The sequence below is a fragment of the Chryseobacterium flavum genome (assembly GCF_003385595.1).
In the GTDB taxonomy this organism is placed as follows: Bacteria; Bacteroidota; Bacteroidia; order Flavobacteriales; family Weeksellaceae; genus Chryseobacterium; species Chryseobacterium flavum.
Map to the genome: position 1 here is coordinate 1 of NZ_QNUE01000024.1, position 50,028 is coordinate 50,028.

The 50,028-nt window shown below is 36.3% G+C and carries 43 protein-coding genes; 30 read left to right on the plus strand and 13 right to left on the minus strand.

Annotated features, from left to right (window positions below):
• Positions 1-163: 163 nt before the first annotated feature.
• Positions 164-1,777, plus strand: a complete 1,614-nt coding sequence (locus DRF59_RS18965; protein WP_167456707.1) for an AraC family transcriptional regulator — start codon at positions 164-166, stop codon at positions 1,775-1,777.
• Positions 1,778-2,103: 326 nt separating this feature from the next.
• Here DRF59_RS18965 and DRF59_RS18970 read toward each other — a convergent pair whose 3' ends face one another.
• The 5 genes from DRF59_RS18970 to DRF59_RS18995 form a co-directional block, all read right to left on the minus strand.
• Positions 2,104-2,313 (minus strand): hypothetical protein, encoded by a 210-nt coding sequence (locus tag DRF59_RS18970; RefSeq protein ID WP_115963882.1) that lies wholly within the window; start codon positions 2,311-2,313, stop codon positions 2,104-2,106.
• 182 nt (positions 2,314-2,495) lie between these two features.
• Complete coding sequence (locus tag DRF59_RS18975; RefSeq protein ID WP_115963884.1) at positions 2,496-2,717, minus strand: cytochrome C551; 222 nt, start codon at positions 2,715-2,717, stop codon at positions 2,496-2,498.
• Positions 2,718-2,955: 238 nt separating this feature from the next.
• Positions 2,956-4,581 carry an L-glutamate gamma-semialdehyde dehydrogenase gene (gene pruA, locus DRF59_RS18980; protein ID WP_115963886.1) on the minus strand — a complete coding sequence of 542 codons (1,626 nt, stop codon included), beginning with the start codon at positions 4,579-4,581 and terminating at the stop codon, positions 2,956-2,958.
• A 271-nt stretch (positions 4,582-4,852) separates the two neighbouring features.
• A complete protein-coding gene (locus DRF59_RS18985) occupies positions 4,853-5,959 on the minus strand; it encodes a DNA topoisomerase IB (protein WP_115963888.1) in 1,107 nt (368 codons plus the stop codon).
• A gap of 194 nt (positions 5,960-6,153) precedes the next feature.
• Entirely contained in the window at positions 6,154-6,588 is a 435-nt protein-coding gene (locus DRF59_RS18995; protein ID WP_115963892.1) for a DUF6526 family protein, read from the minus strand.
• 220 nt (positions 6,589-6,808) lie between these two features.
• Between DRF59_RS18995 and lipA the strand changes: the two genes are divergently transcribed.
• Positions 6,809-7,675, plus strand: coding sequence for a lipoyl synthase (lipA, locus tag DRF59_RS19000; protein ID WP_115963894.1), 867 nt, complete (start codon positions 6,809-6,811; stop codon positions 7,673-7,675).
• A 93-nt stretch (positions 7,676-7,768) separates the two neighbouring features.
• Here lipA and DRF59_RS19005 read toward each other — a convergent pair whose 3' ends face one another.
• Complete coding sequence (locus DRF59_RS19005; protein WP_115963896.1) at positions 7,769-8,668, minus strand: AraC family transcriptional regulator; 900 nt, start codon at positions 8,666-8,668, stop codon at positions 7,769-7,771.
• A 174-nt stretch (positions 8,669-8,842) separates the two neighbouring features.
• Between DRF59_RS19005 and DRF59_RS19010 the strand changes: the two genes are divergently transcribed.
• Positions 8,843-10,036, plus strand: a complete 1,194-nt coding sequence (locus DRF59_RS19010; RefSeq protein WP_185144937.1) for an MFS transporter — start codon at positions 8,843-8,845, stop codon at positions 10,034-10,036.
• A 96-nt stretch (positions 10,037-10,132) separates the two neighbouring features.
• On the opposite strand, the gene DRF59_RS19015 is transcribed toward DRF59_RS19010, so the two are convergent.
• Positions 10,133-10,513: a SpoIIAA family protein gene (locus tag DRF59_RS19015; RefSeq protein WP_115963898.1), complete on the minus strand. Its 381-nt coding sequence runs from the start codon at positions 10,511-10,513 to the stop codon at positions 10,133-10,135.
• A gap of 114 nt (positions 10,514-10,627) precedes the next feature.
• Here DRF59_RS19015 and DRF59_RS19020 point away from each other — a divergent pair, with 114 nt between their 5' ends.
• The 3 genes from DRF59_RS19020 (at position 10,628) to DRF59_RS19030 (ending at position 15,034) form a co-directional block, all read left to right on the plus strand.
• Complete coding sequence (locus DRF59_RS19020) at positions 10,628-11,833, plus strand: NAD(P)/FAD-dependent oxidoreductase (protein WP_115963900.1); 1,206 nt, start codon at positions 10,628-10,630, stop codon at positions 11,831-11,833.
• A 948-nt stretch (positions 11,834-12,781) separates the two neighbouring features.
• Positions 12,782-13,504 (plus strand): hypothetical protein, encoded by a 723-nt coding sequence (locus DRF59_RS19025; protein WP_115963902.1) that lies wholly within the window; start codon positions 12,782-12,784, stop codon positions 13,502-13,504.
• A gap of 24 nt (positions 13,505-13,528) precedes the next feature.
• Positions 13,529-15,034, plus strand: coding sequence for a hypothetical protein (locus tag DRF59_RS19030; protein ID WP_123873711.1), 1,506 nt, complete (start codon positions 13,529-13,531; stop codon positions 15,032-15,034).
• 254 nt (positions 15,035-15,288) lie between these two features.
• Here the strand turns inward: DRF59_RS19030 and DRF59_RS19040 are convergent, their stop codons facing one another.
• The 3 genes from DRF59_RS19040 to DRF59_RS19050 form a co-directional block, all read right to left on the minus strand.
• Positions 15,289-16,476, minus strand: a complete 1,188-nt coding sequence (locus DRF59_RS19040) for a vWA domain-containing protein (RefSeq protein WP_115963908.1) — start codon at positions 16,474-16,476, stop codon at positions 15,289-15,291.
• A 259-nt stretch (positions 16,477-16,735) separates the two neighbouring features.
• Entirely contained in the window at positions 16,736-17,410 is a 675-nt protein-coding gene (locus tag DRF59_RS19045; RefSeq protein WP_115963910.1) for an SIMPL domain-containing protein, read from the minus strand.
• A 178-nt stretch (positions 17,411-17,588) separates the two neighbouring features.
• Entirely contained in the window at positions 17,589-19,343 is a 1,755-nt protein-coding gene (locus DRF59_RS19050; protein ID WP_115963912.1) for an amidohydrolase family protein, read from the minus strand.
• Positions 19,344-19,582: 239 nt separating this feature from the next.
• Here DRF59_RS19050 and DRF59_RS19055 point away from each other — a divergent pair, with 239 nt between their 5' ends.
• The 4 genes from DRF59_RS19055 to DRF59_RS19070 all read left to right on the plus strand — a co-directional run bounded on the left by DRF59_RS19055 (position 19,583) and on the right by DRF59_RS19070 (position 23,426).
• On the plus strand, positions 19,583-21,322 hold the full coding sequence (locus DRF59_RS19055) for a histidine kinase (protein ID WP_241505636.1): 1,740 nt from the start codon (positions 19,583-19,585) through the stop codon (positions 21,320-21,322).
• A gap of 12 nt (positions 21,323-21,334) precedes the next feature.
• Entirely contained in the window at positions 21,335-22,051 is a 717-nt protein-coding gene (locus DRF59_RS19060) for a PA3715 family protein (protein WP_123873712.1), read from the plus strand.
• 27 nt (positions 22,052-22,078) lie between these two features.
• Positions 22,079-22,813: a LytR/AlgR family response regulator transcription factor gene (locus DRF59_RS19065; protein WP_115963916.1), complete on the plus strand. Its 735-nt coding sequence runs from the start codon at positions 22,079-22,081 to the stop codon at positions 22,811-22,813.
• Between the two features lie 70 nt (positions 22,814-22,883).
• Positions 22,884-23,426, plus strand: a complete 543-nt coding sequence (locus DRF59_RS19070; RefSeq protein WP_115963918.1) for a lipocalin family protein — start codon at positions 22,884-22,886, stop codon at positions 23,424-23,426.
• 129 nt (positions 23,427-23,555) lie between these two features.
• Here the strand turns inward: DRF59_RS19070 and DRF59_RS19075 are convergent, their stop codons facing one another.
• Positions 23,556-24,029, minus strand: coding sequence for a DUF7832 domain-containing protein (locus DRF59_RS19075; protein WP_115963920.1), 474 nt, complete (start codon positions 24,027-24,029; stop codon positions 23,556-23,558).
• Positions 24,030-24,143: 114 nt separating this feature from the next.
• Here DRF59_RS19075 and DRF59_RS19080 point away from each other — a divergent pair, with 114 nt between their 5' ends.
• The 12 genes from DRF59_RS19080 (at position 24,144) to DRF59_RS19135 (ending at position 38,478) form a co-directional block, all read left to right on the plus strand.
• Complete coding sequence (locus tag DRF59_RS19080; protein ID WP_115963922.1) at positions 24,144-25,397, plus strand: CinA family nicotinamide mononucleotide deamidase-related protein; 1,254 nt, start codon at positions 24,144-24,146, stop codon at positions 25,395-25,397.
• Positions 25,398-25,483: 86 nt separating this feature from the next.
• Positions 25,484-27,541, plus strand: a complete 2,058-nt coding sequence (locus tag DRF59_RS19085) for a M13 family metallopeptidase (RefSeq protein ID WP_115963924.1) — start codon at positions 25,484-25,486, stop codon at positions 27,539-27,541.
• A 194-nt stretch (positions 27,542-27,735) separates the two neighbouring features.
• Positions 27,736-29,832: a M13 family metallopeptidase gene (locus DRF59_RS19090; RefSeq protein ID WP_115963926.1), complete on the plus strand. Its 2,097-nt coding sequence runs from the start codon at positions 27,736-27,738 to the stop codon at positions 29,830-29,832.
• A gap of 271 nt (positions 29,833-30,103) precedes the next feature.
• Complete coding sequence (locus tag DRF59_RS19095; protein WP_167456708.1) at positions 30,104-30,550, plus strand: type VI secretion system contractile sheath small subunit; 447 nt, start codon at positions 30,104-30,106, stop codon at positions 30,548-30,550.
• 20 nt (positions 30,551-30,570) lie between these two features.
• Positions 30,571-31,932, plus strand: coding sequence for a DUF5458 family protein (locus DRF59_RS19100; protein ID WP_115963930.1), 1,362 nt, complete (start codon positions 30,571-30,573; stop codon positions 31,930-31,932).
• Between the two features lie 78 nt (positions 31,933-32,010).
• Positions 32,011-32,466 (plus strand): hypothetical protein, encoded by a 456-nt coding sequence (locus tag DRF59_RS19105; RefSeq protein ID WP_241505637.1) that lies wholly within the window; start codon positions 32,011-32,013, stop codon positions 32,464-32,466.
• A gap of 74 nt (positions 32,467-32,540) precedes the next feature.
• The gene (locus DRF59_RS19110; protein WP_115963934.1) at positions 32,541-33,575 is read left to right on the plus strand and encodes an A/G-specific adenine glycosylase; all 1,035 of its coding nucleotides are present in this window, start codon (positions 32,541-32,543) and stop codon (positions 33,573-33,575) included.
• A 44-nt stretch (positions 33,576-33,619) separates the two neighbouring features.
• A complete protein-coding gene (gene gldD / locus DRF59_RS19115; RefSeq protein WP_115963936.1) occupies positions 33,620-34,177 on the plus strand; it encodes a gliding motility lipoprotein GldD in 558 nt (185 codons plus the stop codon).
• A 27-nt stretch (positions 34,178-34,204) separates the two neighbouring features.
• The gene (locus DRF59_RS19120; RefSeq protein WP_115963938.1) at positions 34,205-35,128 is read left to right on the plus strand and encodes a PfkB family carbohydrate kinase; all 924 of its coding nucleotides are present in this window, start codon (positions 34,205-34,207) and stop codon (positions 35,126-35,128) included.
• Between the two features lie 87 nt (positions 35,129-35,215).
• On the plus strand, positions 35,216-36,583 hold the full coding sequence (locus DRF59_RS19125; RefSeq protein ID WP_115963940.1) for a peptidylprolyl isomerase: 1,368 nt from the start codon (positions 35,216-35,218) through the stop codon (positions 36,581-36,583).
• A gap of 160 nt (positions 36,584-36,743) precedes the next feature.
• On the plus strand, positions 36,744-37,688 hold the full coding sequence (locus DRF59_RS19130) for an NAD(P)H-dependent flavin oxidoreductase (RefSeq protein WP_115963968.1): 945 nt from the start codon (positions 36,744-36,746) through the stop codon (positions 37,686-37,688).
• A 19-nt stretch (positions 37,689-37,707) separates the two neighbouring features.
• On the plus strand, positions 37,708-38,478 hold the full coding sequence (locus DRF59_RS19135) for an alpha/beta fold hydrolase (RefSeq protein WP_115963942.1): 771 nt from the start codon (positions 37,708-37,710) through the stop codon (positions 38,476-38,478).
• Positions 38,479-39,286: 808 nt separating this feature from the next.
• Here the strand turns inward: DRF59_RS19135 and DRF59_RS19140 are convergent.
• Positions 39,287-39,871: an HD domain-containing protein gene (locus DRF59_RS19140; RefSeq protein ID WP_241505638.1), complete on the minus strand. Its 585-nt coding sequence runs from the start codon at positions 39,869-39,871 to the stop codon at positions 39,287-39,289.
• A gap of 59 nt (positions 39,872-39,930) precedes the next feature.
• Positions 39,931-40,230 (minus strand): rhodanese-like domain-containing protein, encoded by a 300-nt coding sequence (locus tag DRF59_RS19145; RefSeq protein ID WP_115963946.1) that lies wholly within the window; start codon positions 40,228-40,230, stop codon positions 39,931-39,933.
• Positions 40,231-40,393: 163 nt separating this feature from the next.
• Between DRF59_RS19145 and queG the strand changes: the two genes are divergently transcribed.
• The 8 genes from queG to DRF59_RS19185 all read left to right on the plus strand — a co-directional run bounded on the left by queG (position 40,394) and on the right by DRF59_RS19185 (position 49,835).
• Positions 40,394-41,338 carry a tRNA epoxyqueuosine(34) reductase QueG gene (gene queG, locus DRF59_RS19150; RefSeq protein WP_115963948.1) on the plus strand — a complete coding sequence of 315 codons (945 nt, stop codon included), beginning with the start codon at positions 40,394-40,396 and terminating at the stop codon, positions 41,336-41,338.
• A 354-nt stretch (positions 41,339-41,692) separates the two neighbouring features.
• Positions 41,693-42,376 carry a TIGR02117 family protein gene (locus DRF59_RS19155; RefSeq protein ID WP_115963950.1) on the plus strand — a complete coding sequence of 228 codons (684 nt, stop codon included), beginning with the start codon at positions 41,693-41,695 and terminating at the stop codon, positions 42,374-42,376.
• Positions 42,377-42,378: 2 nt separating this feature from the next.
• Positions 42,379-43,026, plus strand: a complete 648-nt coding sequence (locus tag DRF59_RS19160; protein WP_115963952.1) for a murein L,D-transpeptidase catalytic domain-containing protein — start codon at positions 42,379-42,381, stop codon at positions 43,024-43,026.
• Positions 43,027-43,036: 10 nt separating this feature from the next.
• On the plus strand, positions 43,037-43,489 hold the full coding sequence (locus DRF59_RS19165) for an SRPBCC family protein (protein ID WP_115963954.1): 453 nt from the start codon (positions 43,037-43,039) through the stop codon (positions 43,487-43,489).
• 319 nt (positions 43,490-43,808) lie between these two features.
• The gene (locus DRF59_RS19170) at positions 43,809-44,105 is read left to right on the plus strand and encodes a hypothetical protein (protein WP_115963956.1); all 297 of its coding nucleotides are present in this window, start codon (positions 43,809-43,811) and stop codon (positions 44,103-44,105) included.
• 59 nt (positions 44,106-44,164) lie between these two features.
• The gene (locus DRF59_RS19175; protein WP_115963958.1) at positions 44,165-45,253 is read left to right on the plus strand and encodes an efflux RND transporter periplasmic adaptor subunit; all 1,089 of its coding nucleotides are present in this window, start codon (positions 44,165-44,167) and stop codon (positions 45,251-45,253) included.
• 27 nt (positions 45,254-45,280) lie between these two features.
• On the plus strand, positions 45,281-48,403 hold the full coding sequence (locus DRF59_RS19180) for an efflux RND transporter permease subunit (RefSeq protein ID WP_115963960.1): 3,123 nt from the start codon (positions 45,281-45,283) through the stop codon (positions 48,401-48,403).
• Positions 48,384-49,835: a TolC family protein gene (locus tag DRF59_RS19185; RefSeq protein WP_115963962.1), complete on the plus strand. Its 1,452-nt coding sequence runs from the start codon at positions 48,384-48,386 to the stop codon at positions 49,833-49,835. Before DRF59_RS19180 ends, DRF59_RS19185 begins: the two co-directional genes overlap by 20 nt.
• Positions 49,836-50,028: the final 193 nt, after the last annotated feature.

The following is a 50,028-nucleotide window of genomic DNA, read 5'->3' on the forward strand; positions in this document are numbered from 1 at the left end:
ATATTATTAAAATTAACATAAAATATAATTTCGGTTTAAATGATTAAATTACAGGAGAATATTTTAATAAAAAGTAAAATATTAGTAGTTTTGTAAAAAACAAAAAGACACCAGCGAAAAAATGATGAGTTATTATAGAATAAAAATAATAATTTGTTTTTTTATGCCTAAAAACCTACTGCAATTTTTGTTTTTACTTGCAACTGCGATTCCCATATTTGCACAGAAGAAGTATAATTTTGATCAGATCTGTGAAAAAACAACAGTTACTTCTCACAAAAATTTACAGGCTGCTTTTAAAACCGCAGATTCTCTTTTCATAGCTGCAAAAACTCCACAGGAAAAAATTAAAAGCCTGATCCTTTCTTCAGAATTATATCACTATTCAGGAGAATTTAAAAAAGCTATTGGTTTTAGTGAAAGTGCTCACACATTAATCCGCCAGATTGATGATCCTGAAAAGATGGTTTATATCTGCAGGCTTCTTGCCAAACAATACAGGCAGGTGGGACTTTATGAAAGATCTAAAAAATATATTGTAAAAGGACTTGAAGCCTCAAGACTGATTACTGATTTCCAAAAGAGCAATGAGGCTGCAGGTATGTTAAACCAGGAGATGGCCTTTTATGAAATGGAATTGGGTAATTATTCAAATGCCATAAAGTATATAGAATTTTCACTGGATTTTTTTGAAAAAATAAATGGGCCAAATGAAAAACGGACAGTAGCAACTTCATACCAGGTATTAGGTGATGTATATTTTAAGCTTAATGACTATACAACTTCAGAAAACTATTATAAAAAAGCTGAAGCGCTGCTTAAAAACGGAAGCTGTACCTTGGGATTGGTTTATAATGGGCTGGGAGGGATCAAAATAAAGCAGAAAAACTGGAAAGATGCTGAACTGTATCTGAAAAAAGCTGAAAAAATAGCAGATACGTCCCGAAGCCTGAAATTAAAAAAAGCGGTCTACTCTAATATTAACGACTATTACGAAGGAACAGGAGATAGTTTTAAAGCTTCATTATATGCCATAAAATATGTAAAAGCATATGACAGTATAGCCGCATATAATCACGAGTTTGCGCTAAAAAATCCGGATAGCCTCGCCAGATCCAATAAAAGCGGAAGAATAAATAATATTAAAAATACAGCAATTGTGGTATTAATCATATCCATAATTGGTCTCGTTATATTCTTCAGGATTAAACAAAAAAGACAGCGTTCAAAATTCAGGAATATTATAAGGACCCAGCTGCAGCCGGTAATTGCTGATGAATTGAAAAAGCCCCGGGAAAAATATGAGTTTTCTAATATTTCTGTAGAAGAGATTGATGAAAAAGACAGTGAAGCAGACCGGAAAAGAAATGATTCCTTAATGACTTTTGAAACAGAAACAAAACTACTGGAACTACTTGAAGAGTTTGAAAAAGGAGTGCTTTATAACAGTAAGAGCATGTCTCTGTCTTTTTTGGCAGGGGAGCTTAATACCAATACCAAATATCTTTCTTATGTGATCAATCAGCATAAAAGTGCAGATTTTAAAACTTATATTAACCGGTTAAGAATCAATTATATTGTAGATAAACTTATCAATGATGAAAAGTACAGACAATATAAGATCAGTATCCTTGCTGATGAATGTGGTTTTTCTTCCCACAGCAAATTTGCTGCAGTATTTAAAGCGGTTACGGAATTCTCTCCGTCGGCATATATTAAATATCTTGATGCTGAAAATCAAACAAATAAAAGTATCCGTTTTCAGGAAAATGATTAAATCAGGCACATTTTTATGATTCTGTATTACTGTTTTCATGAAAATGAACAACCTATTGTTTTATATAAAAGGCTTCCTATTATATCTTTGCGCCAGTTTATGAAACAATCAATACAGATAATATCTTATTTTGGGAAAATAATTTTTCCGGAATAAAATAAATACTAATTTTAGATCTTAAGCTTCATAATTCACAGTAGTGATTTTAAAACTTTTCTATCTCAGACTAAAATTAGGGATATAACTATAATCGGGGTTGATTGCCCGGTTTTTTTTCAGTCAAGTTTTTTTAAGTGCAAATCCGCAGAAATTCTGCGGATTTGTAGTTATTTAGATTGTATAGTATCTGTTTTTATCTTTAAAGTATCCGGATCTGCAGGTGCAGGTTCAGAATTGGCGACTGCAGAATCTCCCAGCCTGTTTCGTAAAGAATCTTTATTATGAGCGTCTTTAAACTCTTCTCTTTTTTCTTTATTTTGAGCACAGCTTCCAAGGAAAAGAAATCCTAGAACTGCTCCTATCCAAAGTTTTTTCATAGTGATATTTTTTATGTGGTTGATTCAATCAAATATACTGATTCTTTTGTGAGATCGGAAAAACAAACCTCTAAAATTCACCGGAAGGTAAATCTATATTCTATTACATCCCTGAATATTATAAAAAAATCTGCAGTACTTTCAACTGCAGATTTTCCATTTTTAATTAAACGTTATAATAATTATTTGACAGGAGTTGTAGACGCTGAATCTATTTTCATCTTGATACTGTCAGGATTAGTCATTTTTGTAGTCATGGTATCAGTGGTGGCAGGAGGTACACTTTTTTGTGTAGTGTCTACTGTTGCTGAGTCACGACTGCTTGTTGACATTGTTGATTCTTTGGTCCCACAGCTCACTGCAAATATTCCTATTCCGATGGCTGTTAACAAAAACTTTTTCATATTATTCTATTTTGGGGGTGTACTGATTAAAAAACAACAATTATTCCTAAGAAGGTTGAAGGAATTGTAAAATATAGGTAAATTTTGTTAAAAGATGTTAGATAAAGTCATATCAGGCTATAAGATCTGATTGCAGTGCTATACTAATCCAATAAAAAACCCCGGAACTAAAAATTCCGGGGCTGTATTGAATTTACAGGCAAATACTAATATTCACTGTATACGCTACATAAGTTGATTACCCTAAATATGGATATTTGTAATCTTTTGGAGAAACAAAAGTTTCTTTTACGCTTCTTACAGAAGTCCATCTCAGAAGATTCATTTTAGAACCGGCTTTATCGTTAGTTCCTGAAGCCCTGCCACCTCCGAAAGGCTGCTGTCCTACTACGGCACCTGTTGGCTTATCATTGATGTAGAAGTTTCCTGAAGCATTTTCCAAAGCTTTATAAGCTTCGTTAATTGCATAACGGTCTTGTGAAAAAACAGAACCCGTTAATGAGTAAGGGGAAGTAGTGTCAACTAATTTTAAAGTTTCTTTCCAATCTTGATCTTCATATACATAAACAGACAGGATTGGTCCGAAGATTTCTTCTACCATACTTTCGTAGTGAGGATTTGTAGTTTCAATAACAGTAGGATGTACAAACCATCCTTTAGAATCATCATACTTTCCTCCGATTGCAACGGTAGCTTCTCCTGATGCATTGGCTCTTTCAATATATCCCTTACACTTTTCGAAAGAGTTTTTATCTATTACAGCATTTATAAAATTAGAAGGGTCTTCAGGTGAGCCAATCTTGATTGTGCTCATTTGTGCTTCCATCACTTTTTTCACATCAGCCCAAAGAGACTTAGGAATATAAGCTCGTGAAGCAGCAGAACATTTTTGCCCCTGATATTCGAAAGCTCCTCTTACCAGTGCAGTTGCTACAGCTTCCACATTAGCAGAAGGATGAGCAATTACAAAATCTTTACCACCAGTTTCACCAACGATTCTTGGATATGTTCTGTAGTTATGGATATTGTCACCGATCATTTTCCACATTCCCTGGAATACTTTTGTAGAACCTGTAAAATGCAGACCTGCAAAATCAGGATGAGCCAATACTTTTTCAGCAGTTTCTTTACCATCTGTAAAGATCATGTTAATTACTCCGGCAGGAAGACCCGCTTCAGTTAATACATCCATGATTACTTTAGCTGAATATACCTGTTTGTCAGAAGGTTTCCAGACTACAACGTTCCCTAGCATAGCCATGCAGGTAGGAAGATTTCCTGAAATTGCAGTAAAGTTAAATGGAGTTACTGCAAAACAGAATCCTTCCAATGGTCTGTATTCTACCCGGTTCCAGATACCATTGTCAGAAACCGGCTGCTCAGAATACATCTCTGTCATGAACTCTACATTGAATCTTAGAAAGTCAATAAATTCACAAGCAGAATCAATCTCAGCCTGGTGCACATTTTTAGACTGTCCGATCATTGTTGCTGCATTGATTACATCTCTGTAAGGCCCAGCCAAAAGGTCAGCTGCCTTTAAGAAAATAGCTGCACGCTGTTCCCATCCCAGTTCATTCCATTCTTTTTTAGCCGCTAATGCTGCATTGATAGCGTCATCTACATGTTGCATACCTCCTTTGTAGTAAAAACCGAAATCATGAGCATGGTCCTGAGGAGACTGAAGCTGTACTTTTTCATCTGTTTTTACTTCCTTTCCATTAATGATCATTGGAATTTCAACCTTCTCAGCCCACATTTTTTTATAAGTGCTGATAAGGCTTTTAACTTCCGGGGATCCCGGTACATATGAATTTACCGGTTCATTTACCGCTAAAGGTACTTGCGAAATTGCTTTAGACATATTACGTTGTATTATTTTTAATTAATAAGATGTTGGTAGACAAATTTACGATAATTATAAGGAAAGAAAAAATGCAGCGGTTTTTTACAGATAAAAACTTGCCGGTGGTCAGATGAAACCCCAAACACTGATCAGTATAATATTAATAATAAAAACAAGGAATTACACAAAAGAATATAAGATATGATCCCTTAGCAATTAAAATTCAGGTTTAGAAGGGACAGGAGCTGCAAAGTTTGAAGAATGGTCATTGATTCTTTCTATGGAAGCTTTACATTTTCTCATTTTCCAGAATCTTGAGAACAAGTTTTTCTTCCTGGGTCAGATTTGCTTTTCCGTCATTCTCCTCAATGTCTTCCAGCTCATCAAGATATTTTTTGATGGTATTGTTTTCGTAGAGGTTGATGACTAATGGATGTACATAATATTTCCTGCAGACGGCAGTGGTATTTCCAAGATGTTCGGCCACGATATCCAGGGCTTCTTTTACTTTCTTTTTATACTGAGTATCATTTTCTGCATATCCGATCTCTTTAAAAGCGATTAAAGCACTCACTGTCCCGGACCATGTTCTGAAGTCTTTCGCCGTGAAGTCTTCACCACTTATTTCTTTGATGTATTCATTGACCATTCCTGAATCTATAGAATGACGGGTTCCCTCATCATCATAATATTGAAACAGCTCTTTTCCCGGAATATCCTTGCATTTCTGAACAAGTCTTGCCAATCTTTTGCTTCTAAGGTCTACATGGTGCATAACCCCTTTCTTACCTTTAAATGTAAAAGTAATTTTTTGCCCTTTAACCTCTACGTGTTTGTCTTTTAGTGTTGTCAGTCCGAAGGAGCCATAAAGTTTTTCATAGACATTGTTTCCAATACGGATATTGGTTCTCTGCATAAGGCTCACGATTAATGCCAGGATTTTCCGTTTTTCAAAATTTCTTAAAGCAAGATCCTGTTCAACCTGAAGACGGATTCCTGGTAAGGCATATCCAAACTGAAGCATTCTGTAGAATTTCGTGTGATTTCGCAAAGCGCTCCACAGGGGATGATAGCGGTATTGTTTTCTTTTTTTTGCATCAAAACCTGTTGCCTGAAGGTGGCCGTTTTCCAGTGCACAGATCCAGACATTTTCCCATGCGGGAGGAATAACCAGTTTATTAATCCGGGTTATTTCATCTTTATCTTTTATTTTTTTCCCGTCTTTATAATAACTGTATTTTTTTCCTGTTTTTCTGCGTGTAATTCCGGCAGTCTCTGCATCAGTGGTATATACGAGATGTACCGCCTTTGCAGAAGCTTCCGGATCCTTCATTATTTTAACAATTTTTGAAGGCTTAAGGTGTGTGATGATTTCTAAATCTGTGTTCTTCTCCATAGAATGGTTAAGAGTTTTTACCCTTCGAAAAGATTAGTAAAAGAATGACTACAATTGCACAGACTAAAAAAATTCCCCACCACATCCCTGCCTTAAAAATTGTTTCAACGGCTTCACAACTTGAAAGGGTTAATAAACTTAATATTGATATACTGTAAAAGTTCCATTTTTTCATAGGATAAATTTATTAGGTGTTAAATCCGGAGATGGTCTGCTCTCCAGTTTTTAATAGACCGTTTAATTTCATTTCCTGAAATATTTTCATGAAGAGCTTTATATAAGAGCTCTTTGAATTCATCATCATAAGCAAACCTCAGTGCAGCGATTTGGTCAAACCTTAATTTTTCAGCCACTTCATCAGACGATTGATTGAATACTTCAAAGTAACGCTGTTTAAATTCGAGAATCACCATACGGTTTTGAAGTCCCAACGCATAATGCTGCCTGGTCATAAATGCAAGATAGAAAAGCAGAAAAATCACAATTGAAAATAAAATCCAGATGAGCTGATTCCCAGAATCATTCCATATATTATAAACCCCGAAGATTTCCAATAGTATTAATAAAGGAAGATAAATAAAATGATGGGGCGGATAAAATTTCCGGTGATTATTGTAATTCTGTTTCATAATCTGAAATACAGCAATAATCTTTCCAAAATTTTATATTATTGGTAATAATTTTGTTTTTTATTCGGTAATGTGGTATGTTTTTGGAAAATATGTTAGAAACTATGTGTTCTTTGATGAACCCGGAACATCCCTGGATTACTAAATTATCAGTTCCATCGATTTTTCCATTAGATGGTTTCCATTAAAAATTCCTTAACTTTGAATCTCAATTTTAGAAATGGAAAATTCAGTTCAAGACACTACTGTTCAAAAACCAAAATGGATCCGCGTAAAACTTCCTACCGGAAAGAACTACCGGGAACTTAGAACTTTGGTCGATAAATATAAGCTAAATACAATTTGTCAAAGCGGAAGCTGCCCTAATATGGGGGAATGCTGGGGAGAAGGTACTGCCACTTTTATGATTCTGGGTAATATCTGTACAAGGAGCTGCGGATTCTGTGGGGTAAAGACCGGAAGACCGCTTGATGTAAACTGGGATGAGCCTGAAAAAGTAGCCCGTTCAATTAAATTGATGAAGATCAAACATGCTGTTCTTACTTCTGTAGATCGTGACGATCTGAAAGATATGGGTTCTATTCTCTGGGGGGAAACCGTAAACGCTGTCAGAAGAATTTCTCCGGGTACAACAATGGAAACATTGATTCCTGACTTTCAGGGGATAACAAAACATCTCGACAGATTGGTGGAAGTAGCTCCGGAAGTAATTTCTCATAACATGGAAACCGTAAAACGATTAACCAGAGAGGTGAGGATTCAGGCAAAATATGAAAGAAGCCTGGATGTATTGAGATATCTGAAAGAAGCAGGACAAAGAAGGACCAAAACCGGTGTTATGCTTGGCTTGGGAGAAACAAAAGATGAGGTTTTCCAGACTATTGAAGATATCAGGAATGCTAATGTAGATGTTATTACTTTAGGACAATATCTGCAACCTACCAAAAAACATCTTCCTGTAAAAAAATTCATTACTCCGGAAGAATTTGATGAATTTGGAGATTTTGCAAGAAACCTTGGTTTCAGACATGTTGAAAGTTCACCACTTGTAAGAAGTTCTTACCATGCAGAAAAGCACATTCACTAAAATAAAAACCGTTCAGTAACGAACGGTTTATTTTTTTACATAGGTAAGGCCCATCTATTAAGCCCTGAAAACAGCTGAACTGTTTCTTTCCAGTTATTTATTACAGGCAGATTCTCTGGCAATAATTCCGATCCGGCCATTGATTTCAATGGGTCTGAAATGTTTCTTTTTAAACTCAGACGGAGTTTCACCGGTATGCTGTTTAAATAATTTATTAAAATAGGAAAGGCTTTCAAAACCTACCTGAAAGCAAACCTCAGTGACAGAATAATCTTTCAGCAGAAATATCTTGGCCTGATTAATCCTGTAATTATTAACAAAATCTGTAAAGGTCATATTCGTTTGTTTTTTAAAATACCGGCAAAAGGCGGGAGTACTCAGACTTACAATTTCAGCAATCACATTCACATTTGGTTTTTTATCATAATTTTCATGGATATAATCATAGATTGTACCCATTCTGATTTTATCATTTAAAAACCATTTGATCCGGGTATCTTCTTTGTTGAGTTCTATTACTTCTGTAGAATCGGAGAGGGTTTTCAAAATTTCAATTAAGCCTATTAATGATAGAAAAGGGTCTTTTTCTTTCATCAGGTGAAGTTTTTCTACAACCTTTTTTTTAGTTTCACCATAAAAAGATAATCCAAGATAAGATTTCTCCAATAGTTTTCTTATGTTCTCAAATTCAGGAACCGGAAAAATGATGTCCTGGAGAAAATTCTCCCGCATTTGCAATACCAGCTGCCTGCATTCGGTCTGAATACCATAGTCAAAATTTAAATGAGGAACATTGGACCCGATAAGTAGCAGGTCACTCTCTGTAAAACCGGAAATGTCTTTTCCTACATGACGGATTCCATTTACAGCCTCCACATATACCAATTCTATTTCCGGATGATAATGCCAGAAAAAACAATTTTTTAGAGAAGGAGCGAAAAGTTTAAATGATTTTCCTTTTTCAAATTCAATAATTTCTTTCTGGATTTTCATTTTGTTCTGGTTTGATTGTTTGTTAAATTAAAATTAAACAAAAAGGTTAATACGGAGCAAATTTTTATCATTTTAAGAGAAGTGAAATTCAATCTTTCTTTCGAATTTTGCACTTTCAAATAAAGACGATGATTTTCATCTTCTTAAAGGCTAATTTCAGAAAAAGAACATACAATGAAGATTGATAAAAGGATAATCCCGCTGGCAATAGGGGGACTTGGAATAGGAACAACAGAGTTTACCGTCATGGGACTTCTTCCTGATATTGCAAAAACGTTACAGATTACGATTCCCCAGGCCGGACATTTAATTTCGGCATATGCTATGGGAGTAGTTATCGGAGCCCCTATTCTTATCGGGTATTCGGTTAAATTCCCGCCCAAGAAAGTTCTGATAGCATTTATGATTCTGTTTACTTTATTCAACGGGCTTTCTGCTATTGCCCCGAATTATTCGACAATGCTCATTATAAGGTTTATGTCAGGGCTTCCCCATGGAGCATTTTTTGGAGTAGGAACTGTAGTTGCTTCTAAAATGGCAGGAAAAGGAAAAGAAGCATTTTATATATCTATGATGTTTACTGGACTTACCGTTGCTAATCTTGCTATGGTTCCCCTGGTAACCTATATTGGTCATACATTCCATTGGAGGTTATACTTTGCAATTGTTGCAGTAATAGGAGTTTTGGCCCTGTTGTTTTTAAAATTATGGCTTCCTGCAATAGAAACCAATCAGAATACACATTTTTTAGAAGAAATGAAATTCTTAAAAAATAAACAATCGTGGCTGGTACTGGCCATTACGGCAATCGGGTTTGGCGGACTTTTCACATGGTTAAGCTATATTACTCCTCTAATGACCGTTGTTTCAGGAGTACAAAGCAGTCAGATGGCCTATGTTATGGTTCTTGCAGGAGCAGGAATGGTGGTGGGTAATCTGGTAGGGGGTATAGTTTCGGATAAACTCGGTCCGGAAAAAACATGTGTGCTTCTTATCTTTCTGATGATGATTTCTTTAACAGGAGTATTTTTCCTTTCCGAACATCAGAATATTGCATTTATCCTGACTTTCATGTGTGGAGCATTGTCAATGTCTATTGCTCCGCCGATCAATATCATGATGATGAAAGCAGCCCCTAAAAGTGAAATGATGGCTGCTGCTTTTATGCAGGCGGGTTTTAATATTGCGAATGCAATGGGGGCATTCCTTGGAGGAATTCCTCTGGAATATGGTTTACCCTTCAATTATCCTTCTCTGGTGGGAGTAGGAATGACCTTTATAGGGCTGGTCATAAGCATAAGATATATGTACCTGTATGGAGCATCAGAAGAAGAGGCTGTTGCAGAATGTATTTCATGTGATAAATAAGCAAATACAGCAAAAAGATAATGTTGAAAGAATTGTAAGGACTTAAAAAGGGGTTGTTTCTTTTGAAACAGCCCCTTTTCAGTAAGGTACCTGATTTTAAGCCTCTACTTCATTACCGTTTTTACACCAGTAGAGGGCATTGTATAAATTTTCCTTAGGGAAAGACTTAAACTCTCCCGGCATCAGGACACTGAAAATGTCTGTAAAGTTTTGTACCCCTTCTTTATCTGTTACAATGGCTGTCCGGTTCCATTTGGTAAGGTTTTTTAATCCTAAAACAGCATCCTCAAGCCATGCTCCTATGGTAAACTTATCCAGATCAGTATCCAGGTACAGTAGATAATTTAGCTCTCCAAATTGATCTACCTTCTCTTTTACACGAGGAATTACCAGTTTTTCAAAATCTTCTTTAGTCACTTCTCCTGTTGCATTGAATGCTGCAACATTCTCCGGAGCTTCTGGAATAATTGTTATCATAGTAAATATTTTATGGTGATTGGAATTAATAAAGTAACAATAATTAAACCATAAATTCATCGTAAACTGTTAAAATAGGTATAAATATTGTTATTTTTAATGTAAAATATCAATATGGATCTTAAATCAAATGAACCTTTTTGGCTTTTAAAAAACGGACTGATTGCTACTTATCCTTCCTTAAAAACAGATGAAGACTGTGATGTTTTAATTATAGGAGGCGGAATTACAGGAAGCCTTATTGCCCATCAAATGATAAAGGATGGCCATCAAACAATCCTCATCGATAAACGCGAACTTTGTAATGGAAGTACCTCAGCCACCACTTCAATGCTGCAGTACGAAATAGATGTTCCTCTTTATCAATTAACCGAAATAATAGGGGAAAAAGGAGCCGTTGCCAGCTATAAAGCATGTTCAGATGCCATTGATACCATTGAAACACTTGCCCGTAAAATACGTTCCGGCGCAGGATTTAAACGTAAAAAATCGTTGTATTTCGCTTCTAAAAAGAAAGATGCGGAATGGTTAAAGAAAGAATATGAAGCCAGAAACAATGCCGGTTTTGAAGTCCATTGGCTTAATGCAGACCAGATCCTGGAAAAATTTGGATTTGAAAATACCTATGGTGGCATCTTATCAAAACAGGGTGCAAGTATTGATGCATTTCAGTTTGCCCATGAGCTGTTTAAACATAATGTAAGAAAAGGATTGAAGATCTTTGATAAAACTGAAATGAAGGAAGTGGAATATCATAAAGGTTTTAATACAATTAAAGTTGACAGCGGTTTTCAGATCAAAGCAAAAAAGATCATTTACTGCATAGGCTATGAAAGTAAAACTTTATTGAAGGAAAATTTCGTAAACCTGAAAAGTACTTATGCTGTGGTTTCTGAGGTAGATAAAGACAAGTTTAAAAACATTACAAAGACCTTGGTATGGAATACCGATGACCCTTACCTCTATATGCGGACTACTGACGATGGAAGAGTTCTGATTGGCGGTGGCGATGAAGACTTTTATGACGCTGAAAAACGGGATGGGATTCTTGATGAAAAAGAAAAAGAAATCTTAAAAAACTTAAAGAAAATAAAACCCGATTATCATTTTTATCCCGATTTTGTATGGGCTGGAACTTTCGGAGAAACAAAAGACGGATTGCCTTATATCGGCGAGCATCCAAAATTCAGAAACTCTTACTTTGTACTGGGATTTGGAGGAAACGGCATTACTTTCTCAGTGGCCGGGATGGAAATGGCTTCCCGGTTTATGAAAAATAAAAAGCACCTGTTGTCTGAGTATTTTAAGTTTGGCAGATAGAAAGATAGAGCATGTGGCTTCGAGTACCTCAGCCACATATCTAATTTTTAATCAAGTGTCTTTTCTATTAATGTTTCACCACCTGTATGAAAAACCCAGACTATGTTGCCTTGGATATAGAAGACAAGATGTGCTTTGGAGTAAAATAACACTTGTTTCTTTAATTTAGTTTCAGGAGATTCATCCCTCTTTAATATTTATTAGATAAAGTAGGAATATGAGGAAACTTTTTACTATATCTTAAATTTGGGAGAAGTCGTTTCACAACTGAAACGACTTACAAGCCGTGCCATTCTTTTTGATTAATTTATAAGCATTTTTCTTAGACTTTGCAACGATTCTTTCTCCGTAGTGGGAATTGGATGGGCTTCTTTATTTATGAAGAATAAAAAACATTCTTTATCCGGTATTTTAGATAAAATAATAGAGAATACTTGCTTGATTCTTTCTCAAATAATAATATTTATGTAAGATAGAATATTTTTTTGTAGGCACTGAATAATAATTAAAAAGATATTTTTAAATTTTTGTAATTCGTATATTTTTATTAAGTGTTTGATAATTAGTGTTTTGCTTAAATCGTAAACGTGTTTTTACGAAATGTCAGTTATTGTTTTTACGTTTTTTTCTTATACTTCTTTAGGAGGCTTTAGTTTTGCCTTGTCAAAATTCAGACACTATACTAATGTTCTTTAGAAAATGGGAAACAATAAAATGGAGAAGTATTTTCCATCCGTTGTTTCTGATTTTACCAATTCAAAATAAGTACATCCTCATGTATTTATACAGACTTAAAGCAGGCTGTTAACGGTATATAAAAAAGTGCAGATGATGAAAAGAAGCACAGATGATGAAAAGTATACCGTTGAGTCCCTCCTCAATTATAGCCTGCTTTTATAACTGTAAGTATGAAACAGGTTGAACCATTAAAAATAAATAATAACAAAGATGAAAAAAATAATTTCGAATCTATTCCTGATAACAGGAATTTTACTAAGTATTTCAGTATTTGGGCAGATCGGTATTGGTTCGCCAGTTCCAAGAGGAGCCCTTGATATTAACAAGAAAGATGGGGATAAGTATAGCTATGATATGGGATTGGTGCTTCCTACCAATGACACAGCTGCCAAAATTAAAAATGCAGTTCCCAACGCGTCAGTAGCCCCCGGAACAATTTTTTATGACAGTACCAAAGATTGTATAAGGCTGAGACAAATTCCGGACTGGAGTGATTGCCTGACTGCTATTGAAACAGTCCCTTCCGGTGAGGTAACAACACTGGTTTGTGGTACTCCAATCATAAGCGGGACATTTGCTGCAGAAGTAAATTCGTATGGTACTTTTACGATCAAATATACCGGAGCAAACGGTAAATCATATCCGACGCTAAATGTGGAATCAATGTCAGTGACAGGATTAAAGGCAACACTGGCCGCAGGGTATTTTCAGACAGATGGTGAGCTTACTTTTGTGGTATCGGGAATTCCCGCTGCTGCTGGAAATGCCATATTTGTAATCATAATAGGAGGGAAAAACTGTGTGGTCATGGTACCGGTGAGTGCTAAACCAAGTATTGCTGCTTTGAATCCTGGCAGAAACTTTAAAGCAAAAAGGATTCCTGAAGACAAAATCCTAATCATTAGAAAAGACAAAAAGAATATTTCGATATAAAACAAACATAAGAAAATGAAAAAAATGAAAAAAAAAGTATTCCTGATTGCAGGTGTTTTATTGAGCGTTTCAATGACGTACGGCCAGGTAGGTATAGGTTCGCCTGTGCCGCGGGGCGCTTTAGACATTAACAAGAAAGACGGAGATAAATACAGCTATGATATGGGACTGGTACTTCCAACCAATGCTGCTGCAAATAATATTAAAAATGCAGTTCCCAATAATGCTGTGGCTCCGGGAACCATTTTTTATGACAGTACAAAGGACTGTGTAAGACTGAAACAGACCGCAGACTGGAGTGACTGTATCGGGAGTGCTGAAACAGCACCTTTAGGCGTAGTTCAGACGCTGGATTGCAATAATGCCACTATAAACGGAACATTTGCCGCTAATGTATATTCATACGGAACTTTTAAGATCCCATACACCGGAGGAAATGGCAAGTCATACCCTGCCGTGAGTGTAAACTCTTCAGGAGTGACAGGACTAACAGCAACATTGGCCCCAGGAACCTTTGAAAACGGGAATGGGACACTGACTTTTGTAGTATCAGGGATTCCTTCCGGAGAGGGACAAGCCATATTTGTTATTTCAGTAGGAGGGCAAACCTGCCCGGTTATTGTAAATGTAGTAAACAAACCGGGTACTGGAGGAGGATCGGATTATGCGAGGATAGGATCTTATGGCTTTTTCAGTTTTTTACTTACATCTGCAGGCAATGATGTCGGCTTTAACAAGTTCACCAATCAAATGCGTCAAGCTGCTAATTATGGCCCTGCGGGGATAAAAAAGACGGAAGGGATTTTTTATACTGCTTTAGCCAGTGGTGCAGGTGTATATGATGTTTTTACTCAACAACAATCATTCAATAATCAAGGTTCAACGGTGTATACTCAGGTAAGAGATTTTGCAACCGGGAAAAAACTAAGGTCTTCTTTTGATATTCTTGAGGTTGGCCACTGGGGAGTTAATAGCTCTGTTACTCAAGAATCACAGATTGACGGCAATGATTTTGAATTGATCAGAGATTTTGTAAAAGCAGGCGGAGTTGCTATTATTGCTTTAGATAACGGAGCAGTAGCGACTAACTTTTACCTCTATAAAACTTACCTGCTGAATAAATTTGGACTGAAGGGGAAGCTAGGTACTGGTTCTTCTTTGAAGATTTTCACCCAGTTGGCTGATGGGCATGGACAGGTAAAAGACAATTTTCCCGGTTCAGTGCAAAATTTTGGTTCAGTTTCTCAAGGAGAAGAACTGAGCAGTGGTATGAGTGCCCAAGTCGGATATAAAATGAGTGACCTTCCTGCAGGGAGCACTGTATATGCTGTTAATAAAAACTACCCTGATTATGCTATGGCTTTTACATTAGGAGGAGAATATGAAGGTAGGGTCATCTTTGTAAATTATGGATATTTCAAGGGACCATATGCAGTAGGAACAAATTCGGATGTGGTTATAGATAGTGCACAGGAGAAATTCATGCATAACCTTATAGCTTATGCGATGGATAAATCTAAAGGATTATAAGAAAATAAATAATCAGACTCCGGATTATGTTGAATTTTTATCCCGGAGCTTTCCATAGGAAATAAGATGTTGGGAGTTTTCCCGGCATCTTGTTTCTGTTTTAATAAAGAAAAATGACATGCCCGGATCATGGATTTTGCACCTGATCTCATTATATATGTACAGATCTTTCTGAAATTATTATAGGTATTAGTACATAATGTCAAATAAAAAAGCTGGCCCTCAATTAAAAGTGAACCGGCTTTTTTTGACAATCAGGAACTATACCCGTTTTTTTTCGCCAGCTCAAGAATAGACTTTTCAATAGCTTTTCCTAAATCATCAGCATCTGTATTTCCTCTCTTTTTCATTTCATTGTCAATGTATTCTTGTCGTTTTTTAGAAAGTTCTTCAATTTCTTTTTGGATTTTTTTCCGGGCTGCAGATTTTACAGCAACAGCTTTTTTCACTTCCGCTTTACTTTTTCCTCTCAGTTCAACAGGTAATTCCTCTTCCTTAACGGTTGTAATAAAATCTGCATCTTTTTCAGCCCTGTCTATAAGATCCCAGTGTTCATTTTTATAAGCATTCTTTTTAGACTTGGCAATGGTTCTTTCTACAAGGTTGGATGCTGACTGCATTTCAGCATTTTTATCCTGTGTAATCTGCTTAAGTCTGTATTCTGAACCATGATTTCCGTAATAAATATAAGTAGTATTCAATTGTGCATTGCATTCGGAAATCCTGATGTCATAAGGGGTTTCAATATAGATCACCTTTTTATCACTGTCGATGTTAAAATATTTTCCACCTCCTGTTGTGGCTCCATTTTGCCATAAACCCTGAATGCCTTCTTCCCGGCTTCCACAATAAATGGTATTGGTATAAATATTTTTATTTTTTGCTTTTGAAACAACGTCTTTATAATCAATTTTTCCCTGGTTGAAAGGCTCATTACCTGCTATGTAAATCAGTTTCATACTTTTCTCATTACCATCCCAGTTCAGGTTGGTGGATGCATCGCGGATGACCGCACCACAATATTCACTTCCCCCATTAGTTCTTAAAGCGAATAGTTTTTCAGAAACCAGATCAAGGTCCTGAGTGAGTGGAGTGACCTGACGGATGTAATTTTCATCCCGGATTCCATCATTTCCATATTCATAAAGGGCAATTTCCACTTGTGGAGTCTGGCCGTTATACTTTAGCGTGGTTAATGTATTGACGATATTCCACAGTCTTGATTTCGCCTGTTCAATTAATCCGTCCATACTGTTGGAAGTATCAAGCAAAAGAGCTACCTGGATCTTGTTATCCTTTGATAATGCGTCTACAGGAAGCACGGAAGCATTTTGTACCGTTAATTCAGCGTTTTTGGGATCACTTTTCAAGCAGCTGATTGCCGGATTGGTACCGGAGTTTAAGAAAGCTGCTGCAATGGCTAAAATTTTTAAAGTTGTCATATTATTATTTTTTATAGGTTATCTGCTGTAATTGGACCTGTATAAAAGATGGTATTTCATCGTTTATTGTTTTAATGATGAAGTAAAATTACCTGTATTAAACCCTGAGATTCGGGATACTTGGTGAAAGATGGTTTTCACTTGGTGAGTAACCACGGAAGCAGGAATTTTTCTATAAATAGGCTTATTAAATAAGTGGTTAGAAAAACTTACAAAAAAGGCTGTCAACAAAGTGGCAGCCTCTTTTAAATCTGTTATTTTAAAGGATTTCGTATCTTGTTTTGATACTGTATTTCAGTTTGATGTTTTCAATATTGTCAAAGGAAAAATCTACCGGAGCATCTGCCATTTCTAGCTGAACATTGCTCATTCTGCTTTTGTACGCAACAGGCATTACAGTATCGCTCGTATAATCTTCAATTTCTACAATTTCAAGAACATTACCTACTTTCTTACCCATACTTTCCAGCAGATAATCTGCCTTTTCTTTTGCCGCTTTTAAAGCATTGATCTTTACGGCTTTTCTGAAGTCTGCAATCTTAGTGTTCTTTACTTCTGAAATGCTCAGGTTGCTTACCCATTTCTGATTCAGGTCTTCAAAGATTCTGCTGAGGTTCGATTTTGCATTAGCTTTAAATGCATAGTTCTTAGAAAACTTTCCGTTTTTGGCATAAATGTTCTGATAAGATGATTTGAACTTGATATCCTCGTTCTTTACCCCTGCATTCTTTAAGATCTCAAACATCTTTTTTTCATTGTCTGCCAGATCATTTTTGTTATCTGCTTTTATTCCGAGGCTGAAGGTTACTTCATCCGGTTCTACTTCCATTTCAGCAACCCCTGTTACTTCGATTGCGTTTTTCTTTACTTCCTGAGCGTTTGCAAAACTCCCCAGCGTTACAATTCCGATTAATAAAAAATGTTTCAATTTCATAATTTCTTGTTTTTAAATTTTTAATTACTGATGTAAAATTAGGCAGATCTGGAGCCGGAAATTGGAAGACTTGGTGAAAGAAGGCTTTCGCTTGGTGGATACGTAAAAAAAGACAGTTCATATAGAAACTGTCTTTTATAAAGTATATTTTATATTCGTAAACGGGGAAAGATAATAGTTAATAAAGGAAATATACCTTTGAAATTTTATGGTCTTTGATTTCATAAATCGCAGTAGCTTCTGTCTTCTGACCAGACTTTATTCCGGAAACACTTTCCTTGTCAATAACCGTATTACGATTAATGATTCTCTGTTTTATCTCACAATGCAGGTCAGGTACCTTTTTAAATAGTGCTTCATATGTTTTTCTCATACTTTCTTTACCTTTACTTATCAAAGTATTGGGGAATGAATAGATTTCAACATCTTCCGCATAGGGTTCAAGAAAAGCATCTATATTTTGTGCATTATAGCCATTTACCTGCTGCTGTACAAGTATCTCAGGGGTAATCTTCAGTATTTTATGAGGATCGAACGTCTTGCCGTTCTTGATAACAGTTTCAATTTTTGTTAAATTGTTCAGATCTTCAATGGGATTGGCACTAAGAAGAACAAGATCCGCGGTTTTTCCAGCTTCAATACTGCCATATTGCGCCTCTTTATCAAGGATTTTTGCAGGGTTAATTGTGGCTGACTGCAGAATCTGCCAGTTGCTCAGCCCACTTTCTTTCATTGCATTGAGTTCATCCATAAAAGAAGAGGCATGCTGGGTTCCTATATTTCCTGCATCTGTACCGGCTGCAATCGTTACCCCTCCATCTGCAAGCCTTTTTAAATTGACCCCCCGGATAGAATCCACTTTGGAAACATAAGTTTTGATCTGTTGTGAATTAAATCTTACCTTATATTTTTTTATCCATGTTGAATCAGCAGTCTCTTCCAGATGCTTCAGATCGTAGATTGAACCAATACTTTTCGGATTGGAGTTTTCCAGTTCATAGGTGTTGTAATGCTTCTTTTGGCCATAGGTATCATAATAGTTGTCAATTACAGTCAGGGTAGGGCAAAGGACTGTTTTTCTGGATTTTAAAAGTTTTATAAAATCATCAGAAACTATTTCATCTTCGATATTATGAACCAGATAATCCGCTCCGTTCAGAACTGCTGTTTCGGCTGTAAAGCGTTCTGTGGCATGAACAGCAACTTTTAAATTGTTCTTATGGGATTCCTCAATAATGGTTTTAATCACAGGCTCGAGCTTTTTAGTCTGCTCTTTTGCTTTTTGAGGATCTTTCTCCAATATAATATACCATATTTTGATAAAGTCAGGCTTATACGGAAGCTGTTCCTGAACATACTTTTTTGCATCTTCAACAGTTAGTGCCAGTTTAAAAGGTTCGTCCTTATCAAGATTTTTAAAAGCTTCCGGTTCATATGTTGTAATAAGAGGACCTGACATATATACAGAAGGAAGACTGTCATTCTTTTTTAAAGAATCCCTGAGTGTAAGAAAATTATAGGTTGCCCCGGGATCAATTACAGAAGTAATTCCTGACCGGAGATAATATTGAAGGAAATTCTCCATATGATGATGTCCCCAGCTGATTTCCTGCTCATAAGGAACATGTTTTTTCAGATTAAGTGCATCGGGCCTTGTATACAATCCACCGCTCTGAAAAAAATGGATGTGCGAATCAGTCATTCCGGGAATGAGATATTTCCCTTCACCATTGATAATATGCGAGTTTTGAGGTATTTTTACCTGTTTATTGGGTTTAACAGCAGTAATGACGCCATCAGTAATGATTACTGTTTGGCCAGGAATCATTTTTTTATGAATAACATCAGCTATGCTAACGTTTTGAATATAAGTCTGTGCTTTGATACCACCAAAGCAAAAAAACAAAACCAATAGGAACTGAAATTTTTTCATGGTCTCTTTTAAGTGAAGTACAAATATACATAAAGCCTTATTCAATCGAATCAAAAATTGTAAACGGTTTTAAAATGCAGTTGGTTACCAGATAAATATAGAGAAAGGCAAACTTGATGAAATGTGGTTTTGACTTGGTAAAGGATAGGATGGGATATATAAAGTTTTAGTTACTTTGCAGTAAAGATCTGAATTTCGTGAAACTGATTTTTAAAATTGCCTTTATTTTGATATGTACTGTGGGAAATTTTCTCGCAGCACAAGACTCTGTAAAGGTTTCCAAGGTTGTCAGATCTGTTGCAAAGCTGAAAAAAGCAGTAGATAGTAACGATAATAAGGCAGTTGCTGATACCTATGTAAGCCTGGCAAATGATTATTATAACCAGGGGAATTATGCAAAAAGTGAGGAATACCTTATTAAAGCAAAAAATATCTATCAAAATCTTAATGACAAGAAAAATCTGGAAGTCGTTACCAGAAAGTTGGCCCAGTCACAGGAAAAACAAAATAAAATAGCACCGGCCATCAGCAACTACAGTATGGCCGCACAAATGGGGTATAGTGAAAAAAGCAGGGCAGTCAATACCAATGATGTAGCCAGGCTTTCATCCCCTAGTCCGGAACAAAAAGCGGATGCAATTCAGAATAATATTGATATCAGCAAAAAAGAAAATGAACAGACTGCCTTAGCTGAAAGTTACAGTCAGCTGGCAGAAGTCAATCTGCAGCAGAATAATGTTTCCAAAGCAGAGGCAAATCTTAATACAGCTTATACAATATCTAAAAAAGAAGCACCCCGGCAGGCATTGGAGATTAATCAGAAACTGGCAAATCTCTATGTGGAGAACAGGAACTTTGAAAAAGCTATTGAAGCCAAAAAGAAAGTTCTGAAAGAAGATTTTGTAAAAGAAAATTCTCAGGAAAAAGTTAACCAGATTCAGGAGCTTGCGGATATTTATCTCAAGAAAAATGATCCTGGTGAAGCGGTAACCTTATTGGAAAATGCTTATGGAATAGCATTGGATAAAGGACATACTCTGGAAGCGCAGAAAAGTGTTAAAAAGCTGGATAGTCTTTATGACAGAGCCGGAAATACAGAGGCTTCCGTTAAACTGTACAGAGATTTTCTGGAAAAACTTCCTGCTTTGGTTTCCAAGGACAGGAGTCTGGTAGACAGTAAAATACTGGAAGATACAGAGCAGAGAATTTCACAGCTTGAAAAAGAAAAAGAACTGAAAGATGAACTGATCCGGAAAAAGAATGTTTTCAATTATAGTTTGATCGGGACCTTAATCCTTTTAACAGCCCTTATGATCTTCATCTTTATGACGCTTAAAAAAGTTCAGGTCAAAAATAAAAAAATTGCACTTCAATCACTCAGAAGGGAGATGAATCCACATTTTATTTTTAATAGTCTGAATAGTGTCAATCATTTTATCGCAACAAATAACGAGCTGGAAGCCAATCAGTATCTGACAAAATTTTCTAAACTCATGCGGGGAGTGATGGAGAATTCTACTGAAGACTTTATTCCGTTTCACCAGGAGCTCGATCTTCTTCAAAATTATCTTGCCCTGGAAAAAACACGTTTTGCTGATAAGTTTGATTATGAAGTGGAAGTGGATGAAAATCTGAATCTGCATAGCCAACAGATTCCCGGAATGCTTGTACAGCCATTTCTGGAAAATGCAATCTGGCACGGGCTTCGTTACAGGACCGGAAAGGGATTTTTAAAACTGGAATTTGAAAAGGAAGAACAATATTTAAAAATTACTATTGAAGATAACGGAATAGGAATTGAAGAGAGTAAAAAGCAGAAAACCCGGCATCAGAAAACAAGAGAAGGGCGGGGGATGAAAAATACTATGGAAAGGATCCGGTTATTGAACGAGTTGTACAAAAAAAATATTACCTGTACTGTAAAAGATAAGGGAAATAATAAAGGAGTCCTGATCATCCTGAAAATTAATCTGACTTAAAAAATATTGACAATGAATAATCTGTTTAAATTAATCATATTATCTTTATTTTCTACCACGATGCACGGACAGGGCGTGGATGATGCCAGGATGAATCAGATCCTGAAAAGTCTTAAACTGGATAGGGCAGATATTAAAGAGGAATTCTGTACAGAAAAGAAAATGCCGAATGCTGAAGACTCTTATATTATTGTAATTCCTGTTATTCAGGGAAAAGAAGAAGCAGATTTTTTCACTGTCAGAAACTATATACTGATTACGGATAAAAAAGGACTGATCAAAAATCAGTATTTCGACCCTGCGGAAATTACCTCAGATGCTATTATGCTGAGAGATATAACAATTGATACCGGATTATATAACATTTCTGCCAATATCCGGGCTTTCGGGGTTAAAGTAGGATTTCTTGGAAGCAGCAGGCCTAACCCTTATTCATCGGAAGATCTTTCACTATATTATCCGGAAGGTAAAACATTAAAAAAAGTTTTAGACCAGTTCAGATTTGAAACCAGTCGTGGAGAATGGGATACCCAATGTGCCGGAGAATTTACAAATGAAGATTCTTTCATTATTATGGATAAATCCAAAACGAATAGCTTCACTGACCTTAAGGTTAAAACCGTTTCAGTAACAACAGTAAGTAAAGAGGTGGGAGGAGAATGTGAAAGCAGGGAGACTTCGGAAACTACCTATAGAAGTTTAAAATTTATAAACGGGAAATATCAGTAAACTCTATCTGTTATTTAATAAAACTCAATGAAAATAAAAGCTGTAATTGTAGACGATGAAATCATTGCACGGGAAGTTTTAAGAAACTATCTCATTAAATATTGCCCCCAGGTTGAAATTCTTGGAGAGGCAGAGAATATAAAAGAAGCTGTTCCACTGATCACGGAAAAACAGCCACAGTTGGTTTTTCTGGATGTTGAGATGCCTTTTGGAAATGCCTTTGATGTTCTGGAAGCTACAAAAGAATTTTCATATGAAACCATTTTTATCACGGCATTTTCACAATATTCGCTGCAGGCTTTAAACAGGTCGGCAAGTTATTATATCTTAAAACCTATAGATATTCAGGAACTGATTCTTGCAGTAAATAAAGTAGCAGAAAATGTGGAGAAAAAAGAAGAACTCAACAGAAATAAAATTTTGTTGGAAAATTTAAAGCTAAAGCCCGAAAAACAACAGCTCATCCTGCCAACTTTGCAGGGTTTTGATGTTGTAAAGGCAGAAGATATTGTGAGGCTTCAGGCAGATGGTAATTTTACACAGGTGTATCTTACAGACGGTTCTAAAAAAATGGTCTGCCGTTTTCTGAAACATTTTGATGATCTTCTGGAAAATCCTTTTGTGAGAGTTCACCGGTCACATATTATCAATACCGGTTTTGTAAAATCATATCACAAGAGTGGAACAGTAATGCTTTCTGATGATACAGAAATAGAGGTTTCCGGCAGTTTTAAAGATAACTTTCTGAAAGCCTTTTCTTAAATTTCTGTTTGTTAACAGTTTTAAAGGCACTATTTTTGACGTTTTATAACAACCACACAAAAATTCTGTTATGAAAACTCTTCACAAAATTATTATTCCTGTTTCTCTAGGAGCACTGGGTTATATTATTTTCAGTTCATATTCTGTAGGGATTCCCAAAGGAGCTGCTGCTGTAAATAACTTTGATACGAAAAAATATCTCGGAAGATGGTACGAAATAGCCCGTTTTGATTATCGTTTTGAAAAAAACCTGGATAATGTTACAGCTGAATATTCAGAAAATCCTGATGGAACGATACAGGTGACTAATAAGGGCTACAACTATGTAAAAAAAGTGTGGGAAGAAGCTATCGGAGAGGCCAGATTTGTAAAAAATAAAAATGAAGCAAGGTTGAAAGTTGCCTTTTTCAAACCTTTTTGGGCTGGATATAATGTCATTGATATTGATGAAGACTATCAATATGCCTTGGTTGCGGGAAGCAGCTTAAAATACCTCTGGATATTATCCCGAACCCCAACTATTCCTGAAAGTATCCGGCAGCGTTTCCTTGAAAAAGCAAAAAGGATCGGATATCGTACGGATGAACTGATCTGGGTAAGACATAATAAATAACAAATAAGCCTGTATATCTGACTTTATAGCAAAATCGCAAAAAGTAAATCCTGGAAAATATTTTCTGACAGTTTATTTTTTGCGATTTTACTTCACAGTGTATTCTTTTTCACTGTCTGATTTTTGCCGTCAGCTCCGGATATATTCTTTCCATTCTTCAAAGCGGTGATCAATGATCTGTTTCATCAGATCATAGTTTTCATAAGTATCCTCGATATGATAAAACGTTTCATATTCGTAATCATTTTCTTCAGCTTTAGCATCAAAAAGGTTTACATAATCATCGGCAAAAGAACTGAATTTATTTCCAAAATCAGTATCATCAGCATAGTAATCTTTTGCAAAACGATTTCCAAGGTCATTCAGGTCATACTCTGAAAACTTGCCATCACAATAATCCATAACAAATTCAGCCCCTGTAATTTCTCTTCTTTTTAATTTTTCAATTCCTTCTTCATGATCTTCCTTCAGTTCATCAGAAATCAGCTCATTATGAATACACCAGTTCAGAAACATTCCGGTATGGGTAGCCCCGTTTTTTTCAGGGAGACCTTCAGGAAAATCACCGCCATAATGCCACGAGGCGTCATCATATTTAGACATAGTTTTAATTGTAATTTTAATAACTTTTACCAAAAATAGAAAAAATCAATTTATATTGTTGTTCACAGAGAATTTTCCGTCATTTGCAGGAGAATTTTTTCAAGAAACTGATATATGGAAAAAGCTGTTCTGATAACAATTGGTGATGAAATCCTCTCAGGAAATACAATAGATACCAATTCCAACTTTATTGCCTCTGAACTTAAAAATATTGGTATAAAAGTTTCTCAGATATATACAATTTCAGATGAAATTGAAACTATTAAAAATACATTAAAGCTTGCCTTTGAATCCGGAGACCTGGTTATTACAACAGGAGGACTGGGACCTACCAGGGATGATAAAACGAAAAAAGCACTGGCAGAATTTTTCGATGATGAGATTACCCTTGATGAGGAGACTTTTAATCATCTTAAGGCATATATGGAAAGGCGCGGACGGCTGGATATACTGGAGAGAAATAAAGAACAGGCTTTCGTGCCTTCCAAATCTACTGTTTTTCAAAATCATTATGGTACAGCGCCATGTATGATGATGGAACTTAATGGAAAGCTTAGCTATAGCCTTCCGGGTGTTCCTTATGAAGTGAAGCCATTGATCAGAGATCAGATTATTCCTTATTTACAGGAAAAGTTCAGCCTTAATTATATTCATACACGGATCGTTTCTGTTGTTGGAATTCCTGAAAGTGTTCTTGCTGATATTATTGAGGACTGGGAGCTTGATCTTCCGGAAAATATAGCATTGTCTTATCTTCCGGTAGGAACCCGTGTCAAGCTAAGGCTTACCGCATCAGGAGATAACGAAGATTTCTTAAAAGAGCAAACGGAGAATGAAATCCAAAAGTTACTTCCGTTGATAAAAGATCATGTGATTGCAACCTCTGAAGATAGAATTGAAAATATTCTGTCAGAATTGCTTACGGGAAAAAAACTTACCATTTCTACTGCGGAAAGCTGTACCGGGGGTGAACTTTCGAAGATGATCACTTCAGTTCCCGGAAGTTCAAAACATTTCATGGGAGGAGTCGTAACGTATGCGACAGAGAAAAAAGCTGAAATTTTAAAAGTATCGCAGGAAACGATAGATAAATATACGGTTGTAAGCGAGCAGGTAGCCCGGGAAATGGCAGAAGGCTGTCAGAAATTATTTGATACAGATATAGCTCTCTCCACAACGGGTGTAGCAGGTCCGGGGAAAGGTGAGGATGGTAAAGAAGTAGGAACAGTATTTTATACGATTCGGATCAATGATCAGGAAGTGACTTCAAAATTGTATATGCCTCATCTGGACCGGCTGGACTTTATGAATTTCGTTTCCCAGAAGGTAATTCAGGATCTGGTTGGGATTTTGGTTAACAGCAGGTAATGGATTTAATATTTAATTAAATTTGTTTTCATGAAAAAGTAACAAATAGTAAATAAATCATACATATTGTATAAATTGTTATCATAATGAAAAAACTAACGCTTTCTTTGTTTTTATTAGCAGGAATATGTTCACAAAATACAGTGAATGCCCAGGCTAAAGTAACTAAAACAGTAGTAAACAACACCGATAAAGGCCTGGACATTAGCCTTATGGATACTTCTGTACGTCCACAGGATGATTTTTATAACTATGTAAGTGGAACTTGGATGAAAACTGCCAAAATTCCTTCTGATAAGCCGACTTGGGGAAGCTTTAATAAACTGGCTGAGGATACGGATAACAACTCTATGACAATCCTGAACTCTCTTTTAAAAGATAAATTTGTGGAAGGGAGCGAAGGAAAAAAAATTCAGGATCTGTATGCTACCTACATGAATATGCAGAAGAGAAATGCTGACGGAATCAAACCTATTCAGGAAAATCTGAGTAAAATAGATGCCATTAAAAGTATTGCAGATCTTCAGAACTATCTTGCTTCCGTAACAAGGGAAGGAGAAAATAATTTCTACGGATGGGGAGTGTACGCAGACCTGAAAGATTCTAAAATGAACGCTGTTTATTTGGGAGAGGCTTCTCTTGGATTGGGAAGAGATTACTACCAGAAAGTAAATGATAAAAATACAGAAGCTATTGCTGAATATCAGAAATATGTAGCTTCCATGCTAAAAGAGTTAGGATACAAAAATGCTGACGAAGCAGCTAAAGGTATTGTGAATTATGAGAAGAGTATTGCTCAGACTTACCTGACAAATGAACAGAGCCGCGATAATACACTTCAGTATAATCCTCAGACTATGACTGAGCTTTCAGCTTTGGTAAAAGGAGTTGACCTTCCAGCTTATCTTAAGAAAGTAGGAGTAAATACGGATAAGGTAATCATAGGAGAACTTGGATATTATAAAAACTTTGATAAACTGGTGAATGCCCAGAATCTTCCTGTAATAAAAGATTACCTGAAATTTCACATGATCAACGGAAGTGCTTCATACCTGAGTGAGAATTTAGGAAATATGAGATTTGCCTTTTATGGTAAATATCTAAGAGGACAACAGGAGCAGAGAGCTCTTAATAAAAGAGGATATGAGCTGATCAACGGTTCTTTGGGAGAAGCTTTCGGTAAACTTTATGTTGAAAAATATTTCCCGGCAGAAGCTAAGGCTCAGATGGTGGAACTGATTGACTATCTGAAGAAGAGTTTTGCAGTACACATCAATAACCTGGCATGGATGTCCTCCACAACAAAGGAAAAAGCAATGCAGAAATTAAATAAATTTACTGTTAAAGTGGCTTATCCGGATAAATGGAAAGATTACTCAAAATTAGAAATTATTCCTGAAGCGAAAGGAGGTACCCTATATAAAAACCTACAGAATATTGCGGAATGGCAGTATAATAAAGATCTTGCTAAAATCGGTAAACCTGTTGACAAAACAGAATGGGGAATGACTCCGCAAACCGTAAATGCTTACTATAATCCGGTAAATAACGAGATCGTATTCCCTGCTGCAATCCTTCAGCCGCCATTCTTCAACCCTAAGGCTGATGCTGCCGTGAACTTTGGCGGGATCGGTGCGGTAATCGGTCATGAAATGAGTCATGGATTTGATGATTCAGGGGCACAATTCGATGCAGATGGTAATCTGGTAGACTGGTGGACTCCTGAAGATAAAGCAAATTTCGAAAAAGCAACAAAAGCTCTTGCTTCTCAATATGATAAATATGAACCTGTAAAAGGAACTTTTGTAAACGGTACTTTTACAAATGGTGAAAATATTGCAGATTTAGGAGGGGTAAATATTGCCTATGATGCTCTTCAGATGTATTTAAAAGATAAAGGAAATCCAGGTAAAATCAGCGGATTTACCCAGGATCAGAGATTTTTCTTAAGCTGGGCAACCGTTTGGAGAACTTTATCAAGTGAAAAGTACATGATTAATCAGGTGAAGACAGATCCGCATTCTCCTGGTTATTTCAGAAGTTTTGGTCCACTGATTAACGTTGATGCATTCTATAAAGCATTTGATGTGAAAAAAGGAGACAAACTATATAAAGCTCCGGAAGACAGAATTAAAATCTGGTAAAATATAAAGGAGGCTGTTTAAAAAGACAGCCTCTTTTTTTTATTATTTTTTTTCAAACAATAAAATTTGCAAATTTTTTTAATGATAGTCTTGGGTTTTATGTATATAATTTCCATCATTTACGAATTATCATTCATTACTTATTATAAAGTTTGTATATTTGATACGCTTGTGTAAAATCAAAAATTATCTTAATGAAAAAGCTAAATATTGGAGTACTTGCTCTGGCGGGTATTGTATTTCTAAATTCATGTGGTACAGCAAAAACTGCAGGTACAGACAGTAAAACTGAAGTTAAAACCGCTGCTGCCGATCCGGTGAAAGAAGAAATGAAAGAAGAGGGAATTAATTTATCCTATATGGATACCAATGTACGTCCGCAGGATGATTTTTTTAGCTATGTAAATGGAAATTGGGTTAAAAACACACAAATTCCATCAGATAAAGCCAATTGGGGATCTTTCAACGCTTTAAGAGAAAATGTAGATGATGCCTCGTTGGATATATTAAACAAGATCTTATCAGAAAAATATTCTGAAGGTTCAGAAGGACAGAAAATTCAGAATCTTTATGCTTCTTTTATGGATACCAATAAAAGAAATGCGGATGGTTTAACACCTATCCAGGGTGATCTGGCAAAGATTGATGCCATTAAAAATCTTAATGATCTTCAGAAATATCTTCTGGAAGCTACAAGATTAGGTGATAATTCCTTTTACGGATGGAGAGTAAGCGCAGATATGAAGAATTCTAAAATGAATGCTGTATATCTTGGTGGTCCTGATCTGGGTCTTGGAAGAGATTACTACCAGAAAGTAAATGATGCCAATACAAAAACTTTAGCCGAATACCAGACATATGTCGGAAAGCTGTTTGGTGTTTTAGGATATAAAAATTCAGTTCAGGCTGGGCAGAATGTTGTTGATTTTGAGAAACAGCTTGCCAATTACCTCCTGACCCTTGAGCAAAACAGAGATGCTAATCTGAGATACAACCCTAAAAACGTATCTGAATTATCAGGATTGGTTAAAAATATTGATCTTGCCAAATACTTAAAGGATGCGGGAGTAAATACAGACAGAGTAATCATCGGGGAACTGAAATATTATCAGAACATGGATCAGTTCCTGACACAGAAAAATCTTCCTTTACTTAAAGACTATTTAAAATATCATTTAATTAATGGTAACGCCAGCAATTTAGATGAGAAGCTGGAACAGATCAGATTTGATTTTTATTCCAAATATTTGCAGGGACAAAAAGAGCAGCGTCCAATGAATAAAAGAGGATTGACTCTGGTGAATGGAGTGTTAGGAGAAGCCTTTGGTAAACTGTATGTTGAAAAATATTTTACTCCTGAAGCAAAACAGCAAATGGAGACTTATATTGATTATCTGTTAAAATCCTTTAAAAACCATATTGATAATATAGACTGGATGTCTCCTGAAACAAAAGTAAAAGCACAGGAAAAGCTGTCTAAATTTACAGTGAAAATTGCATATCCTGATAAATGGAAAGATTATAGTAAATTAAAGGTAGATGCTCCTGCTCAGGGTGCTACCTTATATTCGAACCTGCAGAATGTTTCAGCGTGGCAATACCAGAGAAGTTTAGATAAAGTGGGTAAACCTGTGGATAAAACAGAATGGGGAATGACTCCACAGACTGTAAATGCATATTACAGCGGATCAAATAATGAGATTGTATTCCCTGCAGCTATTCTTCAGCCACCATTCTATAACCCGAAAGCTGATGCAGCTGTGAATTTTGGAGGAATCGGAGCCGTGATCGGGCATGAAATCTCTCACGGATTTGATGACAGCGGATCCCGCTTTGATGGAGACGGAAACCTTAACAACTGGTGGACGGATGCTGACCGTAAGAACTTCGATGCAAAAGTAGGACAGCTTGCTGCACAGTATAATGCCTATGAACCTGTGAAAGGAAGCTTTGTAAACGGTAAATTTACAAGTGGAGAAAATATCGGTGATTTAGGCGGAGTATCCGTTGCATATGATGCACTTCAGATGTATTTAAAAGACAAAGGAAACCCTGGTAAAATCAGTGGATTTACCCAGGATCAGCGTTTCTTCATGAGCTGGGCAACTGTCTGGAGAACAAAAGCTACAGATCAGTATATGATCAATCAGGTAAAAACAGACCCGCATTCTCCGGGAGTGTACAGAGCATTTGGTCCGTTGGTGAACCAGGATGCATTTATAAAAGCATTCGATATCAAACCTGGTGATAAAATGTATAAAGCCCCTCAGGACAGGATAAAAATCTGGTAGGAATTACCAAAAATTGTTAGAAAATAAAAACGCATCAAAATTGATGCGTTTTTATTTTATTTTTTCATAGCTTAGTGATATCGTAAAGTAATGATTTTATGTTATATAATTAGTTGTAAATTTAAATAAGTCAAGAAAAATCTTGACAAAATTTTGTATGTTACAGTTTTTTTTTAAATTTAAACATTGGATTGGTAATTTATTTGATTCATCCGTAAATTACTCTAAGACAGATCCTAATCAAAATAGAAAATCTCAAAATAATAATAATATGGCAATGTTTAATTATGGTGTTGGCGGAAACGAGGTAAAAGTAGACGCTAATGAAGCTATCCAGGAAATACAGGAAAATAAATCACTGATAGTTAGCCAGCTTACAACAGAAGAATCTTATACTCCCGAAATTGTTACGGGTTTAAAAACAGTAGAAGATGTCTTCAAACACTTTCAACCTTCTGTATCTGTGCAACATGAAACAGAAGACGGAGGTGTTGTGGAAGAAGAATTCCGTTTTCAGAACCTTGCGGATTTTACTCCTAAAAGCCTTACTCAGAAATCAGATTACCTTCAACAGCTGAGTATGGAACAGGAGCAGTACAACAAAATAGTACGACAGCTGAAAACAAACAAAATTCTACGAAATATGCTGGAAAATGATCAGACAAGAGCAGCATTTATAGAAGTATTGAAAGAAGTGGCACAAGAACTTGAAAAATAATTAAAGACTTACATTAAATCATGGATAGCAAATTACAGGCGCAGGAAAGCCAGCAGCAGGGACAGCAGCAACACGCAGGGCAGCCGAAAGGTAACCCGCTTGCAGAGCTCAATAAGATGGGAGGTTTTGGCTTTGTTGAATCCGTCGTGGACGGGATCGCCAATATGAACCCTACGAGAAAGGCAAGGAAAGAAATTTTCCTTAACGACAGCAATAAAGCAGAAGAAAGAAAAGAGCTTTTACAGAAGATCAATCTTTGGGTAAGTCTTTTGGAAGGCAATGAATCTGCAGATAAAATGGCTGAAACATGTAAAAATAAAGCACAGCAGGCTGATCAGAACCTTAAGAAAAACCTTAAGAATACACTTGATGCAGTTCGTTTGCTGGAAACGAATTACAGAACAGTTGCTCAGTTCTATAAAAATACAGAATTAGATAAAGTAGACAACGTAAGCATTGTTAATGCAAGCCTTGAACAGGTTTCAGATCTGGATAATCCTTTATTTATTGATGCAATTTCTGAAGAGTTCAAGAATTACTATGACCGTTTAGATCTTAGAGATAATTACTCAATTCTTGCAATACCAGGATATCTTGGTTCAAATAAAGTGATTGAGAAATGGGCAAAGATCTGTAATGAGAATAAAGTAATGATGGTTACGGATTTTGCAAACCTTGATAAACCGGATGATGTAGTTGATTTATTCCATTCTGCAAACCTTACAGGAGGAGAGCTTCACAGAAGTAATGTAATCATGACCTGTAACTGGCTGGTAGGACGTGGTAAAGCTGAAGAAGTAGGAGAAGAGGAGAACGTGGAACTTCCGCCTTCCACTTCATTAGCCGGAAAAATCCATAAAACTCTGATGTCTCAGGTAGCAGCAGGTAAAAAGCACGGTAATATCAACGAAGTAGATGCTGTAAAGTTTGAACTGAAAAAAAGCGAAATTTCTCAGCTTGAAAAAATGGGTCTTGTACCAATGGTTAATGAATACGGTAAAATTATGGCTTTCTCTGCCAAAACATTATTTACCGGAGACAATATCGGTCTTCAGACGTATTCCGTAGTTCGTGTATTTGACTATGTAACCAAAGTTCTGCTTGACTTCCTGAACAGAAGAGCCTTTGAAAACTGGAATGCTAAGAATGAAGATGATCTGAGAAGACAGATCGTTACCTTCCTGGATAATATCAAGGGACCAGACAAACTGATCGAAAAATTCAAAATTGTCAGATTCGAACAGGACAGAGTAAATAAAGACAGAGTATGGCTTGATATCCGTATGACTCCGTATTTCCCTACAAAAAGCTTTGTTATTAAACTTGACGGGCATAAGGGGGATGATGGAAATGAATGGGATGCAGAATATACTCAGGAATAAGAAAATTATTTTTAAATCATAAAAACCGATGCAATTTTTTACATCGGTTTTTTTCTACCAGCACTTATGAACATTAATATGAATAAAAAGCTTATCATTTACGTGCCTTTTTTGTTGCTCATGCTTATGGTAAGTTGTGAAAAGAAATATCAAAGTCCTGCTCATTATAAAAATGACCTGTTTGCCAATGAAAATGAAGAAGGAAAAGCCTATATTATGAATGAAGAAGAATGCTTTGATGGCAGTGAAATGGTTATTGCCAGTTCAGAGGTAAAATTGGTCGATAGTTCAAAAGGACGGGGAAGACCATTCTATATTTATAAAATCAGATCAGGTAAGGTACTGAAAACCATAAGGGACTCTGTGACGGAATATCCGATGCAATTTCTGTCAGCACAGAGGTTAAAACTTAAAAATGACTCTATATATGTATATCTGAAGAGCCTTCAGGGATATCGCTTTATAGCAAAAGACCGGAATCTCAGATATCAGTGGCTGAAAGCTGCTCCTGTATATTCTGTAAAAAAACAATAAATAGCCTATCTTTGCATACTCAAATAAACCATATGAAGACACGGTTTATTTAATAGTAAAACAAATTAAGGTTTTTGGAAAAAAATAGAACAGCTACGGAATTTCTTCATATAGGAAACAGGCTTTTAGACTGGTATAAAAATAACGCAAGAGACCTTCCTTTCAGGCAGACAAAAGATCCATATAAGATCTGGATCTGTGAAATTGTATTTCAGCAGACCAGGATAAACCAGGGATTAAATCATTACAATAACTTCATTAAAAGGTTTCCGGATATAAAAACTTTAGCGGAAGCCGGAGAAAATGAGGTTTTACTCTATTGGAAAGGTCTGGGTTATTACTCAAGGGCAATTAATATCCACAAGGCAGCGAAGCAGATCATGAATGATCATCAGGGTGTATTTCCATCTCTGTATGAAGATATTTTAAAATTAAAAGGAGTTGGAAAATATACTGCAGCAGCAGTTTCAAGCATTTGTTTCGGAGGAAGCCTGCCTGCAGTTGACGGGAATTTTTACCGTGTCTTAAGCCGTTTTTTTGCTGATGATTTTGATGTTTCCAATTCAAGGGCTTTTACCTACTTTTCTGAGTTGGCAACTCTGGTTATGCCGGAGAATGTTGGTGATTTCAATCAGGCAATGATGGATCTGGGTTCAGAAATCTGTAAGCCTAAAAATCCACTTTGTGAGGAATGTCCTATCAGTGGAGAATGTCTGGCATTTTCATTACAAAAAACATCTGATTATCCTGTAAAGACAAAAAAAACAAAAGCAGAAAACCTTTCTCTGATTTACTATTTTATTCACAGAGAAGGACAATTCCTGATACATCAGAGACCGGATGATTTTATCTGGAAAAAACTATTTGAGTTTCCTTCTTCTCTTCCGTCAGAAATGGAAAGATTTGTTACTGGTTCTAAAATAATCAACCATAAACTGACTCACAAAAACTTAACCATTGAAATAGTTAATGTTGAGGTCAGTTCCGAGAAAGTATGGAATGATTTTATAATTGAAAATCAGTACCTCATCACAGATGTTGAAGGCTCCCATGAAAAATCCTTCCCGAAACCTCTGGAAAATTACATTCAAAACTCTCTGAAAGACTGAAATTTGTCTCCTTAAATCTGAAATCTAATTTGTACTTTTGCAAAATGATTAAAAAAGTCATTTTTATTTTTGTATCACTGCTGTTAATTTCATGTGGAAAAGACCCTGTCCCGAAACCTTACGGAGAACTGCGTCTGGAATATCCGGCTCCCAGATATCAGAAATTTGAAAACAATTGTGCCTATACTTTTGAATATTCAGATTTTGCTTCTGTGACTGATGCCAAAAGGCCCTGCTGGTATTATCTGAATTATCCAAAGATGAAAGCAAAGCTTTTTATTACCTATTATCCGATACAGAATGATTTTGCAGAACATATTAAGGAAGCTGAGAAAATGGTGTATGAACATACCATCAAAGCCAGTGCTATTGATACAAAATCTTTTGAGTATCCGGAAAAGAAGGTGTACGGAAACTTCTATGAACTAAAAGGACAAACTGCTTCCAATCTTCAATTTTACATTACAGACAGTACAAAACATTTTGTGACTGCTTACCTATATTTTAATACGAGACCTAAACCGGACTCTCTGGCTCCCGCAGTAAACTATATCAAAAATGATATGAAGCATCTGCTGGATTCTTTTGAATGGAAAAAATAATTACTTTTAATATACATTGAAAAATATATGAAACTTTTAGTTGTAGGAAGTGTTGCATTTGATGCAATCGAAACACCATTTGGTAAAACGGACAAAATTTTAGGCGGTGCTGCCACTTATATTGGAATCACTTCATCTATTTTAGGCGTTAAATCTGGTATTGTTTCTGTTGTAGGAGGAGATTTTCCACAGGAGCATCTTGATATGTTCACAAGCAGAGAAGTAAATATCGAAGGGATTGAAATCGTAAAAGAAGGAAAAACTTTCTTCTGGGCCGGAAGGTATCATAATGATCTGAACACCAGAGATACATTAGCTACCGAAGTGAATGTACTGGAGAATTTTGATCCTAAGATTCCGGATTCAATGCAGGATGCTGAAATTTTATTACTCGGAAACCTACACCCCGGAGTTCAGCTTTCAGTACTTGAAAAAATGAACAACCGTCCTAAGCTTGTCATCCTTGATACTATGAATTTCTGGATGGATACGGCCTGGGATATACTTATGGATATGATTGCTAAAACAGATGTGATTACAATTAATGATGAAGAGGCTAGACAGCTTTCAGGAGAATATTCGCTGGTAAAAGCTGCTAAGAAGATTCATACCATGGGACCTGAATATGTAATTATTAAGAAAGGAGAACATGGCGCTCTGCTTTTCCATGATAATAAGGTATTTGCTATTCCGGCACTTCCTTTGGAAGATGTTTTTGATCCGACAGGTGCAGGAGATACTTTTGCAGGAGGTTTTGCAGCTTATCTTGCCAAGAAAGGAAAAATTGATTTCGAAACCATGAAATCTGCACTTATCGTAGGGTCTGCAATGGCTTCATTTACAGTAGAAAAATTTGGAACAGAAAGAATTCAGGAGGTAAAAGAATCCGATATGTTTAGCCGATTGAGACAATTCAAAGAATTAACGACATTTGATATTGAAGTGCAGTAAATAAGTCTTTTTAAGAAATATTTATAATAAAAAATTGAGTGAAATTCGTTAAGAATTCTAAATTTGCAACTTGTTTAAAATAGTAAAATGACACATAAACTAAAAATCACTTTTCTTCTTGGGGTTTTCATGATGATTTTTTCTTCAAATATGATGAAAGCTCAGTTAAAACAAGGAGATTTAGTGGATGGTATTGCTGCTGTTATCGGTGATGAGATTGTTTTGGAATCCGATGTGATCGAACAGATGAATTATGGAAAGCAGCAGGGAGCTACAGACACTGATAAATGTGAGTTCCTGGAAAACCTGATCAGTAATAAACTGCTTGTTTACGAAGCAAAAAAGGATACACTAATTGAAAACCGTTCTGCAGCGATCAAGGAACAGGCCAATGCAAAATACCGTCAGTTGCTTTCTCAATTTCCCGATGAAAAGGCGATGCTTGCAGCTTATAAGTTCAGAAATGCCTACGAAATGAAAAATGCTATCGAAAAGATAGATACAGACCAGTATTATGGACAGGCAAAATACCAGAGAGTGACTGAAAAAGCTGATGTAACTCCGAATGAGGTAACAGATTTTTATAATCTGTATAAACTGCAGTTACCACAGGTAAAAGATGAAATAACTTTAGCCCAGATCATGATATACCCCAGTTTGACAGAAGCTCATAAACAGGATCTGATCAACAGATTAAAAAAGATTAAACAGGATATCCTGGCAGGAGAAAGTTTCGAGAGTCAGGCCAGAATTTACTCTGAAGATGAAGGATCTGCAGCAAACGGAGGACTTTATAAAAATATCAATAAAGGACAAATGGTAAAGCCATTTGAAGCAGCAGCCTTAAACCTTCAGGAGAATGAAATTTCTGATCCCGTTGAATCTGAATTCGGATATCATATCATTCAATTACTGAAAAAATCAGGTAAGGTATATGATGCAAGACATATCTTGCTGAAAGCTACTCCTACCGATGATGAAATCAAAACTGCAAAAGCAAAGCTGGACAGTATAAGAGGATTGATAATGGAGGGTAAAATGACATTTAAAGATGCAGCCTTTAAATTTTCGGATGATAAAAGAACCAAATTTAATGCTGGTGTAATTACAGGAGCAGACGGTTCAGACAAAATTGAAAGGGAAAGTATTCCGGGTACAATTACCTACGAATTAGCAGGTTTAAATAAGGGAGATATCACTACTGCTTTTGAAGATGAAGAAAATAGAAGAAAGGCAATTAAGATTATTAAATTGGAAGATGTGATTCCTGCTCACCAGATTACCTTGGAAACAGATTTCAACAGAATCAAACAAATGGCACTCAATAAAAAGAAGAACGAAATGGTTGAAAAATTTGTAAGTTCTAAACTGCCAAATATCTTTATTTCTATTAATGGACGTTATGATAGTTGTAATTTCAAATCCAACTGGAAAAAAAATACAGCTAAAAAATAAAAAAAAGCCTTCAGGATTTCTGAAGGCTTTTTTTGCCATTTTAAGTTCCATGAATTCATATTGAAAATATGGATTTAGATTTCATGTAAACCCTTTGTTTTTAGTATTTTTACGCATGAGCAATTTTATAGATTTTAATTCAGCAAAAAAAATACATCAGATGCAAACCAGTCAAAATAGGGTTACAGAACTTTTTAATATAAAATATCCGATTATACAGGCCGGTATGATCTGGCATTCCGGGTGGAGACTGGCATCTGCAGTTTCCAATTGTGGAGGATTAGGCTTAATTGGAGCAGGTAGTATGTACCCTGATATCTTACGGGAGAATATTCAAAAATGTAAACAGGCAACTGATAAGCCATTCGGCGTAAATGTTCCCATGCTGTATCCTAATCTGGAAGAAATTATCCAGATTATTCTGGAAGAAGGTGTGAAAATTGTTTTTACCTCAGCAGGAAATCCTAAAACGTATACAGAAACACTTCAGAAAGAAGGTCTGAAAGTTACCCATGTGGTTTCTTCTACCAAATTTGCAGTAAAATGCGAAGATGCCGGAGTAGATGCTGTAGTAGCGGAAGGCTTTGAGGCAGGAGGGCATAACGGAAGAGATGAAACTACAACATTTTGCCTGATTCCTAATGTCAAAAAGCATATATCCAAACCATTGATTGCTGCCGGAGGAATAGCTTTGGGTTCGCAGATTAAAGCCGCAATGATTCTTGGAGCAGATGGAGTACAGATAGGCTCTCGTTTTGCAGCTACTCATGAAGCAAGTGCCCATGAAAACTGGAAAAAGAAAATCACAGAATTACAGGAAGGAGATACACATCTTACCTTAAAAGAGCTAGCACCGGTAAGAATGGTAAAAAATAAATTTTTTGGAGAACTTGAAGATATTTATCAGAACGGCAGAAATAAAGAAGCATTAATTGCATCATTGGGAAGAGCGAGGGCTAAAAGAGGAATGTTTGAAGGTGATATGGAAGAAGGTGAACTTGAAATCGGACAGGTTTCAGCTCTGATAGATGAAGTTTTACCTGTAGAAACGGTTTTCAGTCATCTTTTAAAGGAATTTGAAGAAACAAAAATGCCTGTTTTTTAAAATAACATGATTGGGAATAATGGAGGAAAGAATAATCGATGTAAAAGGTAAAAAACTATATATAAAATATGATTTTTCATTCGGGGAGAGGCCAACGCTCATATTTTTACATGATTCTCTGGGATGTGCGCAGCTTTGGAGAGACTTTCCCGAAAGATTATCCGAAGCTACAAAATGTAATGTACTGATATATGATCGTTTGGGGTACGGAAAATCCTATCCGATGCCTACTTATGAGAGACCGGTGAATTATATGGAGCTTGAAGCAGATTTGTTAAGCAGTCTGTTGACAGAGCTTAATATTGATAAGGCAATTCTGTTCGGACATAGTGATGGAGGAACAATTGCCTTAATTACTGCTTCCAAGTACAGGGAAAAAGTACAGGCAGTCATTTGTGAAGCCGGGCATATTTTTGTGGAAGAAGTAACCTTAAAAGGAATCTATGATGCCCTGGAAACCTATAAAACCACAAACCTTGCTGAACGTTTACAGAAATATCATGGTGATAAAGTAAAAACACTTTTCAAAGCATGGACTGAGACATGGACCCGCGAAGATTACAGAACTTGGAATATTGAGTATCTTTTGAAAGATATCATTTGTCCGTTACTCTTTATTCAGGGAGATGCTGATGAATATGGAAGTTTAGAACAGGTTAACAGAACAATTAATCAGGTGGGTGGTACATCAGAAAAATATATCATTCCCGGGGCCGGACATACACCGCATAAGGAAATGCCGGACATGATAATAGAAAAATCTGCCGCGTTTATTGAGGAGATCTCCTGATGTAGGTGATGTATCCGTTATAATATCAAAAAGACTGTTTAGAAATAAGCAGTCTTTTTGATATATGTACACCTATTTGTATGAAACTAAGAGTATATATACGAAATTACACAAAATATACAAATAAAAAGGAGTGCTTTCAATCAAAAATTTTGTATGTACTTTACCGGATTTTATTTAAATATTAGAACTTTAGAAATGTAAATTTTTAATTTTATTTTTTTATCGAAATATAGATTTTATTGCTATCATATAATTAATTGCAAATCATGCAGGATTATATAATTTTTGCCTTTTTTTATTTTTAAGAACCTTCTTTTATTTAACATAATTTTTTTTGTATCCCGTAATTGCAAAAAACATACAATAAAATACACGTAACAGTGATATATATGTTGCTATTTTTGTCTTGTCAGTAATGGAGATAATTAAAAATGAGATGTTATGAAAATGATTTCAGGGAATATATTGAAAATTGGAGAGGGAAGAATAATGATATGTTTAATATGAAGCAGATAAGATTCTTATTATCTGTATCAGCAGTTGTATTTCTTAAAATACAACTGTTTCCTGTCCACTAAAAAAGAAGGTCAATACCTGTTGAAATAGAAAAATATTTAAATCAAGTATCAATAGGATAAAGATTTATGCTACATGCAGGAGGCAAAACCATTGAATAATGAAAGAAATAAGTTTTTTTATATGTTTTTAAAGATTTTGGACAATGGATTGTTCCATCATGTTCATGCTTTAAAAGAATGAGGTTTGATTAGGGAGAGATGCATTTTTGCATCTCTTTTTATTGCTTTTAAAGCAATTGGATTTCGGCTGCAATATTTTCTCTTGCCTGTGCTTCGTAAGAGTTTTTAAAATAATCGGTTTTAAAAATGTTTTCAAACTCAAGAAAGTGTTGAAGAGCCTTTTTTCGTCCCGGTTTATAAAGAAAATCCGGATAAATGGAATATTCTTTTCTGATCTGTTGGGTATATTTCAGGTAAGTTTCAGGATCTTTTCCAAGAATAGAGAGATCGGCATCCAACAAATAATTGGTATCCTGATCTTTGGAATTTTGATGTGATTTTGTTGCCACAATCTGAGCAGTGACAATCTGTATTTTATCTTCACTTATGCCGGCTTTTTTTAATCTTTTTTCAGCAATAACAGCACTGTTTTCCTCATTGAATTTAGAAGTTGCATTATAGATGATATCGTGATAAAATACCGAAAAAGAAACCGTTGTAAAATCTGAAATTTTATCAGATACGGTGTCAAGCTCCTGAAACATATTTTCAAGATGGGAGAGATTATGATAATACCTGTTTTTCTCAGAATATTTTTTCTCAATCTCCTTCCATAAATTAAAAGTTAAGGTCTGATCATCATATACAGACATACATAACTGTTCAAACCGATCTTTGAGAATCATCACAAATGAAAATAAAAAAGGAACTTTTAAAAAGTTCCCTGATTTGCTTCAAGAACAGCTTTAAGCTCAGCCCAGCCTCCGCCGTTATAGCCGTCTTTTAGACCCTGTCCGTTAAGATATTCTAATGCTTTTCCACTTCTGTTTCCACTTCTGCAGAATAAGATTACTGGTTTTTCGATAGATAAGATCTCCTCTTTTCTGTCTTCTACTTCACCTAGCGGAATATTTTTCGCACCATCTATATTTCCGTCCATTTCAAGCTCCATAGGTTCACGAACGTCAATCAGTTCATAGTTACCGGATTGTATTACTTCTATTAAAGACATAATTGTTATTTTTAAATTAAATAGAGAACGAAAATACGTAATTTTTTTCTGAAAAATCCTAATAAATAAGATTTAGGAAAGATAGAATACCGTGATTTTTTTTGGAATATACTGAAAGTCGGAAGATTGATAAAAATAGTCTTAATTTTGCAAAGTGAAAATTATGAGCACAGGAGCTGAAAAATATACCCAACTGATAAAGTCCAAGGCAAAAAGTTTTGGGTTTCAAAGTTGTGGAATTTCTAAAGCTGATTTTCTTGAAGAAGACGCCCTGCACCTTGAAAAATGGCTTAAAAATAATTTCCATGGAGAGATGAAATATATGGAAAACCATTTTGATAAAAGGCTTGATCCCAGATTACTGGTAGAGGGCTCAAAATCCGTTATTTCACTTTCCTATAATTACTTTCCAAAAGAAAAGATTTCAGTATTAGAGAATTATAAAATTTCAAAATATGCTTATGCAGAAGACTATCACGAAGTAATTAAAGAAATACTGCGCGAAATGGTAGCTGAACTGCAGGACGAGATTGGGGAATTTGGATTCAGGGTTTTTGTTGATTCTGCGCCGGTATTGGAAAGAAGCTGGGCAAGAAAGTCAGGAATAGGATGGGTTGGGAAAAATGCTAACCTTATCACCAGACAGAACGGGTCATTTTATTTCCTTGCAGAGATTATTTGTGATCTTGAGCTGGTTCCTGATCATGAGACGACTGATCATTGCGGAACCTGCAGAAAATGTATTGATGCCTGTCCTACAGATGCCATTGTTTCTGAAAAGATTATAGACGGAAGCCGTTGCATTTCTTATGCTACAATAGAGCTGAAAAGTGAGATTCCCGATTATTTTAAAGATAAGATGGAAGACTGGATGTTTGGCTGTGATATCTGTCAGGATGTTTGTCCATGGAACCGTTTCTCAGCTCCTAATAAACAGAGCCGTTTCCAGCCTAACGAAGCTTTAAAAAACTTCAAAAAAGGAGAATGGAAAGAACTTACCCAAGAAATTTTCTCAGAGATTTTCAGGAAATCGCCTGTGAAAAGAACCAAATTTACAGGCTTAAAGAGAAATATTGAATTTCTGGAGAAATCATCAGGGCAGATTTAGCCTGAGCTTTTCGGTGATAAATCCTTATCTGGAATTATGGGGAGTTCCAAATTGAAGCTGATAATAGATTATTCCTTAAGAACTACTATTTAAGGAGACAGAGATTTAACAAATAAATTTCCTGAAAAGGCCTTCCCTAAAAAGAAAAGTTGACTTTCATGAGATCAGATCTCATCGAAAATCAACGTCTTTTTTGTATTCTTTTTGGAGCCGTTTTTACTCTTATTTTAAATCTTTTTTGAGACTTGGTATTTTTACGCATATTTCTAAATATTTCGTAATTAAATATAGCTAATTTTTCAATTAAAACAAATACTTTTACGAAAAATTACATATTAAATTTTATTAAAAAACATGACTGTGAAAGTAGTATTATTATATACCTTCAAAATATTGGGCGTTATTTTAGGTATTGTGATCCTGTATATAATTCTGGGATTATTAGTCCCGTTTATTTCTGTTTCAGCGAAAGATGACGGCCAAAAGAAGGAATTTCCTATTTATATTTATACCAACGGAGTTCACACAGATATTGTAATGCCTGTGAGAAATGCCCTACAGGACTGGAGCCTGAAAATTCCATTTAATGATACCAGATCAAAAAGGACTGATTATAATTATATAGGAATAGGATGGGGAGATAAAGGCTTTTATCTTGATACTCCAACATGGGCGGACCTGAAATTTTCAACAGCGGTTAAAGCAGCGTTCTGGCTTAGTGATTCTGCAATGCATTGTACTTATTATACCACAATGAAAGAAGGTGATGACTGTAAAATGATCCTGATCAGCAGAAGCCAGTACAAAGATCTTGTGAAATTTGTGGAGAATAAATTTGACAGGGACCTGAAGGGTAATTTTATTCTGATTCCAACTGATGCTGTTTATGGTGATAATGATGCATTTTATGATGCAAAGGGAACCTATAGCTTTCTCTATACCTGTAATACCTGGACCAATGATGCTTTAAAAGCGGCGGGACAGAAAGCTGCACTCTGGACCCCTTCCGATTTTGGGATTTTTCAACATTATAAGTAGTTATGCAGAATATCTTTTTGCTATTTACCCTGATCCTGGTCCTTTCCTGTGGTAAACAAAACAAAGAAAATAGCAGAGTCATCGGAATTGCTGCTGATGCAATAGAAAAACGCCCGCAGGCCGATTACACAAAAACAAAGGCTAAGGCGAAAGAAGCCTTAAACTTTTGTGAAGCAAAAAAATTTAATACCGATTTCTGTATCCTTATAGATATGAGTCTTCATTCAGGAATTAAACGGTTTTTTGTATGGGATTTTAATAAGAATTCCATTTCAGAAAAATTTCTGGTAGGTCATGGATGTGGTGAGAACTCATGGAGTAAAGATGGTTCTAAAGATCAGCCTCGGTTCAGTAATGAAGATGGAAGCCATCTTTCATCGTTGGGGAAATATAAACTAGAGGGAAGAGGATACAGTGAGTGGGGGATTAATGTAAAATATCTGATGCACGGCCTGGAAGAAACAAACAGCAATGCTTTAAAAAGATATATTGTTTTTCATTCCTGGAATCTAATGGATGATGAGGAAATATTTCCCAAAGGTTCACCGGAAGGTTGGGGCTGTCCTACAGTTTCTGATAATGCGATGAGAAAGATTGATCCTTTGATTCAGAGCTCAGAGAAACCTGTTCTGATGTGGATTTATAATTAAAATAAGAATTATGAAACATACACTTTTCCGTGAGCAGCAGCTAAGTTGTGATCTTGGAACGGCCTGGAAATTCTTTTCCTCCGCAAATAACCTCTCCGAAATCACTCCTGATGATATGGGGTTTATTGTTTTAACAGAAATGAAAGATGATAAGATCTATGAAGGAATGCTTATTGACTATTATATCTCTCCATTGCTTGGAATCAAGATGAAATGGCAGACAGAGATTATCCATGTGGATTTTCAAAAAAGTTTTATTGATCTTCAGAAAAAAGGACCATATAAATTATGGAAACATCATCATGAATTTATACCCAATGAAGAAGGGGTACTGATGAAAGATACTGTAGAATATGAACTTCCTTTCGGTGTTCTTGGAGAAATGGCTCATGATCTCTTTGTCAGAAAGAAACTGGATTATATTTTTGATTATCGTTTCAGGGTATTGAGCAGGTTATTTTGATCATGTTGAAGGGGCTCATAAGTGATTATATGTGTGCTGATCCTTTCATTGTGGTCCTCTTGAACAGCTATCATTTAATTTTCTTTTTCATCATATCAATTTTCTGTGTTCCTATCCACAGCCTACAACCATTTAGCTTATTCTGATCATAAAATACCGGAAAATGCAATGAATATGTATATAGTTTAAGTTTTTTTAACATTCTGCAACACTTCAGCTCAGTAAAAATCCTTATTTTTGCACCACTATCGTTTTTTCTAAAAACAAAGTATTCTAAGTGGGCATGGCAGGTCTGAGGTCATTTATCATATTTTACATAATGCTGGTTTTTACCCTTTTCAATTCGAATTGGGCTGAAAAATCACTGCGTAATATTCCGCAGGTACCTCATATAGGCAATATCCATCTGCTCGACGTTTATGAAGAGGCAGATATGAATACGCATGCATTACCTGCTGCCTCTAAAATTGTCAAACATTCAGTCCGTAAAGATGACTATACGGCAGGAGACTTTTCAGGAGTTTTAAGGACTATTCCTAAAATTATACTTCCTGATATTGCTGTTTCTATTATTTGCGGGGTAAAGTCTTTCCTGCATCTCCTCCAATTGTTTTAGCTGTAAGTTGTTGAAAATCAATTTTATTTATCGATATTTTATAACTTAAACATTTAATAATGTATTCTAAAAACGTAATAATTTGCATTTTTGCAACATTATTCGCTGTGTCATGCAGTAAAGACAAGAAAAAAAACACACAAAAAGAAAAAGAAGTCCCTGTACTTGAAATTAAAGAAAAAGATACCTTAGTCAGTAATCAGTTTGTAACTGATATCCAGGCTAAGAAAAATGTAGAAATACGTTCCAGAATCGGAGGGATTATACAACATATTTATGTCAACGAAGGGCAGTTTGTGAATCAGGGTCAGCCATTATTTAAAATTAATGATGCTGAGCTACAGATGGAACTTTTGAAGGCTAATGCTGCTATAAAGCAGACTGAAGCTGATGTGCGTATTGCTGAAGTGGAGCTGAAACAGATTCAGAGCCTGTTTGCCAAAAAGTTTGTTGCTGCTAATGAGCTGGAAATGGTAAAAGCTAAACTATCATCAGCTAAAGCCAGGCATGCTTTTGCAGATGCTGAAAGGAAAGCTGTTTTACAGAAAATAAGCTTTACAAAGATCACAGCGCCGTTTGACGGGGTGATCGATGTAATCCCTCATAAGGACGGAAGCCTGGTGGAGAATGGTACATTACTGACTACCTTATCCCAGCTGAATGAAGTCTATGCTTATTTTTCAATCCCTGAAAACCTATATTTCGAACTTTTGGCCAATGATAAGATAGGAAGCCATCAGAAAATTGAACTGACGCTTCCGAATGGTGTAAACTATCAGTTTAACGGAGCCTTAAAAACGGCAGAAGGAGAAATTGACAGGACTACAGGTTCTATCAGGTATAAAGTGCTATTTCCCAATCCTGACCGTTTGATCAAGCATGGTACTTCCGGGAAACTGAACATTTCCGAATACCAGGCCAATGCTATCCTGATTCCACAAAAATCAACATTCTCCATCCAGGATAAAACGTATGTTTTTGTGGTAGATAAACAGAATAAAGTGAAAATGACCAATATTAAGATCGGAACTACATTAAGAGATTCTTATATGGTGGAAAGCGGCCTTAAAAAGGGAGATTTGATTATTTATGAAGGTACACAGTCTTTAAAAGACGGTGATGTGATCAAGATTAAAAAGAAATATTAACCTTTCATAATTTTAAATCAACTGACAATGGTAGAAATGTTTATAAGACGAAAGGTTCTTTCGTTGGTTATTTCCATATTATTTGTACTGCTGGGAATTATGGCATTGCTGAAAATGCCGATTACACAATTCCCGGATATTGTACCTCCTTCCGTTACCGTTACGGCAAAATATACGGGAGCAAATGCTGAGGTTTCGGCCAATGCTGTTGCCCTTCCGCTGGAACGTGCGATTAACGGGGTTCCTGGTATGACTTATATGTCAACCGTAACCTCCAATGACGGGCTTACCCTCATTCAGGTATTTTTTGAAGTAGGAACAGATCCGGATGTTGCGGCAGTAAACGTACAGAACAGGGTAACCACAATTCTTGATGAGCTTCCTGAAGAAGTAATCAGGGCGGGAGTAACCACAGAAAAAGAGGTCAACAGTATGCTGATGTATCTCAATATTACAAGTACTGACCCAAGCCAGGACGAACAGTTTATCTATAACTTTACAGATATTAACGTTCTTCAGGAGCTGAAGCGTATTGATGGGGTGGGACGTGCAGAAATCATGGGGCAAAAAGAATACTCAATGAGGATATGGCTGGATCCGCAGAAAATGGCAGCATACAATATCTCAGCAGATGAAGTCATTACATCATTACAGAAGCAGAATATTTCGGCAGCCCCAGGGAAAGTAGGAGAAACTTCCGGAAAAACTTCCAGTCAGCTTCAGTATGTGATCAAATATAAAGGAAAGTTTTTTGAGCCTAAGCAATATGAAGAAGTTCCTATCCGGTCCGATGTGGACGGAACTATTCTAAAGCTTAAAGATATTGCCAAAGTAGAATTTGGGGCTATGAACTATGGAATGGTTTCCAAAACAGACGGGAGACCATCTGCTTCCATTATGATGAAGCAGCGTCCTGGATCTAATGCATCGGAAGTGATTGAGAGTGTAAAAACGAAAATGGAAGAGCTGAAAGGGACTTCTTTTCCTCCCGGAATGGAATATAATATGGCGTATGACGTTTCAAGGTTTCTGGATGCTTCTATCAGTGCAGTACTTACAACACTTATTGAAGCGTTCATCCTGGTAGGAATTGTAGTATTTATATTCCTTCAGGACTGGCGGTCGACCCTGATCCCCGTATTGGCTGTTCCGGTAGCATTGGTGGGAACTTTTGCATTTATGAATATGCTTGATTTCTCAGTCAACCTGCTGACTCTGTTTGCCCTGGTCCTTGCAATCGGAATTGTGGTGGATAATGCCATTGTGGTCGTTGAAGCCGTCCATGTTAAGATGGAAGAAGGCATGGGGGCTATGGAGGCAACTATCAGTGCAACAAAGGAAATTGCAGGCGCGGTAGTAGCTATAACGATTGTAATGTCTGCTGTTTTTATACCTGTTGCATTTCTGGATGGCCCTGTTGGGGTATTTTACCGCCAGTTCTCATTGACTCTGGCGATCAGTATTGTGATTTCGGGGGTAAATGCACTGACTCTTACTCCGGCACTTTGTGCTATTATTTTAAAACCTCATGATCATCATAAAAAGAAAACAATAATTGACCGCTTTTTCCAGAGCTTTAATACTGGTTTTGATCGATTGACCAATGGATATGTGGGTATTTTATCAAAATTTGCCACAAGAACTACAGTTACTTTCGGTTTATTGTTTTTGTTTATCGGGCTTACGTTTGTAACCAGCAAGTTTCTTCCGACAGGATTTATTCCGATGGAAGACCAGGGAATGGTCTATGTAAGTGTTACAACCCCTCAGGGAGCAACAGTAGAAAGAACTGAAAAAGTGCTGGATGACGTTACTGCCATTGCAAAAAAAATAGAAGGAGTGGAAAACGTAACAACACTGGCCGGATATAGCATTGTAACAGAAATTGCAGGTTCATCTTATGGAATGGCAATGATCAACCTTAAAGACTGGAAAGAGAGGAATATTTCGGTAAATGATCTGATTTCAGAGCTTTCCGAAAAAACAAAAAGTATTGCAGATGCAGATATCGAAATTTTTGCGCCTCCAACAGTACCGGGATTTGGTAATACCAGCGGTTTTGAGTTACGTCTGCTGGACAGAACCGGAGGGACGATTGAAAATACAGATAAAATTACCAAAGACTTTGTTAAGAAGCTGAATGAAGCTCCCGAACTGCAAAACAGTTTTACGAGCTTTGACGCCACTTTCCCGCAGTATATGATTAATATGGATTATGACATGGCTGCGAAGAAAGGGGTCTCTGTTGATAATGCAATGTCAACCTTGCAGACCATGCTGGGTTCATATTACGCAACTAATTTTATCCGTTTCAGCCAGATGTATAAAGTAATGGTTCAGGCAAGCCCGGAACATAGGGATACACCCGAAAGTATTTTAAATCTTTACCTTAAGAACGATAAAGGTGAAATGGTTCCGTTCTCAACATTTATTACCATCGAGAAAGTATATGGCCCTGAAGTATTGACAAGATATAATATGTATATGTCTGCAATGATCAATGGTGAGCCTGCGGACGGGTACAGTTCGGGAGATGCTATAGCAGCCGTGGAAAGGGTGGCAAAAGAGACACTGCCAAGAGGATTCGATATAGAATGGTCAGGAATGACAAGGGAAGAAATCCTGTCCGGAAATCAGACAGTTTATATCTTCCTGATCTGTCTGTTATTTGTATATCTTCTTTTAGCTGCGCAATACGAAAGCTTCCTTCTTCCGATGCCGGTATTGCTGAGCTTGCCAACAGGAATTTTCGGTTCTTATATAGCTTTGGTACTGGCTGGTCTGGATAATAATATTTATGCACAGGTAGCTTTGGTTATGCTGATCGGGCTTCTTGCTAAAAATGCAATTCTGATCGTAGAATTTGCAGTGGCAAGAAACAAGCAGGGCTTTGATATTATTCCTGCAGCTATTGAAGGGGCAAGACAGCGTTTAAGACCTATTCTGATGACCTCCTTTGCGTTTGTAGCCGGGCTTATTCCTTTGTGTATTGCTTCCGGAGCCGGAGCTGTAGGAAACCGCTCCATTGGTACGGCAGCCGCAGGAGGAATGCTGATCGGAACGGTATTCGGATTGGTGATTATTCCGGGCTTGTATATATTCTTTGCAAAACTTGAAAATAAGAAGAAAGATGAAAAGATTAAATCATAGAAATATATTTTACGGAATCACTGCACTGAGTCTGGTATCCTGTGCTGCTCCGAAAGTTGCAGAACTGAAAAAAGCACAGACATTGCCTGCAGAAGTGATCAAAATGGAAAAAAATGCAGATCCGGATGAATTCCAGCAGATTAATCTGAAGGCTTATTTTACGGACCCTCATTTATTGGAACTTTTTGATAAAGTGGTTCAGGCTAATCCTGATTTTCAGATAGCCCAGCAGAGGGTTGAAATTGCAAACAGTTTTCTTCAGCGGTCGAAAATGGATCTTTTACCTTCTCTTGAAGTAGGAGTTGAAGTTTCTGGTAACCGTTATGGAAAATATACGATGGAAGGAGTAGGAAATTATGATACCAATCTTTCACCAAATATTACGGACGAGCAGAAGATCAACCGGAACTTTACTCCTAATTACTGGTTGGGAGCACGCAGCAGCTGGGAAATTGATGCCTGGGGAAAACTTAAAAACAGGAAAATTGCTGCCCAGAAGAAATACCTGGCCTCAGCAGAAGGCTTGAGGCTGTTACAGGTAGAGCTTTTTACAGATATTGCAAACCTGTATTATCAGTTGGTGGCACTGGATAATCGCCTGGAAATTTATCAGAAAAACTATAATCTTCAGCAAAGGGCGTTTGAAATTGTCCTGGCGCAACGTGAAGTCGGAAAAGCCACTGAGCTTGCAGTACAGCAGTTTAAAGCACAGAACAATAACTGGCTTGCGGAAATAGAACATATAAAAGTTGAAATTGTAACGGTGGAGCAGGCAATTACTACATTAACGGGCAGCTATGGTGGAGGTGTAAAACGTGGTAAAACGCTGATGCCTACAAATATGGAGGTCCTGAATAAAACAATTAATGTAGAAAATGTTATTCATTCCAGACCTGATGTGGCAGCAAATTATTACGTGTTGGAAGCCTCTCAGGCTGATGCCAAAGCGGCAAGGGCTGCCTTTTATCCTAAAATTGATCTGGGGGCAGGCTTTGGACTGAATTCTTTTTCAGTGGAAACCTTTTTCAAGCCCGGTTCACTGGCAGGCCAGCTTCTGGGAGGGCTAATGGTTCCGGTATTTAATAAAGGGCAGCTAAAACATGAATTTAAAGTGGCCAGTACGGAACAGGAAATTGCTTTTCTGAATTATCAGAAAAGTATTACGACGGCATTTAATGAGCTGCAGTCTATTTTAAAACAGACAAAGATTTATGAACGTGTTTTGAAATTGAAATCAGAAGAAGTTGAGTTCCTGGATCGTGGTGTAGAAGTATCCAATGATCTTTACCTGACAGGATATGCAAATTACTTTGAACTGATTAATTCACAGAAAAGTAAGTTGACGGCAGAGCTTGATTTATTACAGTTCAGGCATCAGAATACCAGAAATAATGTCTTATTGTTTAAGGCATTAGGCGGAAAGCTGGATTGATTCTGAATTCGGAACAAATCAGTAATCACCGGTTTAATAACCTTTTTATTTTTTACGATGTACAAAAAAGAGGCTGTCTCAAAAGGACAGCCTCTTTTATGGGCGTATTTTTTTGTAACTCATATTTTTCAATGAATTTTTTTTTTTTAGATTATATTTTTGAGTTATTATGGTAGAATAAAGCAAAGGAAGG

Bases quoted from the DNA above. Each gene is read 5' to 3' on its own strand.
- DRF59_RS18965 (WP_167456707.1), top strand. From the start codon at position 164: ATGCCTAAAAACCTACTGCAATTTTTGTTTTTACTTGCAACTGCGATT.
- DRF59_RS18970 (WP_115963882.1), bottom strand. From the start codon at position 2,313: ATGAAAAAACTTTGGATAGGAGCAGTTCTAGGATTTCTTTTCCTTGGA.
- DRF59_RS18975 (WP_115963884.1), bottom strand. From the start codon at position 2,717: ATGAAAAAGTTTTTGTTAACAGCCATCGGAATAGGAATATTTGCAGTG.
- pruA (WP_115963886.1), bottom strand. From the start codon at position 4,581: ATGTCTAAAGCAATTTCGCAAGTACCTTTAGCGGTAAATGAACCGGTA.
- DRF59_RS18985 (WP_115963888.1), bottom strand. From the start codon at position 5,959: ATGGAGAAGAACACAGATTTAGAAATCATCACACACCTTAAGCCTTCA.
- DRF59_RS18995 (WP_115963892.1), bottom strand. From the start codon at position 6,588: ATGAAACAGAATTACAATAATCACCGGAAATTTTATCCGCCCCATCAT.
- lipA (WP_115963894.1), top strand. From the start codon at position 6,809: ATGGAAAATTCAGTTCAAGACACTACTGTTCAAAAACCAAAATGGATC.
- DRF59_RS19005 (WP_115963896.1), bottom strand. From the start codon at position 8,668: ATGAAAATCCAGAAAGAAATTATTGAATTTGAAAAAGGAAAATCATTT.
- DRF59_RS19010 (WP_185144937.1), top strand. From the start codon at position 8,843: ATGAAGATTGATAAAAGGATAATCCCGCTGGCAATAGGGGGACTTGGA.
- DRF59_RS19015 (WP_115963898.1), bottom strand. From the start codon at position 10,513: ATGATAACAATTATTCCAGAAGCTCCGGAGAATGTTGCAGCATTCAAT.
- DRF59_RS19020 (WP_115963900.1), top strand. From the start codon at position 10,628: ATGGATCTTAAATCAAATGAACCTTTTTGGCTTTTAAAAAACGGACTG.
- DRF59_RS19025 (WP_115963902.1), top strand. From the start codon at position 12,782: ATGAAAAAAATAATTTCGAATCTATTCCTGATAACAGGAATTTTACTA.
- DRF59_RS19030 (WP_123873711.1), top strand. From the start codon at position 13,529: ATGAAAAAAAAAGTATTCCTGATTGCAGGTGTTTTATTGAGCGTTTCA.
- DRF59_RS19040 (WP_115963908.1), bottom strand. From the start codon at position 16,476: ATGACAACTTTAAAAATTTTAGCCATTGCAGCAGCTTTCTTAAACTCC.
- DRF59_RS19045 (WP_115963910.1), bottom strand. From the start codon at position 17,410: ATGAAATTGAAACATTTTTTATTAATCGGAATTGTAACGCTGGGGAGT.
- DRF59_RS19050 (WP_115963912.1), bottom strand. From the start codon at position 19,343: ATGAAAAAATTTCAGTTCCTATTGGTTTTGTTTTTTTGCTTTGGTGGT.
- DRF59_RS19060 (WP_123873712.1), top strand. From the start codon at position 21,335: ATGAATAATCTGTTTAAATTAATCATATTATCTTTATTTTCTACCACG.
- DRF59_RS19065 (WP_115963916.1), top strand. From the start codon at position 22,079: ATGAAAATAAAAGCTGTAATTGTAGACGATGAAATCATTGCACGGGAA.
- DRF59_RS19070 (WP_115963918.1), top strand. From the start codon at position 22,884: ATGAAAACTCTTCACAAAATTATTATTCCTGTTTCTCTAGGAGCACTG.
- DRF59_RS19075 (WP_115963920.1), bottom strand. From the start codon at position 24,029: ATGTCTAAATATGATGACGCCTCGTGGCATTATGGCGGTGATTTTCCT.
- DRF59_RS19080 (WP_115963922.1), top strand. From the start codon at position 24,144: ATGGAAAAAGCTGTTCTGATAACAATTGGTGATGAAATCCTCTCAGGA.
- DRF59_RS19085 (WP_115963924.1), top strand. From the start codon at position 25,484: ATGAAAAAACTAACGCTTTCTTTGTTTTTATTAGCAGGAATATGTTCA.
- DRF59_RS19090 (WP_115963926.1), top strand. From the start codon at position 27,736: ATGAAAAAGCTAAATATTGGAGTACTTGCTCTGGCGGGTATTGTATTT.
- DRF59_RS19095 (WP_167456708.1), top strand. From the start codon at position 30,104: ATGGCAATGTTTAATTATGGTGTTGGCGGAAACGAGGTAAAAGTAGAC.
- DRF59_RS19100 (WP_115963930.1), top strand. From the start codon at position 30,571: ATGGATAGCAAATTACAGGCGCAGGAAAGCCAGCAGCAGGGACAGCAG.
- DRF59_RS19105 (WP_241505637.1), top strand. From the start codon at position 32,011: ATGAATAAAAAGCTTATCATTTACGTGCCTTTTTTGTTGCTCATGCTT.
- gldD (WP_115963936.1), top strand. From the start codon at position 33,620: ATGATTAAAAAAGTCATTTTTATTTTTGTATCACTGCTGTTAATTTCA.
- DRF59_RS19120 (WP_115963938.1), top strand. From the start codon at position 34,205: ATGAAACTTTTAGTTGTAGGAAGTGTTGCATTTGATGCAATCGAAACA.
- DRF59_RS19125 (WP_115963940.1), top strand. From the start codon at position 35,216: ATGACACATAAACTAAAAATCACTTTTCTTCTTGGGGTTTTCATGATG.
- DRF59_RS19130 (WP_115963968.1), top strand. From the start codon at position 36,744: ATGCAAACCAGTCAAAATAGGGTTACAGAACTTTTTAATATAAAATAT.
- DRF59_RS19135 (WP_115963942.1), top strand. From the start codon at position 37,708: ATGGAGGAAAGAATAATCGATGTAAAAGGTAAAAAACTATATATAAAA.
- DRF59_RS19140 (WP_241505638.1), bottom strand. From the start codon at position 39,871: ATGTCTGTATATGATGATCAGACCTTAACTTTTAATTTATGGAAGGAG.
- DRF59_RS19145 (WP_115963946.1), bottom strand. From the start codon at position 40,230: ATGTCTTTAATAGAAGTAATACAATCCGGTAACTATGAACTGATTGAC.
- queG (WP_115963948.1), top strand. From the start codon at position 40,394: ATGAGCACAGGAGCTGAAAAATATACCCAACTGATAAAGTCCAAGGCA.
- DRF59_RS19155 (WP_115963950.1), top strand. From the start codon at position 41,693: ATGACTGTGAAAGTAGTATTATTATATACCTTCAAAATATTGGGCGTT.
- DRF59_RS19160 (WP_115963952.1), top strand. From the start codon at position 42,379: ATGCAGAATATCTTTTTGCTATTTACCCTGATCCTGGTCCTTTCCTGT.
- DRF59_RS19165 (WP_115963954.1), top strand. From the start codon at position 43,037: ATGAAACATACACTTTTCCGTGAGCAGCAGCTAAGTTGTGATCTTGGA.
- DRF59_RS19170 (WP_115963956.1), top strand. From the start codon at position 43,809: ATGCTGGTTTTTACCCTTTTCAATTCGAATTGGGCTGAAAAATCACTG.
- DRF59_RS19175 (WP_115963958.1), top strand. From the start codon at position 44,165: ATGTATTCTAAAAACGTAATAATTTGCATTTTTGCAACATTATTCGCT.
- DRF59_RS19180 (WP_115963960.1), top strand. From the start codon at position 45,281: ATGGTAGAAATGTTTATAAGACGAAAGGTTCTTTCGTTGGTTATTTCC.
- DRF59_RS19185 (WP_115963962.1), top strand. From the start codon at position 48,384: ATGAAAAGATTAAATCATAGAAATATATTTTACGGAATCACTGCACTG.